Genomic DNA, 56,233 nt, shown 5'->3' with positions numbered 1-56,233 from the left:
CCCATCCCCAAGGTTCACGATACGTTAATCCAGGGTTTTGAAAATAAATCGCCCGGCGTTCCCCGCCCCGTTCTGGTGTGAAGATTTGAGCCGCTTCTGCCATTTTCTTTTTGATTAATTCATCGCTCCAAAGATAAGCTTGTGCTTGAGGCTTTGGCGTTTTGTGCATAATTGTAGGAATTGCTTCCCAAAGAGGTCCTAAGTTGTATTGTTGTATATCTCTTGTGTAATCGGTTACAACTGAGCTTTTCATAAACTCTTGAACTTCTGGATTTACTTCAGCCATTTCTCATTCTCCTTTATTATTTAAAATTTTATAGAGAAAAGGGGAGCAGCGAATGCTGCTTGACCCCTTGAAAATCCCCTTAAACAGTAGCTAAGACTTCTGTTGTCTTTACTTTATTTTCAAGTGCACCAATTTTGTCGATTTCGATACGAACAACGTCTCCATCTTTTAAGAATTGCGGAGGATTCATTGCAACTCCAACTCCACCAGGAGTTCCAGTTAATACAACATCACCTGGCTCTAACGTCATTAAATTCGATAAGAAAGCTACTAATTTTTGAACAGAGAATACTAGATTAGCAGTATTGGTTTTTTGACGTACTTCACCATTTACTTTTAGGACAACATCTAAGCCGGATGGATTTTGCAATTCATCGGATGTTACTAAATATGGTCCCATTGGTGCACTGCCATCTACTGTTTTTCCTTGGAGCCATTGAAGCGTGCGTCGTTGAATATCACGATAGGTTACATCATTTGTAATGGTATAACCAGCTACATAGTCTAATGCATCTTCTTCGGAAACATTGCGGGCTTGTTTGCCAACAACAAAAGTAAACTCTGCTTCATAGTCAAGCTGGTCAGAAATTGGATAGAACGGAATATCGTCCTCTGGACCTAAGATTGTATTTGCGAATTTCGCAAAAATAACTGGGTTTGATGGAATTTCACGACCCATTTCTAAAATATGTTCGCGGTAGTTATGACCAACACAGATAATTTTTCCTGGTTTTTGAACGGGTGCCTCTACCTTTACTTCCTCGATGTTATAAATGACTTTTTTATCAAAGCTTTCAGGATTAGCCAAAATGAAATCGATTGCATTTTGCGCAAGTTGAAGGGATTCTTTACCACCCTGGTATAACTCGTCTGTATTTTCTGGCACATATGCTTTTGCGATTGCTTCGAATCGGTATTTTCCTTCTGCTTTTAATTGTGCTTGGTAGGCATAGTTTAAGTCGATTACTTGGTTGTCAACGATTGCACCTGCACGTGTATGTCCAGCGACAGTATAATTAATAAGTTTCATTGTTGCTCCTCCTTGTTTTTCACTAATTATGAAATTAGTTCACTATTTATAAAAATAGTAAAAGAATACGAGATAATTGTCAATATTATTTGTTTTCAGAAATTTATTTTTTTAAACCGAAATACTCTGAAATTTCTTTTGCGATACTGAGAACATATTGTCCAGTCGGATGATCTGCTGATTTTGGTACAGTCTCAGTAATACCAACGATGGTAATTGCACCAATTAGTTCATTGTTAAAATTTAATAGAGGGACACAAAAAGATGAGACATGCTTTATTAGAGGTTCGGTTTTTGAAGCAAAGAACATTCCTCTTGTTTTTTCTTTTTCAGCTTGAAATTGCTGCAATTCACTTTCATTGAACCTTGAAAGTTCAGCTTCTTCCCATTCTTTCAAACGAACGTCTTTTTCAAAGGCTGAAAAAACAACGCCAGTAGAAGAGGAGAGTGGTAAGTGTGTCCCTATTTGAGCACCAATATTTATTCCATAATCATCTGCACTTTGAATATATGAAATCAGTGGACCATTTTTTGAAGGAACGGCCAGCAGTACGGTTAGGTTCGTTTTATCAGTGATCTTTTTAATATAGGGAATAACCACTTCTATTAAAGAAGATTGACCTAAAGCCGCATTTCCTAACTGAACTAATTTATGTCCAAGCGTATACGCGTTTGTATAAGGATTACGATAGACTAATCCAAATTGGGACAGTGTAGACAAATATTTATATAAATTGCTTTTTGTCATTGCAGTTAGGTTTTGGATATCAGTAAACTTTAGAGGTTCTTTTTCCCTTGCTAAGATCTCTAATATGTTTAACCCAATTTGCAAGGACTGAATACCGACCGTTTTCGTTTCAGTTGTCATCATATTCACCTCCTTTTTCGATTAATTTTGGATAATACCAGAAAAACGATTAATAGAAATTTCTAAATTTTAAAAGTTTTTTGTTGACGAAACAGTGAAAAATGATTTAAAGTTTTCTTATCAGGTAACTAAGTTCTCTATTTGTGGAAGATAATAACTCAGTTGGAGGGGAATAGTCAATGACAAATGTAAGCGATATTATTGTAGTAGGCGGAGGAATCGGTGGTTTAGCAGCAGCACTATCAGTTCAAGAAAGTGGTAAGTCTGTAGCGGTTTTTGAGCAGGCACCTGAGTTTGGAGAAGTAGGTGCAGGAATTCAGTTAGCACCAAATGCGTTAGAAGTTTTAGACCGTTTAGGTGTAAAAGAAGAAATTTTAAAACATGCAGTAGTACCAAAACGTCTTGTCCTAAAAGATGTTTATACTGCAAAAGAATTAGCCGTTCTGGATTTAGGAGAAGGTTTCCAAAAAGAATTCGGCCAGCCATACATCGTATTACATCGCTCCGACTTACACAGAGTTCTTTATGAAGCATGTCAAAAAAACAGTAATATTAAATTCTTTACCAACCAATGTATTCAAACGGCAGAACAAAATGGTGATACTGTAACTATTGTTAACCAAAATGGTGAAACGTTTACTGCAGAAGCAGTTATTGGTGCCGATGGGGTAAAATCAAACATGCGTAAGCAGCTAGTTGATGATAAACCAGTAAACTCTGCGTATGTTGCTTACCGTGGAACGATTCCAATCGAAGAAGTGGCTTCTACCGCAAACTTAGACTTAGACGATGTAATTATGTGGATTGGACCCAACCTGCACATGGTACAATACCCAGTTCGCCGCGGAGAGCTTTACAACCAAGTAGTGGTATTTAAATCATATGATGCGACTGTAGAAGACTGGGGAACCCCTGAAGAAATGGCACGTCGTTTTGAACATTGTCATCCAAAAGTTGAGAACGCTTTAACTTACATTAACCGTCAATTCCGCTGGCAAATGTATGACCGTGAACCAATCGACAATTGGACAAATGGCAACATTACGCTATTAGGAGATTCTGGTCATGCAATGCTTCAATATTTAGCTCAAGGCGGAGTTCAAGCCCTTGAAGATGCGTTTGTATTAGGTGAGGAATTAAAGAAACATAACTCTTACGAAGAAGCATTTAAGGCATATCAAGAAGTTCGTATCCCACGTTCTTCAATGGTACAAGGATCAGCACGCAGATGGGGCGAAATTATTCACGCAGAGGATCAAACTGCACTTGCGCTTCGTAATTTTATTTTTGAACAACATAAACCAACTGATTACCATGTTGTTGATTTCCTATATGGCTATTTCAATAAAAATTACCAACGTGTTAATTGCTAGTTTATAACTTATTGCAAAATAAAAATGCGTTAGAGTTAACTCTAGCGCTTTTTTAAAATTAATATAGTAAGTGAATATGAAGGAGGACATTCAATGACAACAACAGTTCTGAATGAAAAAGTAGAAATCTTTAAAAAGAGTATTGAGGATATTGTAGCGGTATTGAATAATACGGAAGAGGCAGCCCTTTATGTTAAACCTTCTGAATCAGAATGGTCGGCCATGCAAATTGTTTCCCATATAATAGAAGCTGTAGAATTTTGGGCTGCAGATTTGGAAGCGCTGCTAGTTGTTCCAGGTGCTAAATGGGGACGTAATCACGAACATGTACGCCGTTTAGCTGCAGTAGATGAAAAGGTTGTATCACGTATTAATAAAGAGGAGGCCATAACGGAACTTCAAAACTTAGTTCCGAAGGTAGAGGCAGTGCTTGTAAAAGTGACAGAAGAGGATCTGATAAAAACAGCCCCAAGCTATAATCCAAAATTTGATGGTAAACCGTTATCCTTTTTAGTCGACCACTTAATCGTAAAACACGTAACTGGACATTACGGGCAAATTGTACGTCATTTGGAAAAGATTCAATAAATACCAGTACTAAGTAGCTGAGGCCTCTTATAGCAAAAACACTAAGAATGACAAAAGATTGTGTTACAATTAGTGCATGCTAGCAGGGGGGAGATTTAAAACATGGAGATTATGATAACATCGGCAGCTGCTGAGAAACTTAATGAGCGAATTAATGGTACCGAAGGCTATTTAAAGTTGAAGTATGATATAGATGGCTGCGGATGTGTAGTAAGCGGGGTGTTCGCTTTGTGGTATGTACCTGAACTTGATTCTGACGATATGACAATTGAGACGAACGAACGCACTATATATATGGAAAAGTCGAAAACTGTCTTCTTTGATGAAAAGATGAAAATTGATTTTTCCACTGCAAGTAATAGCTTTCAATTAAAAAGTCCTCAGCAAATCTTAAATGGATATATGAGTTTAATTTTGAAAGGAAAAACAGACTGACCCACTCTGGGCAGTCTGTTTTTTTAGGAAAGCAGATATATTTCCATTAACGCAGATATAATGCATTTATCGCAGATGTAGTGAATTTTACCCATAGAACTCGCCATTGACAACGTATGTTTTTAAAAATTCATCTAAGACTCGGCGATAATCCTCTGGATTTTCATTAAAAGACTGGGCATGGCGACCGTTTACAGCGAGATAAAGCATTTTTGGACCTTGTTTTTTCTCGTATAATTCTTTTGTCATAGCCGGAAGAATAAAATCATCGTTCTCACTGTGAATAAATAAAATAGGATTCCTGATATTTTCAATAACAGAAATTGGCGAAACGTGTCTAATTGAATATTTTTCACGCAAGCGCAAAATAAAATCAGCGATGGGAATTGAGAGTGACGGTATCATTTTGTATTCTTTTTTAAGCTGATAAGAAAGCTGCTCTTTTAAGTCAGAAAACGGACAGTCCGCAATATAAAAATCAGCACCATCCTCAAGCATACCGGCATACAGGAGCATTGTAGCCGCGCCCATCGATTCACCATGGATCCCAAGCGTAAGTGTAGATCCCTTCTCTTTTTTTAACCAATCAATTACAGCTTTTAAATCGAACTTTTCATAGTGGCCAAAGCTGGTAGTCTTTCCCCCAGACTCCCCATGGCGGCGATGGTCATAGATAACGGCATTAAATCCGTTTTCTAGGAATAGATTCATATATTTAATGGAATTAATTTTTGTTTCGGTCACACCATGAGAAATAATGACATAGCGATTGGAAACGTGTGGCTCTACAAGCAGAGCTTTAATGGGATAGCCAAAGGGAGATTCAATTGTAACTTCCCGCTTAGGAAGAGAATCGAACTGTTCGGGATTAAATCTTCCCGCTTCCTTTTCACGCTGTACAATAAATTGCTCATCCTTCTTTTTAAAATACATGAGTCGATTTGTAAAATAAAAACCTAAAGAAAATGTAAACAGGAATGAAATTAGAAGAGCTCGTAACGCTTTTCTCACAAGTACACCTCCAGAAGGTTCGCCAATAGTAATTATTTGGTAATGTTAGCATTATTTTAACATAGGAAAAGCCGCTAACTCCATTTAGCGGCTTAATTAAAATAAAAATAATAGCTATTTGAACTTTGAGAACTGTCTAGCTCCAGCGCCTAGGGGCTCGGGTCATAAGCCAATCCGTCGAGAAGGTTAAAGAGCAACCTTCTCGACGGCTCGTCTTATGCCTGTAGCCCCTGTGCAAGGCGCTTCCGCATTTCTTATTGCTCTGCATTCTGTCTCTTGGTTGGATGTAGTGCTTTTTCTAGTTCCTCGGCAGCAATCATCCGCTTGCCTCCACCTGCTGTTTCTGCGTAATCCTTACCTTTTTGGCTGTATCCTTTATCGCGTTTTTGGCTCATACTCTTCAGACTCCCTTCGAGAAGTAGTTTCATTTAATAAGGTGCATATATAGAAGACTGATTATTCATCTGAAAATGTTTAATGAAGAACGGCTCAATTCAAAAAAACAAGAATTATAGAAATTTTGACAAAATAAGAGGGTTTTCAGGAATTTTGTAGAATTAAGTAAAGGTAATACATATTGAAGAGGAGCGATAGAAAATGAGCCAAACAGAAGTAGTAATTGTGAGTGCCGTACGTACAGCATTAGGTAGTTTTAACGGAAGCTTGAAAAATGTATCAGCACCAGAATTAGGGGCAACAGCTATCAAAGGAGCACTTGAACAAGCAGGCGTAAAACCAGAACAAGTGGATGAAGTTATTTTAGGAAACGTACTGCAGGCGGGTCTTGGTCAAAACCCTGCAAGACAAGCTGCTATCGCTGCAGGAATTCCTGAAAGTGTTTCCTCAATGACGATCAATAAAGTCTGCGGTTCAGGATTAAAGGCTGTTCACTTGGCAACTCAGGCAATTCTAGCAGGAGATGCAGAGATTGTTGTTGCTGGTGGAATGGAGAACATGAACCAAGCTCCTTACATATTAAAAAATGCCCGTGATGGTTTTAAAATGGGTGATCAAAAATTAATAGATACTATGACTAGTGACGGATTGACATGTGTTTTTAATCAATATCATATGGGAATTACAGCTGAAAACTTGGCAGATAAATATTCCATTACGAGAGAAGAGCAGGACCAATTTTCAGCATGGAGTCAGGAGAAGGCTGTTAAGGCAATTGAGGAAGGTAAGTTTAAAGATGAGATTGTCCCTGTTGTAATTCCACAGCGCAAAGGTGACCCAATTGTTTTTGATACCGATGAATATCCGAAAAAAGGAACAACAGCTGAAAAACTTGCAGGATTACGTCCAGCATTCAAAAAAGATGGCAGCGTAACAGCTGGTAATGCCTCCGGAATCAATGATGGAGCAGCTGCATTAGTTGTAATGAGCAGGAAAAAAGCGGATGAATTAGGATTAAAGCCATTAGTAACGATTAAAGGGAATGCAAGTGCAGGTGTTGATCCAAGCATTATGGGAATAGGTCCGGTACCTGCTGTAAAGAAAGTGCTCGAAAAAGCATCTATTTCTATCGAAGAACTTGATTTAATTGAAGCAAATGAGGCATTTGCAGCGCAAGCATTAGCAGTTGACCGTGAACTTCAATTTAATAAAGATATCCTAAATGTTAATGGCGGAGCGATTGCACTCGGTCACCCAATCGGCGCTAGTGGTGCAAGAATTCTTGTTACACTGATTCATGAGATGAAACGCAGAAACGCCCAAAAAGGATTAGCAACTCTTTGTATTGGCGGCGGTCAAGGGGTAGCAACGATCGTTGAGCTAGCATAAACTCTTACAAAGAGGGGAGAACGATCACGATGAAGAAAATTAGTACATCCTTTCAAGAGGCTGTCGCTGATATTCAAGATGGAGCGACATTGATGGTCGGCGGTTTCGGTTTGTGCGGCATTCCTGAAAATCTAATTTCGGCCCTGGTTGATAAAGGGGTAAAGGATTTAACCGTTATTTCGAATAACTGTGGAATCGATGATTGGGGTCTTGGACCGCTTTTGAAAAATAAACAGATTAAAAAAATGATAGGTTCCTATGTGGGTGAAAATAAAGAGTTTGAGAGACAAGTTTTAGCAGGTGAACTTGAAGTAGAATTGACACCACAAGGTACTTTAGCGGAAAAAATAAGAGCAGGTGGTGCAGGGATTCCAGCCTTTTATACTCCAGCAGGGGTGGGAACACCAATTGCGGATGGCAAGGAAACCAAGGTGTTTAATGGCAGAGAGTATCTGCTAGAAGAAGCATTGACTGCTGATTTTAGTATTGTCAGGGCCTGGAAAGGTGACAAGATGGGGAATCTCGTCTACCACAAAACTGCACGGAACTTTAACCCGATGATCGCTGCGGCTGGTAAAGTAACGATTGCTGAAGTGGAGACACTCTGTGAAATCGGGGAACTCGATCCGAATTTTATCCATACTCCGAGCGTTTACGTTCAGATGATTATAGAAGGTAAGCAGGAAAAACGGATTGAGAGAATGACAGTTAGAAAATAACTTGGGGAAGGAGAGCTTGCCAATGGTCTCTGTTAGAGAGAGAATTGCGATAAGGGCAGAGAAAGAAATTGAAGACGGTTTCTATGTAAACCTAGGAATCGGTATGCCGACGCTGGTTGCTAATTTTATTTCTGGAAATAAACAGGTTGTCCTTCAATCGGAAAATGGTCTGCTTGGGATTGGTCCCTATCCTACCGAGGAAGAAGTTGACCCCGATTTAATCAATGCAGGGAAAGAAACGGTAACTGCGATTAGCGGTGCGGCATATTTTGATAGTGCTGAATCTTTTGCGATGATTCGCGGTGGACATATAAATATAGCCATCCTTGGAGGTATGGAGGTTTCTGAAACCGGAGATCTCGCAAACTGGATGATTCCAGGGAAAATGATAAAAGGGATGGGCGGAGCAATGGACCTCGTCCATGGAGCCCAAAAAATCATTGTCATTATGGAGCATGTGAACAAGCACGGTGAATCCAAAATTTTGAAACGATGTACACTTCCGTTAACAGGAAAAGGTGTCGTTGATCGAATTATTACTGAACGAGCGGTAATGGATGTAACCGAGGCAGGGTTAAAACTTGTTGAAGTTGCTAAAGGATATTCTGTCGAGGATGTAATCAATTCAACTGAGGCATCGCTAGCAGTGGACGAAAACGTGGTGCTAGAAGCTTATTAAAAATATAAAGCAGGCTGTTCATTGAACAGCCTGCTTTTTGCTATAATACATATAAAAAGATGTTTATGGGGGAGTTTAGGATGAAAAAGAAATCGAAACAAAAAAATCAATCTAAACCAAAAAAAGAAGAAGCAGCGGTAACGCTGAAAGATATGATTAACCCGGAATTAATTAAACAGCTTAAAGAACAGCAGGATCAGCTTAAAGAGACAGAGGAGCGTAAAAGAAAAGAAGAAGAACAGCGTAAACGTGAAGAACGCCGCTTAAAAGAAAAGAATAAATCATTTGAGGAGCTGCTCAACGAAAGCGGGATGAACTGGAAGGAGTTTAAATAATAGTAAAAAGGAGAGCGTCTGCTCTCCTTTCTTAACGATGATCTTTATAAACATTTGCCTTGGATAGTTTTTTGATTAAAGCAAGTTCATCTTGTGTCAGCGGCTGGCTTTTTATACTGCGGGCATTGCTTCTAACTTGTTCCGCACTGCTGGCTCCAGTCACAACAGAGGCAACCGCAGGATGTGCCAAATTATATTGAAGTGCAATTTCTGTAAATGAGCGGTCCGATGCCAGCTTGTCTTTCAGTATCGGCAGCACTTCAAGCAGCTCTTTTTCACTATAGTCTTGATATCCTTTTGGTGACACCTTCTCTAGCATTTTATCACTTAAGAGCCCTTTTGCGAGCGGACCGCGGGTCACCACGCTAATCCCATGTTCCTGCAAAAGAGGCAATACTTCTTCTTCTGGGCGCCGGTCTAAAATACTGTATTGCATCATAACAGAAATCATATGAGATTTCCTCACATACTCACGAATGACATTAGGCCGAATCGATGAAATTCCATAATAGCGGATATAGCCTTCAGACTTTAATTCATCAAATGCCTCAATAGTTTCATCCATTCGATCCTCAATGGTTCCGCCATGTAGCTGATACATATCAATATAATCTGTGCCAAGTCGTGTCAAACTTTGTTTGACTGCTTCCTTTATGTACGATTTTGATGGATCCCACGACCACCCTGACTTATCAGGTCTCCAGCGATTACCAGCCTTTGTCGCAAGAATTACCTTTTCACGTACTTCTTTTAAAGCAGCACCGACAATTTTTTCATTTTCACCAAAATCATATAAATCTGCCGTATCAAAATAATTTATTCCCTCATCTAACGCGGTCTCTATAATCTTTCTAGCAGCTTTTTCCTCTGTTCCAATCGACATACAGCCTAAGCCTAGCTCTGTTACCCATAAGTCAGAGTTTCCAAGTTTTCTTTTTTTCAAAATGATCACCCCGTCCTAATTTTAGTAAAGAACGGGGTAGACTACAAATGTAAAGGTTATTTAGCTGAGACATTTTCAACCCATTCGGCAACTGTCGAATAATTCTTATTGTATTCTTTTAGCTTTTGGATAATCTCCCATCCTTTCCCTACAAGAATAATCCCTTTGTCATGCACGTATACCTTCATCCATACCCCTCCAAATCAAGTATGGTAAAATGTATGAAGTGCATATCCCGAATTAGAACAGGAGTTGATCTAGATGAGTAACCTTACTGAAAAAACGATACATAGTGAGGAGATTTTTTCAGGTAAAGTAATTAGTCTTCATCTTCAGGATGTTGAACTTCCAAATGGAAAACAGTCCAAAAGGGAAATCGTCAAACATCCAGGTGCAGTCGCTATTTTAGCGCTTACGGATCATAATAAAATTGTGATGGTAGAGCAATTTCGTAAAGCACTGGAACGAACGATTGTTGAAATCCCAGCAGGCAAGCTAGAAAAAGGTGAAGAGCCTGCACTTTGTGCGCGCAGAGAATTAGAGGAAGAGACAGGATATGAATGCGAAAGTCTGGAGCTTCTCGTTTCGTTTTATACATCACCTGGTTTCGCTGATGAAATCGTTCATCTGTTTATTGCTAAGGGATTAACGAAGAAAGAAAATGCAGCACCACTGGATGAAGATGAATTTGTAAACCTCGAAGAGATAACTTTGGATGAAGCAGTTCAATACGTGAAGGACCAAAAAATCTATGACGCCAAAACTGCCTATGCTGTTCAATATCTGCAGCTACAAGAGGTGCTGGCAAGAAAATGAAAAGATATTATGTAGATTTACATATTCATATCGGAAGAACATGGACCGGAAAGCCTGTAAAAATAACAGGTGCCAAATCATTAACATTTACAAACATCATTGAGCATGCGCGGCACGAAAAAGGACTGAATATGGTTGGAATTATTGATAGTCATTCACCAGAAGTAATTCTAGAAATGGAAAGCCTGGTTTCTGGCGGTGACATTGTTGAACATCCAGATGGCGGTTTGGCATTTGGTGATTTAACGATTATTCCTGGTTCCGAGTTAGAAATCTATGATGAACAATGTAATGGACCGATTCATGTACTTTGTTATTTTCCTACTATCGTGATCATGAGAGAGTTTTCCAATTGGCTATCGGGTCATTTGAAAAATGTTCAATTAAGTTCGCAGCGAATATATGCGTCAGGTCTGGAATTACAAAGAAAGGTAAAAGAACTAGGCGGTTTATTTATTCCTGCCCATGTGTTTACACCTTTTAAAAGTCTATACGGTAAAGGTGTCAATAAATCATTAACAGAAGTTTTCGATCCCAACCTTATAGATGGGATTGAGCTGGGATTAAGTTCTGATACAAGCATGGCAGACCAAATTAAAGAATTACACAACTATACCTTTGTAACCAATTCAGATGCTCACTCATTAGCGAAAATTGCCCGTGAATATCAGGTTATATCGATGAACGAACCTTCTTTTAAAGAATTAGGGAAGGCATTAAAAAAGGAAGACGGCAGGCAAATCATAGCGAACTATGGTTTAGATCCGCTCCTTGGAAAATATCACAAAACCGTCTGTGCAAAATGCTTGCATCCTGCTGGCGAGGAAGATCAAATCTGTAGTCAATGCGGTAGTAATAAGATTATTAAAGGTGTAGCGGACCGAATCCTTGAATTGAAGACAGTTGAACAGAGCCCAGAAGGCCGTCCCATCTATGTCCATCAAGTTCCACTTGAATTTATCCCTGGATTAGGTTCAAAATTACTTGAAAAGCTAGTTAATCATTTTGGTTCCGAAATGGCCATTTTACACGAAGTTCCTTTTGAAGCATTAACCGAAGTGGTTCCAGCTAAAATAGCCGGCCTCATCATGAAAGCTAGAGAAGGAAAAGTAAATTTAGCTGCAGGCGGCGGCGGAAAATACGGAAAAATAGCAGATTAATTTCATATTTATATTTAAAAACCTGGCAGAGTAACTAAAATCTGCCGGGTTTTTAGTCGTAATAGATTGGAAAAATTAATATATCTGCGTTAAATGGAGTTTATCTGCGATAAACCAAATATGTCTGCGTAAATGCAATTATATCTGCGATAAATCAAAATATATCTGCGATGCCCCACTCTCCCTCTTCTAAAAATTAAATCTACTAATTTATCGTCATAGAATTACTAGAAGCGCATAAAATGTAATAACTTAACCCGAGAGAAATAGGAGGAACCGCAGATGAAGAAACGATTGTACCAGACCGATGCCGCCAGTTATTTCCGTGAGCATTCCTCAATTTTTTTATTTATTGTCATTTTATTTTTAATGGGAGTCATTTTTGGAGCGATTGTCGTAAATAGCATGAGTATCACTCAAAAAGAAGACTTGTTTTATTATCTATCACAATTCTTTGGTCAAATTCAAAATGGTAAGGTAGCAGAAAATAATGATTTATTTGCACAAAGCTTTCTTCATAACAGCAAGTTTATTGGGTTGATCTGGATTTTGGGAATATCGATTATTGGGCTTCCAGTAATCCTCATTGTCTTATTTATTAAAGGCTTGGTGGTTGGTTTTACGGTTGGTTTCTTAGTAAGTCAATTGGGCATAAAAGGATTTTTACTTGCATTTGTGTCCATTTTGCCACAAAATTTGATTATCATTCCCGTTTTCATTATGATGGCTGCATTTTCAGTCATATTCTCATTGAGAATGATAAAAAAACAATTCTTCAAGAAATATGGTCAGCCAATCCTGCCATTTTTTAAGAACTATATAGTAAGCTTTGTTGTCGCTGTAGTTCTTATTTCTGCTGCTTCGGGGGTCGAGGCATATGTATCTCCTTGGTTAATGAAAACGATGATGGGTTCACTTAATTTATAATTAATATTATATAATATTAGTTATAATATCTTGTTTATAATAATTTTATTTTGACTCCTCTTTCTCATCTGTTATAATGAGAATAGCAGCGGCGAGGGAGGGACTTCGGATGGAGACTAGAATTGAGAGAATAAAAAAGCAGTTGCATTCATCTAGCTATAAGCTAACACCTCAACGTGAATCAACCGTTCGGGTATTGTTAGAGCATGAAGAGGATCATTTAAGTGCAGAAGATGTATACCTCCTTGTTAAAGAAAAATCGCCTGAAATCGGATTGGCAACTGTCTATCGTACACTTGAATTACTAACTGAATTGAAAATTGTTGATAAAATTAACTTTGGTGATGGAGTTTCTCGATATGACCTTCGCCAAGAAGGGGCCGCTCATTTTCATCATCATCTCGTTTGTATTGAATGTGGAGCAGTTGATGAAATTCAAGAGGATCTTCTTGAAGATGTTGAGGCTACAGTTGAACGCAGGTGGAATTTCATCATAAAAGATCACCGGCTTACCTTCCATGGCATCTGTTATCGTTGCCAAGATAAAGGAAAAGCAGAAGAAAAAAACGAATAATAATTGAAAGTCCTTTTTGAGTAAAAAGGACTTTTATTATTTCTATGATTCTTTTCATCATTAAAAATTTATTCCCCCAAAATAACTTGATTAGGTATAAAAGTTGGACAAATTGGCATATCTTTTACTAGGCTAAACAGTTTGGGGGAAGGTAAATGTTCTCTTTTATTAAAGTAGTACTACAAACCTTAAAGGTTTTTATTATATTTACTGGGTGCACGGTTCTCTTTTATTATGGTATTATGTGGGTAAATGAAGAGTATCAAAATTATCATCGCTATGATTCACCAGAAGGCTCAGCATTAAAGGTATCCACTTTGAATCATGAGCAAAATCCATCTTGGCTGGATCGGCTGATTTTGTTTTACTTAAACGGGGAGTAATCGTTATGGATGATTATTTAAAAAAGTTTATGCAGTTCATGCTTGTTGAAAGAAGGATGGCGAAGAATACGTTGCTTTCCTATGAACGAGATTTGAAAAGCTATCTTCAGTATATTAAACATGTCGAAGCAGTTGATTCATTAAATCATGTGCAGCGGGCACATATTGTCCATTTCTTGTCCTTTTTAAAGGAACAAGGGAAGTCAGCGAAAACAATCGCAAGGCACGTAGCTTCTATTCGTGCATTCCATCAATTTTTATTACGTGAGCAGGCGGTCTATCAGGACCCGTCTGTGCTAATCGAACCTCCTAAGTCAGAGAGGGCAATGCCAAAGGTTTTGAGCTTAGAAGAAGTAGAAAAACTTTTAGACTTACCAAATGGACAAGGACATTTTGGTTTAAGGGACAAGGCAATGCTCGAGCTCCTTTATGCAACGGGTATTCGTGTTTCTGAGTTAATTGAAATTGACGTAGAACATGTAAATGTAACAATGGGATTTATTCATGTTACAAGTAATACCAATAAAGAGCGAATCATTCCAATAGGAAAAACAGCAGCAGATGCCCTAAAACGTTACATAGAACATGGCAGGCAAAATTTCGTTTCAAAAAATCTGCCTATAGATTCAGCTTTATTTTTAAACCATCATGGAAAGCGACTAACACGACAAGGTTTTTGGAAAATTTTAAAAAAACTGGCTAAAGAAGCTGGAATCGACAGTGAACTTACTCCACACACACTACGTCATTCATTTGCGACACACCTTTTGGAAAATGGAGCTGATTTAAGAGCAGTTCAAGAAATGCTCGGACATGCTGATATCTCAACGACGCAAATTTATACTCATCTCACGAAGACAAGATTAAAGGATGTCTATAGCAAATTTCATCCAAGAGCTTAATAGGATGATAGTTTAAAGAAATTAAAAAATGTCGAAAAGCTGCCAAAATAAATGGCAGCTTTTTCTTGTATTTATACAAGAGTTTAGTAAAATATAGAAGTCAGACTTCTGACATTAAATTTATTAAGATAATCATAATCCCATTTTTATAAGGGCAATCTATTATTAATGATTAGAGAAACATTCACCATAGAAAAAGGAGGAAGACTCGTATGACTTTACCTACATATAAACGAATTTTTGTTATCGTAATGGACTCCGTAGGAATTGGAGAATCACCGGATGCAGATAAATTTGGTGATAAAGGTGCGGACACATTGGGTCATATTGCAGAAGCAATGAATGGTCTAAATATGCCAAATATGGGGAAATTAGGTTTGAGCAATATCCGTGAAATTAAGGGGATTGAAAAAGCCGAAAAACCATTGGCTTACTATACAAAAATGATGGAGGCATCAAATGGTAAGGACACGATGACAGGTCATTGGGAAATTATGGGTTTGAATATTCAGACGCCATTTCGTGTATTCCCGGATGGTTTTCCAGATGAACTCCTTTCTGAATTAGAGAAACGCACCGGCAGAAAGATTATTGGAAATAAACCAGCTAGTGGAACAGAAATACTTGATGAGCTAGGGGAAGAGCATATGAAAACGGGGGCATTGATTGTCTATACGTCAGCAGATTCAGTGCTTCAAATAGCAGCTCATGAAGACATTATTCCACTCGAAGAACAATATAAAATTTGTAAAATTGCTCGAGAGTTAACACTTGATGAAAAATATATGGTAGGCCGTGTCATTGCTCGTCCATTCTTGGGAGAACCAGGTAATTTTAAAAGAACGGCTAATCGTCATGACTATGCATTAAAACCTTTTGATAGAACAGTAATGAATGAAATGAAAGATGCTGGGTTAGATGTTATTGCTATAGGAAAAATTTCTGATATTTATGATGGGGAAGGAGTCACTCAGTCACTTAGGACTATTTCCAATATGGATGGTATGGATAAGCTAGTCCAAACCCTTGATATGGAATTCACAGGAATGAGCTTCTTAAATTTGGTTGATTTTGATGCTCTGTATGGACACCGCCGCGACCCTAAAGGGTATGGAAAAGCACTTGAAGAATATGATGCCCGCCTTCCAGAAGTATTTGCAAAGATGAAAGAAGACGATTTGTTAGTCATTACCGCTGATCATGGAAATGATCCAGTTGCACCTGGAACAGACCATACACGAGAATATGTGCCATTGCTTATTTACTCATTGAATATGACTGCAGGAAAAGAATTACCGATTAGAGAAACATTTGCTGACATTGGTGCAACTATTGCAGAGAATTTTAATGTAAAAATGCCAAACTTCGGAAAAAGTTTTTTAAATGAATTGATATAAAAGAGGGATGAAAATGACAATCGAAAAAACCCAAAATGCAACTGAATTTTTAAAAATGAAATATACCAATACACCCAAAATCGGCCTTATTTTAGGCTCAGGCCTAGGTGTTCTAGCAGATGAAATTGAAAATCCAGTCAAAATTCCATACAATGAAATACCTGAATTCCCAATTTCAACGGTTGAAGGCCATGCCGGTCAATTGGTTTTTGGAATTTTGGAGGGTGTAGAAGTGGTAGCGATGCAAGGTCGTTTCCATTTTTATGAAGGATATGGAATGGATAAAGTAACCTTCCCTGTTCGTGTTATGAAGGAATTAGGAGTCGAAATGTTAATCGTCACCAATGCTGCAGGAGGGGTGAATGAGAGCTTTGAAGCAGGAGATCTCATGATAATTAATGATCATATTAATTTTACAGGAACAAATCCGCTGATTGGCCCGAATGATTCGAAATTTGGTCCACGGTTCCCAGATATGTCTGAGGCTTATACCAAAGAATTAAGGATTGCTGCTAAAGAAATAGCGGGCCGTTTAAATATCAATGTAAAAGAAGGCGTCTATTTTGGGTTTTCAGGACCAGTTTATGAAACGCCTGCGGAAATTAGGATGGTTAGATCTCTCGGCGGAGACGCTGTGGGAATGTCAACAGTCCCTGAAGTAATTGTAGCTCGGCATAGTGGTTTGAAGGTTTTAGGAATTTCTTGTATTACGAATATGGCTGCAGGTATTCTTGATCAACCTTTATCACATGAGGAAGTAATCGAAACGACAGAAAGAGTGAAAGCAAATTTCCTTTCGTATATCAAAGAAATTGTTAAAACAATCGGATAATAACCTGAAATATAAATCTAAATAAGTGGTGATATAGATGAGAATGGTGGACTTGATTGAAAAGAAACGAGATGGACATGAACTAACTGCAGAAGAAATAAAATTTATTATTAACGGATATACAGACGGATCGATTCCAGATTACCAAGTCAGTGCCTTAATGATGGCTATCTTTTTTAAAGGAATGACTGAAAAAGAAAGAGCAGATTTAACCATGGCAATGGTCGAATCAGGCGATCAAATTGATCTTTCACAAATTGCAGGAATTAAGGTGGATAAACATTCTACTGGAGGGGTTGGGGATACAACAACACTTGTACTTGGACCGCTCGTTGCAGCATTGGAGGTTCCTGTAGCAAAGATGTCAGGTCGTGGTTTAGGACACACTGGCGGAACCATCGATAAATTAGAAGCCGTGAATGGTTTCCACGTTGAAATAGAGAACGAGGAATTTATTGAACTGGTAAACAAAAACAAAATTGCAGTAATTGGTCAAAGCGGAAACTTAACCCCTGCTGATAAAAAACTATATGCGTTAAGAGACGTTACAGCCACAGTAAATAGTATTCCATTAATTGCAAGCTCCATCATGAGCAAAAAAATTGCTGCTGGAGCTGACGCTATTGTCTTAGATGTGAAAACAGGTGCTGGTGCATTTATGAAAACACTGGATGATTCAAAAGAATTAGCAAAAGCAATGGTAGGTATCGGAAACAAGGTTGGAAGAAGAACGATGGCGGTTATTTCTGATATGAGTCAACCGCTGGGATATGCAATTGGGAATGCTCTTGAGGTGAAGGAAGCGATTGATACCTTAAAAGGGGAAGGTCCTGAGGACTTAACAGAGCTTTGTTTAACGCTTGGCAGTCATATGGTTTACTTAGCTGAAAAGGCAAGCTCATTAGCTGAAGCGCGCACATTGTTAGAAAACGTGATTAAAGATGGATCTGCACTGGAAAAATTAAAGGTTTTCTTACGCTCACAAGGTGGAGACGATTCAATCGTTGATGATCCTTCTAAAATGCCGCAGGCACAGTTTACATTCGAATTAGAAGCAAAGGAAGATGGGTACGTTTCTGAAATTGTTGCGGATGAAGTAGGAACAGCTGCAATGATTTTAGGGGCAGGAAGAGCTACAAAGGATTCTGTTATTGATTTAGCTGTAGGGCTAGTTCTTAGAAAGAAAATCGGCGATCAAGTGAAGAAAGGCGAATCGTTAGTGACGATATATAGTAATTTTGAAGATGTTAAACAAGTTAAAGAAAAATTATATGAAAACATTCTTCTTTCTACTAACAAAGTGGAAGCACCACTCCTCATTCATGGGGAAATAACAGAATAGTATAAGGAAAGCAGAAAGTCCAGGAATATTTTCCTGGACTTTTTTATTTTATTAACAGGAAAATACTGTATAAAGTTGTTGGAATTGGAAAAAATGGAATCTATATAAAGAATGGAGGGTTATGCCAATGAAACGATATATCTCTTTACTAGTAATAGCCTTGTTATTAACAAGTGTATGGATATCACCCGTAACTGCAGAAGAAAAACAGAGTAGTGACATCACAGACAATGTAAGATCAGCGATTTTAATTGAGCGTGATACAGGTCAAATTCTTTATGAGAAAAATAGTAATGAAGAGCTTCCACCTGCAAGTATGACTAAAATTATGACCATGCTGCTTATTATGGAAGCAATAGATCAAGGAAAACTCAAATGGGATGAAAGTGTTCGAACAAGTGAGTATGCTGCGTCAATGGGAGGCTCACAAATTTTCCTTGAACCTGGGGAAGAAATGACTGTAAAACAAATGCTCCAAGGCATTGCGATTGGTTCAGGAAATGACGCTTCTGTAGCGATGGCAGAAAAAATTGCCGGATCAGAAGAAGCATTTGTTGACATGATGAATGACAAAGTAAAAGAACTTGGATTAAAGAATACTGTTTTTAAAAATACAACAGGCTTACCTGGAAGCGGTCACTATAGTTCCGCCCATGATATGGCTATAATGGCCAAGGAACTACTAAAATATGAAGACATCACAAAGTTTACTGGTATGTATGAGGCATATCTTCGTGAGAATACAGACAAAAAATTCTGGCTTGTTAATACCAATAAATTAGTTCGCTTCTATCCGGGGGTAGATGGTCTTAAAACAGGTTTCACAGCTGAGGCAAAATATTGTTTGACAGCAACTGCTCAAAAGGATGGCATGCGTGTCATTGCAGTCGTTTTTGGAGCACCAACCTCCAAAGAAAGAAATGCCCAAGTAACAAAGATGCTTAACTTTGCGTTTGCCCAATATCAAACACATCCTATGTTCAAACGAAATCAAGTGATTGGCAATGCTCATGTGAATAAAGGAAAAGACAAGAAAGTAGAGGCTGTTACAAGCGAACCTCTATCCTTACTCACTAAAAAAGGTGAAAAAACCGAGGATGTAAAACGTCAAGTTACTCTTGATAAAAATCTTGATGCTCCTATTAAAAAAGGAGATAAAGTAGGAACCATAAAACTCGTGAAAGATGGAAAGGTAGTTCTTGAAAGTGAGATAGTTGCGAAAAATGATGTGAAAGAGGCAGGCTGGTGGACGCTTTATAAGCGATCATTTGGTATGTTCACCAAGGCTGGGAAATAAACATTCTTTAAATGTCCAGTTCCAGCGCCTAGGGCTCGGGGGCATAAGCCCTGAATACTAAGAAAGCACCTTGGAATAATCTTCGCAGGAACAAGCTGCGGTTGTTCCGAAGGCGCTTCCAATTTTCGTGTCGAATTCCAACTTTTTTTAGCAAATATCAACTAGTTTTGTCTTGATAGAAGGAGAATGCTCTAACGGTAACGAATTGACTCACTATACCAGATGAAGGAGGCTAGGGATAGTGAGTCTTAACATTGAAATGGAAATAAAACATGATGTTTTATGTTTGCGTTTAAGTGGTGAACTAGATCATCATACAGCGGACGAATTACGTGAACAAGCTGCTAATGCAATAGAAAAAAATGATATTCGGCATATAGTACTAAATTTGGAACAGCTTTCTTTTATGGATAGCTCTGGATTAGGTGTCATCTTAGGGCGTTACAAGCAAATAAAGCAAGTGCATGGTGAAATGGTGGTTTGTGCGATTTCCCCTGCAATACAACGATTATTCGATATGTCGGGGATGTTTAAAATCATTAAGCTGGAACCGACAGAAGAGTTTGCATTGCAAAGATTGGGGGTGGCATGAGATGAAGAATCAGATGAATCTTCAATTTAGTGCCTTAAGTCAAAATGAATCATTTGCACGTGTCACTGTTGCAGCTTTTATTGCGCAGCTCGACCCTACAATGGACGAATTGACTGAAATTAAAACAGTTGTTTCTGAAGCAGTTACCAACTCCATTATTCATGGTTATGAAAATGACCCAAATGGAATTGTTTATATCCAGGTTACGATTGAAGATAATATCGTCAATATTTCGATCAAAGATGCAGGATTAGGGATTGTAGATGTGGAAGAAGCTCGACAGCCATTATTTACAACGAAGCCGGATTTAGAGAGATCTGGCATGGGATTCACTATCATGGAAAATTTCATGGACGAGGTTGAGGTTCTCACACAGCCAGGTAAAGGAACCGAAGTAAGACTAAAAAAGCATTTACACACAAGCAAAATGCTATGCAATTAAGGAGACTTGCCAATGGATGTGGAGGTCAAAAAAGATAAGGCGCAAACGTATTTAAAGGACAATGAGGTTAAAGAACTTATTAAAAAAAGTCAGGACGGAGACCAAGCAGCGAGAGATCTAATTGCTGAAAAAAATATGCGTCTCGTCTGGTCCGTTGTTCAGCGGTTTTTAAATAGGGGATATGATCCAGATGATCTTTTCCAAATCGGCTGTATCGGATTATTGAAATCAGTAGATAAGTTTGATCTTTCCTATGATGTGAAATTTTCTACCTATGCAGTTCCGATGATTATCGGTGAAATCCAAAGGTTTATTCGTGATGATGGAACGGTAAAGGTAAGCCGTTCATTAAAGGAAATGGGAAACAAAATTAGAAAGGCGAAGGATGAATTATCAAAAATACTTGGAAGAATTCCAACTGTTAATGAAATTTCAGAGCATTTACAGCTATCGCCTGAAGATGTCATTCTTGCTCAGGAAGCAAGTAGAACACCTTCTTCTATTCATGAAACGGTCTATGAAAATGATGGAGACCCTATTACGTTATTAGACCAAATTGATGACGGAAATGAAGGAAAATGGTTTGATAAAATTGCCTTAAAAGAAGCGATTCGAGAATTGGATGAACGTGAGAGGCTCATCGTTTATTTACGATACTATAAGGATCAAACTCAATCCGAAGTAGCAGTGAGGCTAGGAATTTCTCAAGTTCAGGTTTCAAGACTCGAAAAAAAGATACTGCAGCAAATGAAAGACCGTATGGATCTCTGATCCAAACGGTCTTTTTTGCCGTGTTCAGCTAAAAATAGATAGTGCCGATAAACTCGGTCTCCCCAAATTATCGTAACAATTAGCCCAGGATAGTGCCGATAAACTCGTTCTCCCCAAATTATCGTAACAATTAGCCCAGGATAGTGCCGATAAACCGAGTCTCTCCAAATTATCGTAACAATTAGCCGAGGATAGTGCCGATAAACTCGGTCTCCTCAAATTATCGTAACAATTAGCCCAGGATAGTGTCGATAAACTCGTTCTCCCCAAATTATCGTAACAATTAGCCTAGGATAGTGCCGATAAACTCGTTCTCCTCAAATTATCGTAACAATTAGCCCAGGATAGTGCCGATAAACTCGTTCTCCCCAAATTATCGTAACAATTAGCCCAGGATAGTGCCGATAAACCGAGTCTCTCCAAATTATCGTAACAATTAGCCGAGGATAGTGCCGATAAACTCGTTCTCCCCAAATTATCGTAACAATTAGCCGAGGATAGTGCCGATAAACCGAGTCTCTCCAAATTATCGTAACAATTAGCCCGGCGATTTTTGCATTTCTGTTCTTTTTATAGTAAAGATAGATTTTTTGCTAATACTAGTTATACAAAGAAATCAATGTGTGGGGAGTGAATGTTTTGGAAAAAACAGTCTACATCCGCATGCGGAACCGTGTTCTGGCTAAACCGGAAGAGAGTATTTATTTAAAGGATATTGCACAAATCATAGCTCCAGAATCCATCGTACCACAATTGGAAAACTTGAAGGTTCACCAAATATCCGAACAAGATAAAAATATTATCATCATTGATGTTATGAGAATCATTAGATTGGTTTCCAGTTTAATTGAGGATGTAGAAGTTCAAACCATCGGGCCGGCACAAACCATTATCGAAGTGATCCTTAAGAAAAGACAAATGTCCTTTCCATTTTTCATCTTAATATGGTTTTTGTTATTTTTCGGTTCAGCCATGGCGATTATGAACTTTCATGACGATGTCAGTATGCGGAGTGTTCAGGAAAAGTTGTACAGAATCATTACAGGCGTCGAAGATTCAAAACCTTGGATTTTTCAAATTCCCTATTCTATCGGTTTAGGTTTAGGGATGATCTTATTCTTCAATCATGTATTTCAAAAAAGGATTAACGAGGAACCTAGTCCCCTGGAAGTTGAGATGTTTAACTATCAAATGGATTTAGATAACTATGTGATTATTCATGAAAATAAGGAAAGTATGAAATGTACAAATGACGATTAAAGTAATTGCTGTAATGTTTATTGGGCTTGCAGGTGGATTAGCCGTTGGTTCCGGTTTTGTAGCATTTTTAACCGTTCTAGGCATTATTCCTAGACTTACCCAGCTGACAAAAACAATGAAAATGATTCGGCACTATGAATGGGGTGTAGTTTTAGGTGCGTTAACGGGTGTAGCGGCGAGTTTAAGAGATCCGATATTAGCACTATCTCCATATTTTATGATGCCTCTTGGATTAGTCGGAGGTGTCTTTGTTGGAATGTTAGCAGCTGGGCTTACAGAAGCATTAAACGTGTTCCCTGTGCTTGCAAAAAGGCTGGGAATTGATGGGAAGATCATCATCCTAATAATGGCGATTGTTCTAGGGAAAATTGTAGGATCAATTTTCCAATGGGTTTATTTTGTTCACCTTTAAAACCGGCAGTGTCTTACTCCAAAAGGGCAAGCTTCGAAAGCATTGCCCCGCATGAAGAAACAGCATTAGCTTTTTCTAGAAGGCGTCTTCCGCATCCCGATTTAGAAAGGACAACCAGAATGAGTATTCGCAGACGGGTTATATTAATTACGGATGGAGATGAGTATGCAAAAAGGGCAATCGAACATGTCGCCCATGAAGTAGGTGGGCGATGTATTACGATGTCTCAGGGGAATCCCTCTGTATTAACTGGTGAGGAGCTTGTAATGTTAATAAAAAAGGCTGCTAATGACCCAGTATTGGTAATGTTTGATGACAGTGGCCTGGTTGGAGAAGGTTCGGGGGAACAGGCATTGAAATATGTTGCTACCCATAAGGATATAGAAGTTTTAGGCGTTATTGCTGTTGCAGCCAAAACCCATCAGGCCGAATGGACAAAAATCGATGTAAGCATCGATAGGGATGGGGAAATAACGCCATATGGTGTTGATAAACACGGAATTCCAGAGCACGAGATAGGCAGGTTAAATGGAGATACCGTTTATTGCCTTGATGAATTAGATGTTCCGATTATTGTTGGAATTGGAGATGTGGGAAAAATGGCTCGGCGTGATGATTATGAACGAGGGGCGCCCATTACGAAAAAGGCGGTTGAGCTAATACTCGAAAGGAGTAGATATCGTGACGAAAGAGAACGAGCAAACTTGGCCGATTCCTGAATCGCTGCAAGAAATTGAACATTATATGAAACAACGGGTTGGTTTAGGTGTAAGTTTTGACTTCGGTGTTCGTAAGTTAAAAATATTAAAAAAAGATGTACACTTTTACTGGGTGACAGGATTATGTGATACCAGGTATATCATAGAAATAGTAGAATCATTAGTTGCGATTAATGATCATGAAAAACTTTCCGCAGACCTTTTTAAAATCGTCGAAAATCGTCTCGTTAATCAATCAGTTCAGCAGATTAAAACATTGGATGAAATGGTCACTCAGGTTTTATCCGGATTGATTGTAGTAGTGGTTGAAGGGGCGACGATCGCACTGGGGGTTGACGTCAGAAGCTATCCCGGCCGTAACCCGCAAGAGCCAGATACTGAAAAGGTTGTAAGAGGTTCTCGGGATGGATTTGTAGAAAACATTGTTTTAAATACAGCGCTTACGAGAAGAAGAATTCGCGATGAACGACTTCGATTTGAGATATTAAAAGTAGGGGTACGCTCAAAAACAGATATCGCAATTGGCTATCTTGAGGATGTCGCTGACCCGGATTTAGTAAATATTATTCGCAAAGAGCTGAAGTCAATAAAAATTGACGGAATCCCAATGGCAGATAAGACGATTGAGGAGTTTATTTTAAAACAAGGATTTAACCCTTACCCATTAGTAAGATACACGGAGCGTGCAGATGTCGCAGCTGCCCATATTCTAGAAGGTCATGTCGTTATCTATGTTGATACCTCACCGAGTGTTATCATTTCACCAACAACTTATTTCCATCATGTGCAGCATGCTGAAGAATTTCGTGAAGCACCTGTAATGGGGACTTTCGTTCGCTGGTCACGTTTTTTGGGTATTTTAACATCTATCTTTTTACTTCCATTATGGCTGTTGTTCGTCTTAGAACCATCCATGCTGCCGGAAAGGCTGTCGTTTATCGGGCCAAACGAAAAAACGAATATACCAATTGTGCTTCAAATTCTATTAGCAGATTTTGGACTTGAATTTTTAAAGATTGCGGCCATACATACACCGACTCCCCTATCAACCGCGATGGGTTTAATTGCCGCCGTTTTGATTGGGCAAATTGCGATCGACGTTGGATTATTTGTTCCTGAAGTTATTCTCTATGTTGCTATAGCGGGTATCGGTTCATTTACCACACCAAGTTATGAGTTAAGTGTTGCAAATAAAATAGGAAGAATGGTCTTGGTGATACTTGTTTCAATCTTCCATACACCAGGATTCGTTATTGGTTCTACTCTGTTGTTTATACATCTAGTTGGAACTCGTACCTTTAATACTCCATATTTTTGGCCGTTCCTACCGTTTGAACCAAAGGGGTTTTTGCAAATCATTTTCCGTCGGGCAGTACCTGGTTCAATCCTTAGGCCAAGTATTGTTCATCCGAGAAATCGTTACCGTCAGCCACCTAACAATAAATGATTGCGCAATAGGGCATTGGTGTGCTAAAGTATTTTTAAATTAACAAAATAGGCAGTATCCTTTATGGATTCTGTCTATTTATTTATTACTTTTTTAATGCTTGACCATATACTAATTAAGAGTCAGTCTATACGGAGAGAGGGAAGAACATGTATTTTTACGGGACAACAGGGGTAAACGGCAAGGGTAATTTGGAAATCGGCGGAGTAGATGCAGTAGAGTTGGCCGAGCAATTTGGAACTCCTCTCTATGTTTATGACGTATCATTGATGAGAGAAAGAGCAAGGGGATTTAAAAAGACCTTCGATGAGCAAAAAGTTAAAGCGCAGGTTGCATATGCGAGCAAGGCATTTTCGACGATTGCCATGCTACAACTTGCTGAAGAGGAAGGGTTATCTTTAGATGTAGTCTCTGGCGGAGAGTTATTTACGGCTATTAAGGCGGGTTTTCCAGCTGAGAAGATACATTTTCATGGAAACAATAAAAGCAGAGAAGAATTAGAAATGGCCCTCGAGTATAAAATTGGCTGTGTTGTGGTCGATAATTTCTATGAATTAGAGCTTTTAAAAACAGTATGCATAGAAAAAAGTGAAACCATAAGCATTCTACTTCGTGTGACTCCTGGGATTGAAGCACATACGCATGATTATATTTTAACTGGTCAGGAAGATTCAAAGTTTGGATTTGATTTGCAAAATGGACAGGCAGAGGAAGCGTTACGTACCGCTCTTCGCTTTAATAACTTTAAAGTTTTAGGTTTACATTGTCATATTGGTTCGCAAATCTTTGAAACAACTGGTTTCTTGCTTGCTGCAGAAAAAATTGTTGGAAAATTGAATCAGTGGAAAAATGATTTTAATTTTGAAGCAAAAGTCCTGAATCTTGGCGGAGGGTTCGGAATTCGCTATACAAGTGAAGATGAACCACTATTACCTTCACAATATGTTAGTGAAATAATTAAAGAAGTAAAGAAATTAGTGGAGAAATACTCCATGGAAATGCCTGAGATATGGATAGAGCCTGGCCGTTCGCTTGTAGGTGACGCAGGTACAACACTTTACCAAATTGGTTCTTCAAAAGAAGTACCTGGAGTAAGAAAGTACCTAGCAGTTGACGGGGGAATGAGTGACAATATTAGACCTGCTCTTTACCAGGCGAAATATGAAGCAGTACTAGCTAATAGGCCGTTAGCAGAGGCAACGAATAAGGTGTCGATAGCTGGTAAATGTTGTGAATCTGGCGATATGCTGATTTGGGATTTACCACTCCCAGAAACAGAGGAAGACGATCTTCTCGCTGTTTTTTGTACTGGCGCCTATGGATATTCAATGGCCAATAATTATAACCGCATCCCGCGTCCTGCAGTGGTATTTGTTGAAAATGGCATGGCGACACTTGTGGTTAGAAGAGAAACATATGAAGATTTAATTCGGTTAGATCTACCTTTAAAGTAAATAAACTGCCGCGTAGTGCGGCGGTTTATTTGTATTATGGATTATTTTTTACGGATAGTGTAGAATGACTCATGTACCGTCTTCAAATCCTTTTGGAGGTTTTGTGATGAAGAAAAGTAATTGGACCGTTTTCGGTATTCTTTTTGGACTAGCACTAATTTGGGGGATTATATATTGGGTTTTTATTGTTCCGAAATAATAATTAATATTGGGATTGATTGAAAAACATTTATTATGTATGATTGACAATAATGAAACACTTTACCTGATTGACTACATATTATAGATAAAACTGTTTATTTATGTGTAAGATGGTAAAAATATACTATCCCTAACTGGGTTTATTCAATATAATGAGGGAGCTATTATGTTAATTCGTTATAAGAAAACATTCGAAAAAATAGCCATGGGCTTATTGTCCTTTATGCCTACTGAAAAGGACTTAAAGAAACTCCAATTAACCATTAAGGAATATGAAACAGAAGAGAATTTACAGCTTTTTCTATGGAAGGAAGAAGATATTATCGGTCTTATTGGTGTTCAAATGAATGACCATGATTCTTCGCTTTTGATCCAGCATATTTCTGTCAATCCGTCACATCGTCACCAAGGGGTTGGGAAAAGAATGGTTAAATCGTTGAAGGATATGTATCCTGATAAGGATATAAATGCAAATGACAACACAGCACCATTTGTGGAAAAATGTGATTTTTGCTAATTTTAAGATGAGGCAGCGGTGCTTAACCGCTGCCTTTATTTTTTAGTGCTTTCATACGCTCTACTATTACAGGTGACCGGTCACGTAATTTATGTTTATGCACAATATATTCATCCTCAAGATTACTATTTTGCTCCCAGATAATTCCTAATTCATTACATTTCTTTAAACAGGCTTTTAAAAGAATGTGGTCGGAAACTGGCAAATTAATACTTTGATACCTTTCCTCTTTTTGGATTTGTGTAAGAAGTTTTGAAAGAAGAGGAAATAAAATACCCAAGTCCAGCCCCAGATTGCCTTGGTGGCCAGCCTTCAGCGATAAAATGGTAATGGCTTTTTCCAAGGTTCGATTAGCACCAATAAAATTTCCCCGCCGGTGATGATATCTCGATACAGCCAAAAGAATAAGTCCTACCCAGATAGAATCCTTTTCCCTCTCGTTTGAGTCTTTCCAGAACTCTTCTAAAATTTCATGACATTCAAAATAATCACGATCGCCATTAAAATGAGCTAAAAATTCAATATACTCCTTTGGGTACAAAATATCCCACCTCATTCCATATGATATGTACAGTTTAGCATACCTACAAAGAAAAAAGCCCGCTATCAAAAAACAGCAGGCCCTGGCTTTAGCTCTATTTTATTAGAACCAAGAAGCACCAACAATAACTAACAGAATGAATAGAACCACGATTAATGCAAAACCGCCGCCAAAACCGTAACCGCCATCAGACATATTCAAAAACCTCCTATATTGTTTTGTTATTCTTTTCACTCTCATCATATGTAGGGTCCTTGTCCAGTGTTATGGGCCAACATCACTTTTTAAATAAATGAGGAATGAATGAATTTTCTATTGGATAAGGCTATATGAATCCTCTATACTAATACTAGTCATAATTAAAATGAAATTTACTTTAAGGGTTCTGGTGAAAGATGATACACTATAATGTAAAAATTGATGCGTTTGAAGGACCATTGGATCTACTGCTTCATCTAATAAATAGGCTTGAAATTGATATATATGATATTCCTGTTGCCCAAATAACGGAGCAATATCTAATCTATATAAAAACTATGACAGAACTTAAATTGGATATTGCCAGTGAGTTTTTAGTCATGGCAGCCACTCTATTAGCAATAAAAAGTAAAATGTTATTACCAAAGCATGAAGAAGAAGTGGATGAATTTGATTCAGAAATGGGATACGAAGAAGACCCAAGGGATGAGCTTGTTGAAAGGCTGATTGAGTATCGTAAATACAAAGATGCCGCGCTTGATTTAAAGTCATTAGAGGAAGAGCGTGGACTAATGTATACGAAACCTCCGAGTGACCTTTCTGATTTGGCAAAGGACAAGCAGCCAGAAAAAACGGAATTAAATGTTACCCTTTATGATATGTTGGCTGCTCTCCAAAAACTATTACGAAGAAAAAAGCTGCAAAGACCATTGTCTACGAAGATAACGAGACAAGAAATATCGATTGAAACAAGAATGACTGAAATCATGAGTGAGTTAAAAAATTTAACAGGACGTAAAAATTTTTATGATTTATTTAGCATACCTGCTAAAGAACATATCGTAATCACGTTTTTGGCAGTATTAGAGCTTATTAAAAGAAATGAAATAGATGTAGAGCAACAGGAGAACTTTGGTGATATCTTTGTTTATTCTGTAAAGGAAGGAGAGAGAGGGTTTGGAGTTAATTAAGTGGCATAGTATCTTAGAGAGTCTTTTATTTGCGGCTGGTGATGAAGGACTTACCTTAAAGCATGTGGCAGAGGTCCTAGAGATAGAAGAACGAAAGGCCAGCGAAATTATTGAAGAATTGATACAAGCTTATGAAAAAAACACCGATCGGGGACTCATGGTCGTTGAACTCGCTGGTACGTATCAGCTAGCCACAAAAAAAGAAAATGCGGCCTACTTAAAAAGGCTGGTTGATTCACCTAATACTTCAGCTTTGTCCCAGGCAGCTTTGGAAACATTAGCGATTATTGCATATAAACAGCCCATTACTCGGACTGAAATTGAAGAGATACGTGGAGTTAAAACAGAAAGACCACTTCATACCTTAATGTCTAAGGCATTGATAAAAGAAGTGGGGAGGGCTGAAGGGACAGGAAGAGCTTACCTATATGGAACCACTAAGGAGTTTCTTGATTATTTTGGTTTGAAAAACATTGAGGAACTCCCTGCACTCCCTGATAGAGTCGAAGAAGAATATGTTCAGGAAGAAGCAGATCTATTTTTTGAAAAGTTTCAAGATACGTTTAATACTTAAAATCAACAGACAAATTTAACACAGCCAAAATCAAAACAATTCTTACTAATTGTGATAAAATAGGAATATATTTCAAAGGAATTAGAAGACTTAGTTAATGATTAAAGGGGATTGATTTATTTGTTCATAAAAGAATGTGCTGGGTACGAATTAGAAAAGGAAAAATCAAATACCTCAGAGGACTTCTTTAATAGAAGTGTAGTAACCTTTATCGACGGTTCCGAGGAAAAGACACTACATGTTTTATATGTACGATATTTTGATGAATTTATCCAAGAATTCACTCCTTATCAACAAGACCCAATTTTGACAAAAGACAATATCCAAGTTACTTTTAAGGATATTGTAGCCTTGGTGTGTTTAATAAAGAATCCGGGTTTGCGCAATAGAAAGCGGTTATATATTAACTCTAAACCAGAATTTACATCTTATTTTCAAGATATAGATTTTGATAAATTAACTGATGTCGTGCTTTCTGTAAAGCAAAATAATAAATTTGAACTCCGTTCCCCGCTTGACTATATTATACAAACGAGATAGTAAGGGCTAAAAAGAACTTAGAGGAGTGTAAGGATGGAAAATTCACTAGTTAAAACGCAGCTAAAAGATGTTGCAGGATTTTTATCCTCTACAAATCGTACATTAGAAGCTTTTTTAAATGAAATAACTATTTCACAAATGAAACAACAGGTAACAGGTGATGAGAACTATTATAAATTAATCTTATCGAATTTAAGAAAACTGTTGGTTTTTTGTGAAGAAGGCTTCGAGGCATGTTCAGTCATCTTGCAGAGCGTGCCATTTCAAAAAGCAGCTGCTGAAAAAATCCTTTTTCGAATTTTTCATCACTGTATCGAGGAATTTTTCTCACCTAAAAATGATGCGTGGTTTGAGGATAGTCGATCTGCATATACCGGAAAGAATTCAATTAAATTCTATAAAAGCGTGCCTGCAAGTATTCACAATTTAGTAAGTGGACTCGAGGGCGACTTTCAGGGATTTAGAGAAGAACTTGAATATTATGGAACAGATTATCGAACTAAAATGACCCAAACAAAATAACCATAAAAAATAAACTGTCCTTTATAAGGTCAGTTTTTTGTTTGGATAACCTTCAGTTGTTCATACATCCATGATCTTTTTCATACCTTTTAGTTAGATTCAAAATAAAGGATGTGATGAACATGAATCGATTTAGTGAGTACGTTCATGAAATTTTTGAATGGAATGAGGAAATGAAACGATTTCTAAGTTCAGATAATCTAAAGGATAACTTAGAGTTATGGGACCAGCTTGAACATTTCACTGAGCTGATAGAAAATACAAGTCAATCACTTAGCGATCATGACATGCTCAGTCTTCAGTCAAAAGCTGAGGAAATTCATGAACAAATGGAAAATTATTTTTCCCGTAAACAAGGCACCGGGACTATCTGGGTTGAGAATAAGTCAGTCCCTCCGGGGGGGCATAAACTACCAGAGCTTCCATATGCCTACAATGCACTTGAACCTCATATCTCGGAAGAAATCATGAGGCTGCACCATGATAAGCACCATCGCTCCTATGTAGATGGATTAAACAAGGCCGAATTAAGCCTAAAGAAGGCAAGAGAAAGCAATGATTTTTCCCTCATTAAGCATTGGTCACGCGAATTAGCATTTCATGGGTCAGGACATTACTTGCACACGATCTTTTGGAAAAACATGATTCCTAAGGGCGGAGGCAGCCCTCAGGGTCTTCTTAAAAGGGAAATTGACCAGTATTTTGGCAGTTTCGATAAATTTAAAAAGCAATTTTCAGAAGCCGCAAAACAGGTAGAAGGGGTCGGGTGGGCAATCCTCGTATGGTCACCCAGGGCGAGGCATCTTGAGGTATTGCAGTCAGAAAGACATATGTTGTTAACGCAATGGGATACCATTCCACTTCTTGTCCTAGATGTTTGGGAGCATGCTTATTATCTCCAGTATAAAAATAACAGGGGAGGCTATGTAGACAGTTGGTGGAATCTTGTAAACTGGAATGATGTAGAAATGAGATTTGATAAAGCTTCTGAGATTAAATGGCCAGCATTTTAACCTTAAGACAGTCAGCATGAAGCTGATTGTCTTTTCATTTTTAAAGACAAATTGTCATATCATGCCTTGTCCTGCATAAAATTTTAGAAAGCTAGTCTCAGAAAAGCGGAAGCGCCTTCGGAACAAGCATAGCTTGTTCTTTTAGGATTACTCTAAGGAGCTTTCCTTAGTGCCCAGGGGCGACAGGCCTAAGACAAGCCGGCGAGAAGGTCGATCTTTACCTTCTTGACGGATTGGTTTATGAACCCGAGCCCCTAGGCGCTGAAGCTAGAATTGTTAAAGAAGGGGACGAGGTAAACTTATGAGAATAATTTGGAAGCCAGTCATATTTGCCCTCATGGTCTCACTATTCATTACAAACATTCCTCAACAGGTGGATGCTTCCGTTTCCATAAGTGCACGAGGTGCAGTTCTAATGGAGCAAGAATCTGGGCGTATCCTATTTGAGAAAGATGCCCACACAAAAAGGAGGATCGCAAGTATTACAAAAATAATGACTGCGATTCTTGCAATCGAATCGGGTAAAATGAATGAATTAGTGAAAGTAAGTGAACAAGCTACTCGAGCAGAAGGTTCGTCCGTTTACTTAAAGCCAGGGGAAAAAATCCAGCTCGAGCATTTAGTATATGGCTTAATGTTAAGGTCAGGGAATGACACAGCAGTGGCCATTGCCGAACATGTCGGAGGAGGCTTAGATGGGTTTGTTTATATGATGAACCAGAAAGCGAAAGAAATAGGTATGCTAAATACACATTTTTCCAATCCACATGGACTTGATGACCATGAAGACCACTATTCAACAGCCTATGACATGGCGCTATTGACTAGGTATGCTATGAATAATAAAACATACAAAAAAATAGCTGGAACGAAGCAGTATAAAGCGCCAAATCCCACCGAAAATTGGGATCGCGAGTGGAAAAACAAAAATCGGTTACTTACAAAATACAAATATACGACTGGCGGTAAAACTGGGTATACAAAACGTGCAAAAAGAACCCTTGTTACTACAGCGGCCAACGGGGACATGAAATTAATTGCCGTAACTCTAAATGCACCGGATGACTGGAACGATCATATTGCTATGTATGAAAATGCTTTTAAAACCTATGATATGGCGGAAGTGTTGTCAAAAGGGAAACTAGATATCAAAACAAATAAGCTTTATCAAAAACATCTATATTTAAAAAACAGTGTTGTATACCCTGCAACGGATGAAGAAATGGACTTGTTTTCCATAAAATATAAACTGAATAAGCCTGATGAAGATTGGAACGAATCAAACCATAATGGGGAGGCTGTTGGAAAGGCACAAGTTTTCCTTGATGGAAAAGTGGTAAGAGAAACGCCAATATACTATCAGGGAAGTCCTGAGAAGAAGAAGGGACTATTGGATTCGTTAAAAGATATTTTTCTATCACTTATTGGTGTGAAACTAAATGGTTAACTATATCTGGGTTTTTATGACGATAGTGGGCATTATCTTCGCCATAATCAACGGGACACTGGAAGAAGTGAATAAGGCAATATTTGATGGGGCGAAGGAAGCAGTGACGCTTTGTATTGGGTTGATTAGCATTCTTGTATTTTGGCTGGGAATGATGCGGATTGCTGAGGAATCTGGTTTGTTAAAAAAATTGGCAAAGCTATTTCGCCCCTTAGTGAGCAGGTTATTTCCTGAGGTACCATCAAATCATCCTGCAATGGGGTATATATTGTCAAATATGATTGCGAATATGTTTGGATTGGGAAATGCTGCTACACCTCTTGGTATTAAAGCAATGGAGGAGCTAAAACAATTAAATGGCGGGAAGAATTCAGCAAGCAGGTCCATGGTTACCTTTTTGGCCATTAATACTGCGAGTATAACAATTATTCCTACAACCGTAATTGCGATTCGAATGAATTATCATTCTGCCTCCCCAACTGAGATAGTTGTACCAACATTAATTGCAACCATAATCTCCATGCTTGGTGCTGTAATGATTGACCGGTATTTTTATAATCGACGACGTCGTAAAGGATGAATAGAATGGAACTTCTTTCGCTTATTTCCCTTGGATTTATTCCAGTTTTAATCGGTTTTATTCTCTTATATGGAACATTTAAACAAGTTCCAACGTATGAGAGCTTTGTTGAAGGCGGGAAAGAGGGGATCAAAATTGCTGTCTCCATTATTCCGTTTCTTGTAGGTATGCTTGTAGCGATTACTGTTTTTCGTGCATCAGGTGCTTTAGAAGCACTAATGAATTGGATTAGACCTGCAATGGAAGCAATTGGAGTTCCAGCTGAAATCGTTCCCCTGATTTTAATTAGACCCATCTCTGGAACGGCTGCACTTGGTATGACTAGTGACTTAATTGCTGTCTATGGACCGGATTCCTTTATTGGAAGACTTGCCTCGGTATTGCAAGGGAGTACTGATACTACTTTTTATGTCCTAACCGTATATTTCGGTGCCGTTGGGATCAAAAAAATGGGAGATGCACTAAAAGTTGGACTTCTTGCAGATTTAGTTGGGATTATCGCAGCTATTTTTGTAGTGGTATTTGTATTTGGATCAAAGTAGCTGTATAGAAAGCGGGTTCCACTGGTAAAAATAGGAGCCCGCTTTTTTTATTTTTTCTGGATAAAATAGCCCTTGCTTTGAAAAAGGGCGATAATGTGTCATAATTCAGTAGGAAAGTATAACAAATTTGTTTCCTAGGTTAATTGTGGTGTTGTCACCCATAACTCCAAATAAGGTAAACAGCTGAGGTGGATCATAGTGGAAAGATTACAAAAAGTTATTGCACGAGCAGGAATCGCATCAAGAAGAAAATCAGAAGAGCTAATTAAAGAAGGTAAGGTCAAAGTTAATGGAAAAATTGTTACAGAACTTGGGATAAAAGTCACAAACTCTGACAGAGTTGAAGTGAATGGGATTCAGATTGAAAAAGAGGAACCTGTTTATTTCCTTTTATATAAACCACGCGGTGTTATTTCCAGTGTTAGCGATGATAAAGGAAGAAAGGTCGTAACTGATTTCTTCCCATACATTCAAGAAAGAATTTTTCCAGTCGGAAGACTAGATTTCGATACCTCGGGATTATTACTGTTAACGAACGACGGGGAGTTTGCGAATTTACTCATGCATCCCCGCAATCAAATTGATAAAGTTTATGTTGCGAAAACAAAGGGAATTCCCTCAAAAGAAAGCTTAAGAAAGTTAGAAAGAGGAATACATCTTGAAGATGGAAAAACTGCCCCGGCGAAAGTAAAAATACTTTCAGCTGATAAGCAAAAGCAAACTTCAATTATTGAAATAACCATTCATGAAGGACGGAATCGTCAAGTTAGGAGAATGTTTGAAGCAATTGGGCATGAAGTGCTAAAGCTAAAACGTGAGCGATATAGCTTTTTAACATTGCATGGTTTATCAGCTGGGGAAGCTAGACAGTTAACACATCATGAGGTAAAGCTATTACGAGGATTATCATTAGAGTCTACTAAAAAAAATTCATAAAGATGTCACATTTGCAGTTGATTGTTTTTACTATAGTTGCAGTGATAAGTGATATAATTTAGAAGAATTGTGACGATTTATTGAACTTTCAGGGAGGGAAGAACAATGAAAAAACGGCGATTAGTAATGAGGACGACCATTCTAGTTATTCTTGCTGCAGCCGTTACCTACACACTATATGCCAACCTGACAAAGGATAACCGTATGAAAGTAGAAGTGGGGAAACAAGCTCCAGACTTTGCCTTGGTTGATATGAATGGTGAGAAGCATAAGCTTTCTGATTATAAAGGTCAGGGTGTATTTTTAAATTTCTGGGGAACTTGGTGTAAGCCGTGTGAAGCAGAAATGCCTTATATAAATAATCAATATAACCATTTCAAAGATAGTGGGGTCCAAGTGTTGGCGGTTAATGTCAGTGAGTCAGAATTAGCTGTTAATCATTTTGCAGAACGCAAGAAACTAGATTTTCCAATTGTAATTGATACAGACGGACAGGTTCAAACAGCGTATGGCATAAATCCACTGCCTGCAACATTTTTGATTGATAAGGATGGGAAAGTGGTTAAATACCATACAGGAACGATGACTGAAAGAACGGTAAAGGAGTACATGGAGAAAATTAAACCTTAAGGGGTTGTAGGGAGTTTTAGCAATGAAAGATGTTAAATGTGAATGCGGCCATGTTAATCCACATGGAACCGTATTGTGTGAGGCATGCGGAAAAGTCCTAGATGAACAGTCAGAAGGTAAATCACTGCTGGATATGCGGTATGAAGGCAGTGCACGCCGCTCACAAACATATAATAAGTCCATTGTTGATAAAATATGGAACTTTTTTTCTTCCGTAAAGGTGGGTGTGTGGCTGATCGTTATCACCTTAGTTGCTTCGGCAGCTGGGACGATTCTTCCTCAGGAAATGTACATACCGCCAACGATGCCTGCAGCAGAATACTACAAAGATCAGTATGGCTGGTTTGGAGCATTATATTATGAATTAGGCTTGAATAATTTATATAGTTCTTGGTGGTATTTGGTATTAATAGCGATGATAGGTATTTCTCTTGTCATATGTAGTTTAGACAGGGTTGTACCATTGTATAAAGCACTAAAAGCACAAAGAGTAACGAGACACGAAGGATTTTTAAAGCGTCAACGTTTGTTTGGAATAAGCAAGAATGTTGATAAAAATGACTTAGAAGTAGTGAAACAGCGCTTAGAGTCTAAACGATACAATGTGAGAGAAGAAAATGGAGATTTGCTTGCTGAAAAAGGTCGTTTTTCACGATGGGGTCCATATGTGAACCATGTTGGATTAATCATCTTTTTAATTGGCGGTATGCTGCGATTTGTTCCTGGAATGTATATAGATAAAGTTCTATGGCTTCGTGAAGGCGAAACAAAAGTTGTCCCTGAAACAGATGGGCAATATTATGTGGCTAATGAAAAGTTTATCTTAGAAAATTACAATAAGGAAGAAGACAAAACATTCGAAGCTGCAATAGATCGTGCAGGAATGGTTGTTAAAAATTATCAAACTAACGCAGTACTTTATAAAAGAGTGGGTCCAGCAATACCTGGGGAACAGCCGGAATTAGAAAAGGTGAAAGAGCACAAAATTCGAGTAAATCAACCATTAAAATTTGAACAGTTTGCATTATATCAAGTAGACTACAAACTCGATGAATTGAACACAATGTCCTTCTCATTAACAAATAAAGAAACTGGCAAAACATTTGGAGACGTAAAAATAAGTCTTTATGACCCAGAACCAAAATATGACTTGGGGAATGGATATAGGGTTGAAGTGTTGAGCTTTTTCCCAGACTTTGAATTTGCAGAAAGCGGGGAGCCGACAACAAAATCACGGATACCCAATAATCCTGCTTTTGTTTTCAAAATGATTTCACCAGAAGCCCCTGAAGGAGAAACCAGTTTTGTTGCCATTCAACAAACCATTGAGCCTTTGGGTGATAACCAATATAAAATGGCTTTCAAAGGTATTGAAACCAAAAATGTTACAGCGTTAACCGTGCGTAAAGACTTGACCATTTGGATTATTGTTCTGGGCGGTATTATCTTTATGATTGGTGTTATTCAAGGAGCTTACTGGAACCATCGTAGAATTTGGGTGCAAACCAAAAATGGAGAAACTTGGATTGCTGCTCATACGAATAAAAATTGGTATGGGTTAAAAAAAGAAATTGAAACAGCACTATCTGAAACGAAAATTAATATTCCTGATGATCAAATTCAAAGAGTAGAAATGGATAAGGAGGGTGTCTAGTTGGTAACACTAAGTAGTAATTTACTTTATATTGCATTTATTCTTTATTTAATTGCGACCCTCTTCTTTGGTGGAGCTATAAAGGCTAAGAAGGATACTGGAGAAAAGAAAAATACTAATCGGTGGGGTAAAATCGCTGTCTTTTTAACCATTGTGGGCTTCGTTTCTCAGGTGGGATATTTTATTACAAGATGGATTGCAGCAGGACATGCACCTGTTAGTAATTTATTTGAATTTACAACCTTTTTTGGATTATGTCTTGTTGGTGCATTCATTGTTATTTATTTTATTTATCGGACACCTCTTCTTGGCTTGTTTACCATGCCAGTTGCCATACTCATCATTGCTTATGCCAGCATGTTTCCAAGAGATATATCGCCGTTAATACCTGCATTACAAAGTGACTGGCTCCATATTCATGTTACAACAGCAGCTTTAGGAGAAGCCATTCTGGCAATAAGCTTTGCAGCAGGATTAATTTATCTAGTAAAGGTTATTGACCAATCTAAAGCGAGTAAGCGAACATTTTGGCTTGAAGTGGTAATGTTTGGTTTAGTAACAACATTGGGATTTGTTCTTGTATCTACTCTATTTTCAGCTATGGATTATAAAGCAGAATTTAATTGGATCAATAAGAACGATCTCGAGGCAAAAATGGAATATACGATGCCAGCGATTACAGGACCTCATGAATGGGAGTTACTAACGGAAGGGAAGTTTGAACCGCTTGTTGAAATGCCTGCACTAATAAATGCAAAGAAATTAAATTCAGTTATTTGGTCATTTATTGGTGGATTAATTCTTTATGGTTTAATAAGATTAATTTTAAGAAAGCGGATTTCTGCAGCACTCCAGCCCTTAGTTAAAAACATTAACCTGGATTTTGTCGATGAAATAAGCTATCGTTCTGTATTGATTGGATTTCCGGTTTTTACTTTAGGTGCATTGATTTTTGCAATGATTTGGGCACAAATCGCATGGACCCGATTTTGGGGCTGGGACCCAAAAGAGGTTTGGGCATTAATTACTTGGTTGTTTTACGCAGCCTTTTTACACCTTCGTTTATCAAAGGGATGGCATGGTGAAAAGTCTGCATGGCTTGCAGTAATTGGTTTTGTGATCATTATGTTTAACTTGGTAGCGGTAAACCTTGTCATTGCAGGACTTCATTCATACGCTGGGTAAAACGATATAAAATTTATAGCCTTTACTTTTAGAGTTAAGGCTTTTTTTTTAAATTATTTAGTTTAGTTGTCAAAAATTTGACACTATTTATATGGACAATTTCTAATATGTATAGATTAAAATAGTCGCATTTTGTAAAATAACTGCATGGGGGGATTAATAATGGATAAAGACGTGAAAATTTTAGTAGTTGATGACGAGGAAAGAATTCGTCGTTTGTTAAAAATGTATTTAGAGCGTGAAGAATATATAATTGATGAAGCAGAGGATGGAAATGAAGCGTTAACGAAGGCGATTGCAAATGATTATGATGTAATCCTTTTAGACTTAATGATGCCCGGAAAAGATGGCATAGAGGTTTGTCGTGAATTAAGAGAGAAGAAAGCTACACCAGTTATCATGTTAACAGCTAAGGGTGAAGAGGTTAACCGTGTACAGGGATTCGAAGTCGGTACGGATGACTATATTGTTAAACCATTTAGTCCAAGGGAAGTTGTCCTGCGTGTTAAAGCCTTGTTAAGAAGAGCTTCTCAAACTAGTTATCTTCAAACAGAGACCACATCTAAGGATGTAATTGTTTTCCCTCATTTAACAATTGATAATGATGCACATAGAGTTTTGGCAGATAGTAAGGAAGTAAGCTTAACTCCAAAAGAATATGAATTACTATATTTCCTTGCAAAATCGCCTGATAAGGTGTTTGACCGTGAGCAATTATTGAAAGAAGTTTGGCATTATGAATTTTTTGGCGATCTTCGTACGGTTGATACACATGTTAAACGTTTGCGTGAAAAGTTAAATAAAGTCTCTGAGCAAGCTGCAAGAATGATTGTAACAGTTTGGGGAGTAGGCTACAAATTTGAGGTAGTTAATGAATGACCTTTTTACGGAGTGTAGTTGGTAAGCTTTGGCTTACTATCATATTTTTGGTTGCCTTTATCCTTTTCATCTTAACTGTCATGCTCTTAGAATTCTTCGAGAATAACAATATTACGGAAACCAAAAATACTCTAACTCATCAGGCTGAGAAAATAGCAAAAGTGTTGGAAAATCATCCAGATGAGCAATTCCCCTTGGGCTTAGAAATCTCATGGGAAATTATCGACGATGTTACCAAGTTGGTTATTATTAAAAATAAAAATGAAATATATTTCTCGCCTAACTCTGAAAACTCAGTAAAACTTTCTGTATCCGAAATACGTAATGACGAAGAATTATCGAAGGTCTTTGTGGAAGATATAACAGTTGAAAAGGTTTCAAAACTTCCAACAAGTCAAACAGAAAAAAATAATGCGAAATATTCGATAATCGGGGTACCGCTGCACATGGATGATGAACAAAATGGTGCGGTTTTCATCTATCAATCCTTAGAGGTAGTTCAAGAAACGACACATTCAACGACTAATTTTATATTACTCGTTGCGGGTGTTGCAATCATCTTAACCACTATTTTTGCATTCTTTTTATCTACAAGGATTACTGAACCATTAAGGAAAATGAGGGAAGCAGCCTTCGAAGTGGCAAGAGGTAAGTTTGATACGAAAGTACCAATTTTAACGCATGACGAAATTGGGGAACTGGCCACAGCGTTTAACCAAATGGGTCGGCAGTTAAAGTTCAATATGAATGCTCTTAGTCAGGAGAAGGAGCAGCTTGCAAGTATCCTAAGCAGTATGGCAGATGGAGTTATTACTTTCAACCGTGATGGGACGATCTTAATCACCAATCCTCCTGCGGACCGATTTTTACAATATTGGTACTATGAAAAAGGTGGGACTGGTACTGCCTCAGACGAAATTCCAACAGAAGCGATGAAGCTTTTTCAACAAGCGGTGGATACGGAGACAGAGCAAGCCGGGGAGATTTCTCTTCAAGGCCGTCATTGGGTTATTCTAGTCAGCCCGCTATACAGTAACCGTTTTATTCGGGGAGCTGTAGCTGTCCTAAGAGATATGACGGAAGAACGAGTATTAGAAAAAATGAGACAAGACTTTATTGCAAATGTTTCTCATGAGCTTAGAACACCGATTTCAATGTTACAGGGCTATAGTGAAGCCATTGTAGATGATATTGCAGAATCCCAGGAAGAGAAAAAAGAAATGGCGAAGGTCATTTATGACGAATCATTGCGAATGGGCCGCCTTGTCAATGAGCTTCTCGATCTCGCAAGAATGGAAGCTGGCCATATTCAATTAACGCTAGATGAGGTTAACTTAGAATCGTTTATGAATCGAATTGTTCATAAATTTCAAGGGCTTGTAAGGGAAAATGAAATACATCTAAGTGCTGATTTAGAGAAAGACATTCCTCCGATTTTATTTGACCCAGATCGGATTGAACAAGTACTTACCAATTTAATCGATAATGCCATAAGACATACTCCGCATGGCGGTTCAGTTATATTACTTGTTAAAAGAGATGATTTCGGCATTAAAGTAGAAGTATCCGATTCTGGTTCAGGTATACCAGAAGAAGATTTACCATTTGTATTTGAGCGTTTTTATAAAGCTGATAAGGCCCGTACGAGAGGAAGATCTGGTACAGGATTGGGACTTGCTATTGTAAAGCATATCATTGATGCACATCGAGGGCATATATCTGTGCGCAGTAAAATTGGACAAGGAACGACATTTACCTTCTTGCTTCCACGAAAATAAGAAAAAAATGGCGATTTCTCTTGATTCACGGGAAACATTTACCTGCGGAAGCACTAGATTAAAAACGTTAAACTCATCCATGGGATGGGTTTTTTGTTGTTTTAATACCTTCACTTTTTTTCATATAAAGTCTATATTTAATATGTGTAACTTTTTGTACATAAGGTTCGACTAATTATATGAACGGGGAGGGGAATGGGATGGACTCCGTTTTCGATGAATTATATCAAAAATATCATCATGATGTATTTCAATTTCTATTTTACATGGTAAGGAACAAAGAACAGGCAGAGGACCTCGTCCAGGAAGTTTATATTAGGGTTTTTAAATCCTACCAACGCTTTGAAGGAAAGAGCAGTGAAAAAACATGGCTATTTTCTATTGCGCGTAATGTTGCAATCGATTCATTTCGGAAACAAAAGGGATGGAAAGGCAGACTGCTTGAAAAATTTGATTGGTCTACTAATCAAGTAAAGGATGAATATCCGATACCAGAAGAAATAACGATACAAAAAGAAGAAGTTAAATGGATTTATCAATGTTTGAATCATTGTACGGTTGATCAACGATCTGTTATCATCTTACGTTTTTTGAACGATTTATCAATATTAGAAACTGCAGAGGCACTGGGTTGGACTGAAAGTAAAGTGAAAACCACTCAGCACCGTGCATTGAAAGTACTAAAAAAGCATATGGAAATATTTAATGAAAAGGAGGGCTCAGATAGTGAACAAGTCAGAGTGGAGCGATAAGCAGCTCGAAGAATTATTAAGGCAAATGCCGAAAATACAAGACCATCGCAATCCTCGTGACATTTATCAAAATCTTTTTATAAAAAAGAGGAAAAGACCTGCATGGTTAGTTCCTAGTTTTGCTACAGCTGCAGTGTTACTCCTTATTTTCTTATTAGGTCCTCAATTGTTCAATGGAACTGACTATTCTTTTGATACTGTAAAACAGGAGGAATCGTCTCTTGATCAGCAGAAAGGTCTTTCTGAAAATGATTCAGCAAATTTAATGACAAAAGAGGAAGCAACAGATAAATTAAATGCAGAATCTAAATTGTCTGTAACAGAAAATGACAAATCTGCTCTGTATGATTTTGAAGTAGGAAATGGGACAGTAATCACCTATTGGATTCCTGATGCTCAGGCTCAATTTTTAGTACCTGTTTCTATTCTTATAAATTCCGAAGCCGATAAGAAGGATTGGCTGACAAATTTCACTGAAACAATGGGGCAATTAGAAGAGGAGAAATGGGGTTTGACTGACTATTATCCCCTAAACGCAAGTTTTACATGGGATCCTAGTACTAATTCCGTCACTGTAGACGTACCTCAGGATCATAAGTATGGGCAAGGTTCTGCCGCGGAAAAGAACTTTTTAAGTTCATTGAACAATAACATTGCTTCGAATAGCCAGGCAAGTAAAATTAATTTCACTACAAACGGTCAGCCGGGAATAGAACTTGGAAATTATGGTTCTATTGAAGAAATAGACATTGAATCGGAAGGAAAACATGCTTATTTCTTTTATACACCCGATGGAATGGAAACCACCTTTTTAGTCCCTTCAACAGAATTGTATCAAGATATTAACGAAGCTTTTGACGCAATGAAGACAGGACAAAGTGATCTAAGGTTAAATACATCAATAGTGCCATCCTTTTCTTCTATGGAACTGACCGTAGAAAATGATCAATTAACTATTACCTTGGATAAAAACACCACAATGAAAAATGACCTAGAAACGATCCACTCATTCGATGCGATATTATTAACGGCTAAGGAATTTGGTATAGAGACTATAACCATTTTAAACGCTCCGATTCAACAATTAGGACCTTTTGATTTGTCACAGGAAATAAAAGTACCAGTAGCAGCCAATTATCGCCAGATCCAATAAATAACGTTAAAAAAGATTAATCTATCTAGGTTAATCTTTTTTAATGTATAAAAAACCATTTCTCTCCAAATTATAACAAGTATGCTTAACTGCTCAAACCAAACTATATGTTCTAAACAACAATTAGGAATCATATGGTATGTGGTAGTGAGGACTAGATTAAGGAGGAAAATAGTAAAATGCGAGACTACATAAGGCGGCTTTTAATCGCCGCAATTATGGCGCTTTTTGTCAGTTTATTATTTTTAGGAGGTAAACAGACAGAAGCGAGTATGCAAGATTCGAAAGAAATAAAAGCAGGATGGATATGGCCCACGGATGGTGTCATATCTGATACATATGGGACAAGGCATGGAACACATAAAGGAATCGATATTGCAGGAAGTTTAAATACGCCCATCGTGGCAGTAGAGGATGGGGTAGTGGGTAAATCCTATTACTCAAAAACATATGGAAATGTCATATTTATTGAGCACCCCAATAATTTTGTTACCGTTTATGCCCATTTAAATAATCGACTTGTAAATGAAGGTCAAGACATTAAACAGGGTGATAGAATCGGAACAATGGGAAGAACGGGCCAATCTACAGGTGTACATCTTCATTTTGAGAGCCATCAAATCGAATGGACGTTTGATAAGAAAAATGCGATAGACCCGGAGAGACTACTTGGGTATGCTGAAGTGGGTGTGGCAGTAAAAGAGGGAATGGCGGGAAATATAGAAAGCTTAGTTGCCAGTACCACTGTAAAAAACAACAAAGCCCATTATATTGTACAAGCAGGTGATACCTTAACTTCCATTGCAAAGAAAAGTAACCTTACCGTTTCAAAATTAAAAGAAGTTAACCAACTAAATTCTGATCTCATCCTGCCAGATCAAATTTTAGTTATTGATAAATAAAATGAACCTGCTTGCCATTATGGTCAGCAGGTTTATCCTGTGGCGGTTGAAGTTTAAATAAAAGAGGATTTGTCCTTAATAAGGGGTGCTTTGAGGACAAATCATGTAAAAGGGGTAAGAGGATTTGTCCTAAATCAGGGGGCTTGAGGACAAATCATGTAAAAGTGGTAAGAGGATTTGTCCTAAATCAGGGGGCTTGAGGACAAATCTCATAAAAGGGCAAAAAGATTTGTCCTTGTCAAGATTGTTATAAGTAATTTTTCTTTTCAAAATCCAATTTTATTAGTATAATGAAATGGAAATTAAATATCGATCTATCTTCGGGGCAGGGTGAAATTCCCGATCGGCGGTATTAGAGTAAAACTCTTGAGCCCGCGAGCCTTTATGGCAGGATTTGGTGAGATTCCAAAGCCGACAGTATAGTCTGGATGGGAGAAGATGGAGGTTCTGCGACGTTCAAAAATTGCTAGTCCTTTGAACGTTTATTAAGAGTGCCTTTGTAAACTCCCTCAAGAATTATTTTCTTGGGGTTTTTGTATTTTACTAGGACACCTTATCATTGCTGAACCTCTCTTCCTAACTTGATGGATCAAAAAGGAGAGAGGAAAATGACGAAAAGAATGAGTGTCAAAGCAATTGTAGCAATTGGAATGCTGAGCAGTATCGCCTATTTATTAATGCTGATAAATTTTCCGCTGCCGCTATTTCCAAATTTCTTATTGATTGATTTCAGCGATATTCCAGCATTAATCGCTGCATTAATTTTTGGTCCTGCAGCAGGTATATTAGTCAGTTTCTTCAAAAATGCACTCAATTATTTTGCTACTGGCAGTGCAACAGGAATCCCGGTAGGTCATATTGCAAATTTTCTGGCCGCTATCCTGTTTGTATTACCTACTTACTATGTATACAATAAAATGAAAACGAGAAAAGGGATGACTCTTGCACTCATAGTGGGGACCGTTAGTATGGCGGTAATGATGAGTATCTTAAATTACGTATTTATTTTACCGGCTTATACATCACTGTTAAAGTTTCCTGATATGCGTAATTTAGTCGTACCTGCTATCTTGCCTTTCAATATTTTAAAAGGGGTAATCATGTCCTCCATATTTATGTTGCTATTCATTAGAATGCAAACATGGATTAATAAATTAACGACCGTAAAAAGTGTATAAAATCGGTTAGAAATCAGATTCCTGCCTAGTTTCTTTTTAATTGCCAACATAAAACCCCCGCCATTTTGGCGGGGGTTTTATGTAACAATATTTTAAGACAAAATATTATTCGAATTTGGTTGCGTTTCCGTCGAATGGTTCGTCAGCAACTTTAATTGAATCTGTTGGACAGCCTTCAAATGCATCCATCATATCGTCAATTAAAACATCAGGGATTTCTACAATACCCTCGTTATCGTCAAGAGTTACAAATGCAATACCCTCATCGTCATAATCATAAATATCTGGTGCTGCTGCTCCGCATGCGCCGCATGCAATGCAAGTCTCTTTGTCAACAATTGTATACTTAGCCATGAAAAAATAACCTCCCAATAATATAACTTACTCACTTTTCCATAAAGAATTGGAAACGCATTACTCATTCCTATTGTAAGACTGTACGAGAAACTTTTCAATAGAAAAAATGCCTATAGATAGTGTATTACCGAATCTTCCACATTTTTTAGCATCATGTCATCCAGTTTCATGATAGAATAGGGAGTGAAAATTAGGTGAATTTGTCGATTATAAGCAAAAAAAGTGGTGGCATAGCATGGGGTATATTGAAATAATTATTTTGTATTGTTTAAAACAGTTAAATGGGGAAAGAACCATTTATTCCATCTTTCATCTTCTAAATGGAAAAAAATCATCGCAAACGCTCCAAGATGCCCATTTCTTTTCACTCAAGAAGTATTTTCGAATTCTTGAACCGTTAACACGCGATAATTTTGATCAAATTTTTAATACCATTCTAGAGAAGAAACTTGTGGAATCCTGCGGTGAACAAAGATTTCTACTTACCACAGCAGGAGAAGATTATTTACTCAATTACCCACAACCCCATTATATAAATGGCTGGAAATATCAACCCTACACTTTATTAGTATGGGAAAGACTATCCTTGCTAATTCAAGTAACATCTAACTTTACATTCCAAGAAACAAAATATATTCCTATCCAAAAAAATACCGAGGTTCATAACTGGTTAAAAAATTTTTTGAAATCTTGCTCCATACCAAAAAAAAACCTGGGGAAAATCCTCTACACAGAATTAATGTATTGTCTTGAGCAGGCTAAGGATATCAATCCTGCCGTACTGGTTTTTCGATTTACTGGATATCAGCAAATAGGTTTCACCTCTACGCAAGCTGCAAGGATGTTGAACAAAGATTCCGTACAGTATCATCTAGAATTTATTAATATCCTTCATTATTTGATTCAAATCGTTGAAAACGATCCTACTCGTTTTAAAGTATTATCGTCACTGATTATGAATCTAGAACAAAGTAATTCGTTAACTCTTTCTTCTCGCAAAACCTGGCTGCTCTTAAATCAAGGTTTTTCACTGGAGGAAATAGCAAGCATTCGGAATTTAAAAATAAGTACCATTGAAGATCATCTTGTAGAATTCGCATTAAATATAAAAGACTTTTCGATTAACAAGTTTGTAGAAGAAGAAATTCAAATGAAGATTTTAGAAATATCTAGAGAAAATGCTACTAAGCAGCTTAAAGTAATAAGAAACAGTTTAAAAACAGCTTCTTATTTTCAAATAAGGCTTGTTCTTGCAAAGTATGGTGATAGAAAATGGAGTTAGAAAAACTTTTATATAAATATTTTGGTTATCAGACGTTTAAAACTGGGCAAAAAGAAGTGATTGTGTCTCTGCTCGAAGGAAACCACACCATTGCAATGCTCCCGACAGGAACAGGTAAATCTTTATGCTACCAGCTGCCTGGATATATATTTGATGGTCAAGTTTTAATTATTTCTCCTCTATTATCTTTAATGCAGGATCAGGTGGAGCAGCTCATGAAATTTGGTGAGAAACGAGTAATTGCTTTAAACTCATTTCTAGATTCTGAAAAGAGAGGCTATGTATTAGGAAATTTAAATAAATACAAGTATATTTTTGTTTCTCCAGAAATGTTAAGCTTACCCTTTATTCTCAAAAGGTTACAAGCCCTTACTATATCTTTATTTGTGGTAGATGAGGCGCATTGTATTTCTCAATGGGGCTATGACTTCCGCCCTGATTATTCAAAGCTAGGAGAATTCCGTAAGAAACTTGGTAATCCGCTAACGCTTGCTTTAACAGCAACTGCAACCAAAAAGGTAAGAGAGGACATTATCCGATCCCTTGACTTACAGGAGTACACTAAAATTGAGTCTACCATTGATCGTCCTAATATTGCTTTTTATGTTGAAGAGGTACCGAACTACCATGATAAACAATCCCGTTTGATACAGTTAGTTCTTCAGCTTCAAAAGCCTGGAATTATTTACTTTTCAAGTAAAAAGGTTGCAGAACAAATGGCAACCTTGTTAGTTGAAAAGGGCATTAATAGGGTTTTGGCCTACCATGGAGGGTTAGAGCAGGAGCAAAGAATTTTGATTCAACAACAATTCATCCATGGACAACTTGATGTGATTTGTGCAACAAGTGCTTTTGGTATGGGGGTTAATAAAGAGGATATTCGATTTATTATCCACTATCATATGCCGATGCAAATTGAATCTTACCTGCAAGAGATTGGCAGAGCTGGGCGTGATGGTGAGGCAAGTATAGCAGTATTGCTTTACTCCCCAGGGGATGAACAGCTTCCTGTTCAACTGGCCGAAGGAGAACTGCCATCTGAATTACAAATTGACTGGCTGTTTTCACAATTTCCACAGCAAGAAATTCCTAATGATCATTTTCTGGATGGGAACCAGCATTTAAGAGAATATGGCGGTTTTTCAGAGGTCCAATGGCGTATTATATTGGACTTAATCAATAATTCTCAAGCCGTTTCAAATCTTGAAGAGATAAAGCATAGTTTGAAGAAATTTGTAAATGAAAGATTAACAGTAAAGAAAGATAGTATTTACTATATGAAAAAATGGATTAAGTCAAAATCATGTAGAAGAGTTGTCATTTTAGATTATTTTGAAGAAGATTCAGTTAACATGAAAACTAGTCATTGCTGCGATGTTTGCGGTGTTATGCTGGATCCATACAAAGCAATAGAAAGTGGTCAATCCAAACCAGCTAATGAAGGATGGCAGGATTATTTGGCCAATATTTTACTAAATAGTGAGTTGAGTGAATGAAAAATAAATATCAAGAATTAATTAAAGGATTATCCGACAAAGATCTTCTCTTTCATTTATACATGACCCAATTAATACTACTTGTTCTTACATTTATTTTAGGTATTATTTTATTTGATCATTTTTCATTTTTACAAGCAATTGATTTTTCAAATAGTAGATTTTTATTAATAGGTTTTCTTGCGGGATTAGCGGTAGTCTTTACAGACATATTTTTGATGAAATGGCTTCCGTCTTCTTATTACGATGATGGCGGTTTGAACGATAGAATATTCAAAAGGAGAAGTGTTCTTCACATTGCCTGGATTGCAGCAGTAGTTGCACTAAGTGAAGAATTACTGTTTCGGGGAGTTATTCAAACAAAGGTCGGACTTATTTTAGCAAGCCTCATTTTTGCCATTGTCCATTATCGCTACCTTTTTAATTGGTTTTTATTCTCTAATATTGTCATCATTAGTTTTTTAATTGGTTTCATATATGATTGGACAGGCAATTTAGCTGTGACAATTATGATGCATTTCACCATTGATTTTTTATTAGGCCTTTATATTAAATTTAGACGCACCATAGATGTCGGAGAAAAGGAGGGAATACTTCATGAATAAAGAAGAACCTTTCAGAAGCCAAGCTGAACGGCTAAAGCAGCGAATTGAAAAAATAAATGAAGAAACATCTGAAGTACGTGAACAATTACCACCTAGAGAAAGGATTCACAGGGAAAAGAGAAAAAAAACGAAATGGAAATTAAAGTATCCCGTTATTCGTATATTAGTTTTATTTTTTATTCTTCTTCCAATAGTTATATTTAGCGCTTATTCTTATCTTGAAGAAGGAAAAAAAGCGACCAAGAAAGTCTCTGGAGATTCTTCTGGTTACGAAGTCATTAATTTTGAAAAGTCGGAAACGGAAGGCACTTCAGAAAATAATGAGGAAGAAGAATCTGCCGCGGAAAATAATGATGAAGCTATCGAAGTGCAACAGACAGTTAATCCGGATACACAGGTTGAAGATTCAAATTCTGAACCAGTAAGTTTTAGCGGCCAAGGTACTGATAAGAATGTTGCTGCGCCAACGGAAACAGTCGTTTATCATACTGTTAAAAAGGGAGAAAATCTCTATCGTATTTCATTAAAATATTATCATTCTAAAGCTGGAGAGGAAGTTATTCGAAAAGCAAATAACTTAAAGGGGAATGAAATTTACTTAGGGCAAGTCTTAGAAATTCCTCTAACTAAGTAGCCGATCCATTTAGGACGGCTTTTTTTAATGCAATTTTTTTCATAATTTTACGGACAAGTTCATATTTATAGTAAAGAGGTGGTTGATAAAATGGATAAACAAATCCGCTTACTTGAAAATACAGATGAAGCAACGAAACAAATGCTTGAAAATGTGCGGAAAAGAAAGGTTAAGTTTGATACAGCAAAAAAATGGCATTATTTAACGATTTATTCAATGTTGCTTTTTGCTTTTCTTTTTTTTAGCTATTTTTATTTTATGATCGCAAAGCAATATTCTTATTCTTTCTTCGCAATGTTTTCAGCTTCTGTCAGCGACGCCTTTAACCTTGGGTTGTTGGCGATTACTGCTATACTGTATGGAGCTATGAATGTATTAAAACAGCAAAAAGATAAAAAGGAAAAAGAATACCAAGAGTTAAGATGTGAAATTGTAAACCGGAGTAAGGATTTATGGAAGAAGGATGAGCATTGGAAAAATCGCCATGTGGACTTTGAGGTAATGAAAAAAACGTACGATATCAATCTTTATCATGAAAAAAAATAAGAAGCAGCCCAGGTCTGCTTCTTAAGTATTAGAAGAATATTTTTTTACCTTGCTCTTCTTTTAATATTTCTACTGCTTCACGGAATCGCTGGGAATGGATAATCTCTCGCTCTCGAAGGAAACGTAGACCATCATTTAGATCAGGGTCATCACTAAGGTTGATAATCCATTGGTAAGTAGCCCTGGCTTTTTCTTCAGCAGCAATATCTTCATAAAGGTCCGCAATGGGGTCACCCTTTGCGGCAATATAAGAAGCTGTCCAAGGAACACCAGCGGCATTATGATAATATAAAGCATTATCGTGATTGGCATAATGGTCTCCGAGTCCTGCAGCCTTCATCATTTCTGGAGTGGCATCTTTTGTAAGTTTATATATCATTGTGGCAATCATTTCCAGGTGTGCAAATTCCTCCGTTCCAATATCAGTTAATAGACCAATTACTTTATCAGGTATGGAATAGCGCTGATTTAAATAGCGTAAAGCAGCTGATAGTTCACCGTCTGCTCCTCCATATTGCTCAATTAAATATTTTGCTAATGTTGGATTACAAGTACTAACACGAACAGGATATTGAAGCTTTTTTTCGTAAATCCACATGTGAACGTTTCCCTCCCTGGATAAGTTTTTATGGCAATTTACCTTCCTTCAGTGGGCTGCCACAATTAGACCTGCCACGGCCAAGGCGGTTCGTTCCAATTCCATGGGTGTCCGGAATAGCTGTGACCAAATTGCATAAGGGGACCGAATTGACTCTCAAAAGCCTTTTTTATTGTCTTTCTCTCTTTTACATAATGATTAAATTGCTTAATCGCTTCAAGGTCATCAGGATGTGTGTCTAAGTACAAGGTCAATTCAACCAATACAAAGTCAACGGCTTGGAGCTGTTCCATTATTTGATAATATTCTGGAGGGATTTGTTTCATCTTGGAATACCCCCCTTTGCTTTCTCAAATGGATTGTAATATGGGTCGTAAAATGGTTTCCAGAGTGTACCTGCTCGAAGTGCTTCAAGTGGTGAAAATTGTGGCAGGTTTGGCGGTTGGAAGCCGATATATAGATTTGGTGGTGTTGAAAAGGTTTTTTCTAGAATTGGCTTGCAGGGGTCAAATGGACTAGCGATGGGATGCCAAGTTTTATATAGAGTAAACATATTCGCCCTCCCTAATTAATCATCATTAATAAATATGAAAAATATGCAGTTTCATGACATAATATTGAAATAAAGGATAATCCATGCTATTTGTTGAAGTATAATAAATATGTATAAAATTACATAGAGGTGATCGGTTTGTTTGTAAAAAATATGATGATTCCAAGTCATAACTGTGTAACGGTTCAAGAGGATACAACATTGTCAATGGCATTAGAACTATTGGAGAAAAATGAAATTGATGGTGTTCCAGTTTTACACGGGGAAAAGTATTTAGGTGTTGCTACACGATATAAAATTTATGAAAGCTACTTTCTGTCAGGTAAACCGAAGATTGAATATTTAAATTCCACACTAGTTAAGGATATTGCTACACATCAAGATAAATATTTATTGGGTGAGGAAGTTTTTGAAAAAACCCTTCTTGATTTAAAAGATTTTCCATTATTAGCAGTTGTGGATTCAACGCGCAAATTTTTAGGAGTGGTAACACGCTCAGATGTGCTCTCCACTTTTCAGAGTGCTTTCGGTGTAAATCGCCCCGGAGTTAGAATAGCGTTCACATCTGTTGAAACAGAAGGGCGTATCGCTCGACTATCTGAAATTGCCCATCATTTCCATGAGCATATTATTTCACTCGTAACATTCGATGAGACCGATAAATTAGTGCGGAGAATTGTCATGAAGGTTGAAAAGAAGGACAATATTAATAAATTCACAAAGAGGCTTGAAGAGCAAGGTTTCCGTATTTTAAGTATCCAGGAAGATTAATAAATCTTAACGGAAAGAAATCAAATCCTTCTCATACATTGTATGGGAGGGATTTTTGTGTTGAGGATCATGTGGAGGCTATTATTGATTTTTTTGTGTGGATATTTATTGATTGAATGGTTTCCAATTACTTATCCATTTCATTTTTCTGATGTCTTGGTCGGCCCGATAATTTATCCGTTGGAATTCTTTGCTTCCTTAATAGCTTTATTTGTTGGATTAGTGGCCAGTATACAATTATTTCAAGAGATTCTCCAACGTATTATTAAACAAGTTAAGAAAATAAGGAGTAAACATTAGTCTGTTTGGTTTTAATTTCCGTTATGGTATGATTTCTGTAGAACATTAACAGTGGTAAAGGGGAAAATATGAGTATATTAATCATTTTACTTTTGATTGTGGGAGCAGTTCTTATCTTGTATATGCTGAAAGAGGCTTTTCGAAATACAGTGGTACATCATGAAATGACATTCGAGAATTTTCCAGACTCGTTTGGTGTTGTTTCCATTTTTTTTATCTCTGATGTCCATAAGCGTCTTATTTCCGAGGAGATTATTAATGAGATAAAAGGGAAAGTGGATATAGTTATAATTGGTGGAGACCTAACTGAACAGAAGGTTCCTTTTAAAAGAGTGAAACAAAATCTTGATCGATTAAAACGATTAGGTCCTGTTTATTTTGTTTGGGGAAATAATGATTATGAAACCGATTTTCGGAAATTAGACGCTATTCTTTTGGAGTATGGAGTGAAGGTATTAGATAACACTGCAGCCATTTTTGAATCTGCTAAAGGAGATAAATTATCACTGCTCGGGGTGGATGTCTTAAACCAAGAACGGGATAGACTGGACTTGGCATTAGTTGATGCAGAAGAAAATAGCTTTAAAGTATTGGTCAGTCACTTTCCAGACATCACAGATAAAGTATTGCCAGAACATAATATAAGTCTAGTTCTAAGTGGACATACCCACGGCGGACAAATACATATTTTGGGTTATAGTCCATACGAAAAAGGGAAAGTGAAAAAGTTGGATAATACTGTTATTTTAATTAGTAATGGCTATGGTACAACAGGGGTTCCATTACGATTAGGGGCACCTGCACAGTGCCATTTAATTAAAATCAAGAATGGTTAGGTTTAATATCGGAGGATTCAACATGAGTGACCAAGAAGGAAAATATAATATTAAAGCAGCTGCATTAATGCTTGGGATTCAACCAGGAACATTAAGAGCATGGGAAAGAAGATATCAAATGATTGCGCCGGTTAGGAATGAAGCTGGCCATCGATTATATACAGATGAGCATATAAAAATATTAAAATGGTTAATCAAAAAGGTAAATCAAGGGTTTACCATCAGTCAAGCTATTTCTTTAATGGGGCATAACCCCTCACAAATGGATACTGATGCAATAAACCTTAAGACACTCAATCCGTTAGCGAGCCAGATTGATTCACTGTATGACGCCTTAATCCACTTTGAACATCACAAGATCAATGAAGTAATGAATACTATGTTTAGTATTTTTACCATGGAAAAGGTAATTATTGATATTTTTAGTCAGGTTTTTTTAAAAATAGAGGACTCTTTTAAGAATGGATACATAATTAGTGCCCAAAGGAATTTTTCTTCAAGGCACTTAAGTGCAAGGATTAATACAGTTATTCACAGTCTTCCAAATGATATTCATCTTAACAAAGCTCTATGTATTACCAGTTCTAAAGACGGGGAAGCTATAAATTTGCTCTTGTTCAGCTATTTCTTAAGAAAACAGGGTATAGATGTAATAAATATAGGTACTTATCATTCTGAAGAGGATATAAAAAAAGTAATGGAGATGATTCATCCAGATATTTTGATCATCTCGTGTGAGGATTCGAAAGATTTATACGAAGCACTTACATTAACTAATTTGCTTTCTTTAAACTACCAGGATCTTGCCATTGGGCTTTGTGGCCACGCGATATCTACAATGAATTCCGCGGAGAAGGAACAATTTTCCACTTACATTCTTGGGCAAACAAAAAAGGATTGGGAAATGTGGCTATTGGAACGGTTGGAATACTAGACAAAGCACCAACCAACGCCAATGACATACACTAGGGATAAGAGTTATGTCACGGCAGGGGGCAAAATACATGCGCTTAGAACGCTTAACAGTCAATAAGATTAAAATTTTTTTAACCTCTGATGATTTAAATGATCGGGGCCTTTCCAAAGATGATATTTGGAAGGATTCGATAAAATGGCACCAGCTTTTCCATGACATGCTGGAAGAAGCAAGCGAGGAATTTGATGTTGATATTCAGGGGTCAGTAGCAGTTGAAATTTTCTCCTTGCAAGCTCAAGGAATGATTATGATTATTACGGTTGAAGATAATAGTGAAGAAGAGGAAGAAGTATTATTTGATGGCTTCTTAGAGATGCAAGTCAGGGTGGAGGGATGTGAAAATCTCCTTTACCAATTCGAAAGTTTCGAAGATATCATCGGGCTTTCAAAAACGCTGTTTCCATTAAACGTCAGCGGCGGCAGTTTATATTCTTATCATGACTGCTATTACTTACTTATGAATAATCTCGACCCTTCCATGGTAGAAAAAGTTGCAGCCTTCTTCTCAGAATATGGGAATCCTTCAATTCTTAGTACACACGTTCTTTCTGAATATGGAAACCAGATTATTGAAAATAAAGCGGTGGAGACGATTCTAAAATATTTCAAATAATGAAGGAATTAAGGAAGGAGTCCACCGCTCCTTTTTGCTATCTAATACCGGATTAGGCAGGTTCCATTGCCGGTATAATAGGAATGATGGCGATTACAAAGAATAACTTGAAAATAGTGAAAAGTGTATTTTTCATCTTGCATAAATCTATTAAAGGTGTATACTTGTGTCTGAATGCGACAACATTTGTTAAAGTGATTTTCTAGGAGGTTTACAAATGGTAGCCGAAAAAGGTAATGAAAAAACTAATCAAGAGGAAGAAAATAATGTTTTAACTTCAACACAGACAGTTATACATAAAGCTCTTGAAAAGTTAGGTTATCCTGAAGAAGTTTATGAACTCTTAAAAGAGCCGTTACGAATGATGACAGTTAAAATTCCAATAAGAATGGACGACGGTTCAATAAAAATATTTACGGGCTACCGTGCACAGCACAATGACGCGGTAGGACCAACAAAGGGCGGAATTCGATTTCATCCCAATGTTTCAGAGACGGAAGTAAAAGCTCTTTCCATTTGGATGAGCTTGAAGTGTGGGATTGTGGATCTTCCATACGGCGGTGGTAAAGGCGGTATTATTTGTGACCCGCGCGATATGTCTTTTAGAGAGCTTGAAAGATTAAGCCGCGGCTATGTACGGGCTATTAGTCAAATTGTAGGACCAACAAAAGATATTCCTGCCCCGGATGTGTTTACGAATTCTCAAATAATGGCTTGGATGATGGACGAGTATAGCCGTATCGATGAATTTAACTCTCCAGGATTTATTACTGGCAAGCCGCTAGTCTTAGGGGGTTCTCATGGCCGTGAATCAGCTACAGCGAAGGGTGTAACAATTTGTATCCGTGAGGCTGCTAAAAAGAAGGGAATTCAAATTGAAGGTGCTAGGGTTGTCGTTCAAGGCTTTGGTAATGCTGGAAGTTTCTTATCCAAATTTATGCATGATGCAGGCGCTAAAGTAGTTGGTATTTCCGATGCATATGGTGCATTGTATGACCCGAATGGACTTGATATTGACTATCTTCTAGACCGTCGCGATAGCTTTGGTACAGTAACGAAATTATTTAATAATACAATTACAAATAAAGAATTACTAGAACTTGAGTGTGATATCCTTGTACCAGCTGCAATTGAAAATCAAATAACAGCAGAAAATGCACAGAATATTCGCGCAAGTATCGTTGTTGAAGCTGC

Annotated in this window: 68 protein-coding genes and 1 riboswitch (2 of these 69 running past the window's edge); of the genes, 55 read left to right on the top strand and 13 right to left on the bottom strand. The window is 37.5% G+C overall.

All coding sequences use genetic code 11. From position 1 onward, the window contains the following. From AC2TFD_RS21635 to AC2TFD_RS21625, 3 genes are all read right to left on the bottom strand, one after another. Positions 1-286: the beginning of a cupin domain-containing protein gene (locus AC2TFD_RS21635; RefSeq protein WP_484673931.1), read on the bottom strand. Its footprint begins 839 nt before the window's first position; only the first 286 of its 1,125 coding nucleotides appear in the window; the start codon lies at positions 284-286; its stop codon lies off the left edge, out of view. 79 nt (positions 287-365) lie between these two features. Further along, positions 366-1,316: a fumarylacetoacetate hydrolase family protein gene (locus AC2TFD_RS21630; protein WP_335510631.1), complete on the bottom strand. Its 951-nt coding sequence runs from the start codon at positions 1,314-1,316 to the stop codon at positions 366-368. Between the two features lie 103 nt (positions 1,317-1,419). Beyond that, a complete protein-coding gene (locus tag AC2TFD_RS21625; protein ID WP_484673930.1) occupies positions 1,420-2,184 on the bottom strand; it encodes an IclR family transcriptional regulator in 765 nt (254 codons plus the stop codon). Positions 2,185-2,363: 179 nt separating this feature from the next. Here AC2TFD_RS21625 and AC2TFD_RS21620 point away from each other — a divergent pair, with 179 nt between their 5' ends. The 3 genes from AC2TFD_RS21620 (at position 2,364) to AC2TFD_RS21610 (ending at position 4,580) form a co-directional block, all read left to right on the top strand. Next, positions 2,364-3,557 carry an FAD-dependent monooxygenase gene (locus AC2TFD_RS21620; protein WP_335510636.1) on the top strand — a complete coding sequence of 398 codons (1,194 nt, stop codon included), beginning with the start codon at positions 2,364-2,366 and terminating at the stop codon, positions 3,555-3,557. Positions 3,558-3,650: 93 nt separating this feature from the next. Beyond that, positions 3,651-4,145 (top strand): DinB family protein, encoded by a 495-nt coding sequence (locus AC2TFD_RS21615; RefSeq protein WP_484673929.1) that lies wholly within the window; start codon positions 3,651-3,653, stop codon positions 4,143-4,145. A gap of 102 nt (positions 4,146-4,247) precedes the next feature. Next, complete coding sequence (locus AC2TFD_RS21610; RefSeq protein WP_484673928.1) at positions 4,248-4,580, top strand: iron-sulfur cluster biosynthesis family protein; 333 nt, start codon at positions 4,248-4,250, stop codon at positions 4,578-4,580. Positions 4,581-4,667: 87 nt separating this feature from the next. On the opposite strand, the gene AC2TFD_RS21605 is transcribed toward AC2TFD_RS21610, so the two are convergent. Together AC2TFD_RS21605 and AC2TFD_RS21600 are read right to left on the bottom strand one after the other, a co-directional pair. Then, positions 4,668-5,591, bottom strand: a complete 924-nt coding sequence (locus AC2TFD_RS21605; RefSeq protein ID WP_484673927.1) for an alpha/beta hydrolase — start codon at positions 5,589-5,591, stop codon at positions 4,668-4,670. 254 nt (positions 5,592-5,845) lie between these two features. Next, positions 5,846-5,986 carry a hypothetical protein gene (locus AC2TFD_RS21600; protein ID WP_335511506.1) on the bottom strand — a complete coding sequence of 47 codons (141 nt, stop codon included), beginning with the start codon at positions 5,984-5,986 and terminating at the stop codon, positions 5,846-5,848. A gap of 202 nt (positions 5,987-6,188) precedes the next feature. On the opposite strand from AC2TFD_RS21600, the gene AC2TFD_RS21595 reads away from it, so the two are divergent. The 4 genes from AC2TFD_RS21595 (at position 6,189) to AC2TFD_RS21580 (ending at position 9,109) form a co-directional block, all read left to right on the top strand. Continuing rightward, a complete protein-coding gene (locus tag AC2TFD_RS21595; RefSeq protein WP_335511508.1) occupies positions 6,189-7,376 on the top strand; it encodes an acetyl-CoA C-acetyltransferase in 1,188 nt (395 codons plus the stop codon). A 29-nt stretch (positions 7,377-7,405) separates the two neighbouring features. Then, complete coding sequence (locus AC2TFD_RS21590) at positions 7,406-8,095, top strand: CoA transferase subunit A (protein WP_335511510.1); 690 nt, start codon at positions 7,406-7,408, stop codon at positions 8,093-8,095. Positions 8,096-8,117: 22 nt separating this feature from the next. Then, positions 8,118-8,774 (top strand): 3-oxoacid CoA-transferase subunit B, encoded by a 657-nt coding sequence (locus AC2TFD_RS21585; RefSeq protein WP_484673926.1) that lies wholly within the window; start codon positions 8,118-8,120, stop codon positions 8,772-8,774. Positions 8,775-8,854: 80 nt separating this feature from the next. Beyond that, complete coding sequence (locus tag AC2TFD_RS21580; protein ID WP_335511515.1) at positions 8,855-9,109, top strand: YqkE family protein; 255 nt, start codon at positions 8,855-8,857, stop codon at positions 9,107-9,109. Positions 9,110-9,140: 31 nt separating this feature from the next. Here AC2TFD_RS21580 and AC2TFD_RS21575 read toward each other — a convergent pair whose 3' ends face one another. Both AC2TFD_RS21575 and mciZ read right to left on the bottom strand, forming a co-directional pair. After that, positions 9,141-10,052 (bottom strand): aldo/keto reductase, encoded by a 912-nt coding sequence (locus tag AC2TFD_RS21575; protein WP_484673925.1) that lies wholly within the window; start codon positions 10,050-10,052, stop codon positions 9,141-9,143. 56 nt (positions 10,053-10,108) lie between these two features. Next, a complete protein-coding gene (gene mciZ, locus AC2TFD_RS21570) occupies positions 10,109-10,240 on the bottom strand; it encodes a Z-ring formation inhibitor MciZ (RefSeq protein WP_335511519.1) in 132 nt (43 codons plus the stop codon). A 73-nt stretch (positions 10,241-10,313) separates the two neighbouring features. On the opposite strand from mciZ, the gene AC2TFD_RS21565 reads away from it, so the two are divergent. The 19 genes from AC2TFD_RS21565 (at position 10,314) to AC2TFD_RS21475 (ending at position 27,497) form a co-directional block, all read left to right on the top strand. Continuing rightward, a complete protein-coding gene (locus AC2TFD_RS21565; RefSeq protein ID WP_335511521.1) occupies positions 10,314-10,868 on the top strand; it encodes an NUDIX hydrolase in 555 nt (184 codons plus the stop codon). After that, on the top strand, positions 10,865-12,028 hold the full coding sequence (locus AC2TFD_RS21560) for an endonuclease Q family protein (RefSeq protein WP_484673924.1): 1,164 nt from the start codon (positions 10,865-10,867) through the stop codon (positions 12,026-12,028). Before AC2TFD_RS21565 ends, AC2TFD_RS21560 begins: the two co-directional genes overlap by 4 nt. Positions 12,029-12,310: 282 nt before the next feature. Then, positions 12,311-12,955, top strand: coding sequence for a stage II sporulation protein M (gene spoIIM, locus AC2TFD_RS21555; protein ID WP_335511526.1), 645 nt, complete (start codon positions 12,311-12,313; stop codon positions 12,953-12,955). Between the two features lie 109 nt (positions 12,956-13,064). Beyond that, positions 13,065-13,529 carry a ferric iron uptake transcriptional regulator gene (gene fur / locus AC2TFD_RS21550; RefSeq protein ID WP_335511528.1) on the top strand — a complete coding sequence of 155 codons (465 nt, stop codon included), beginning with the start codon at positions 13,065-13,067 and terminating at the stop codon, positions 13,527-13,529. A 155-nt stretch (positions 13,530-13,684) separates the two neighbouring features. Beyond that, on the top strand, positions 13,685-13,912 hold the full coding sequence (locus AC2TFD_RS21545; protein ID WP_335511530.1) for a YqzK family protein: 228 nt from the start codon (positions 13,685-13,687) through the stop codon (positions 13,910-13,912). Between the two features lie 5 nt (positions 13,913-13,917). After that, a complete protein-coding gene (gene xerD, locus AC2TFD_RS21540) occupies positions 13,918-14,814 on the top strand; it encodes a site-specific tyrosine recombinase XerD (protein WP_484673923.1) in 897 nt (298 codons plus the stop codon). Positions 14,815-15,026: 212 nt separating this feature from the next. Beyond that, positions 15,027-16,211, top strand: coding sequence for a phosphopentomutase (gene deoB, locus AC2TFD_RS21535; protein ID WP_335511535.1), 1,185 nt, complete (start codon positions 15,027-15,029; stop codon positions 16,209-16,211). 13 nt (positions 16,212-16,224) lie between these two features. Beyond that, positions 16,225-17,043, top strand: coding sequence for a purine-nucleoside phosphorylase (locus AC2TFD_RS21530; protein WP_335568393.1), 819 nt, complete (start codon positions 16,225-16,227; stop codon positions 17,041-17,043). A gap of 37 nt (positions 17,044-17,080) precedes the next feature. Further along, positions 17,081-18,385 carry a pyrimidine-nucleoside phosphorylase gene (locus AC2TFD_RS21525; RefSeq protein ID WP_335511538.1) on the top strand — a complete coding sequence of 435 codons (1,305 nt, stop codon included), beginning with the start codon at positions 17,081-17,083 and terminating at the stop codon, positions 18,383-18,385. Between the two features lie 127 nt (positions 18,386-18,512). Then, positions 18,513-19,682: a D-alanyl-D-alanine carboxypeptidase family protein gene (locus AC2TFD_RS21520; RefSeq protein WP_335511540.1), complete on the top strand. Its 1,170-nt coding sequence runs from the start codon at positions 18,513-18,515 to the stop codon at positions 19,680-19,682. A 241-nt stretch (positions 19,683-19,923) separates the two neighbouring features. Continuing rightward, positions 19,924-20,274: an anti-sigma F factor antagonist gene (gene spoIIAA / locus AC2TFD_RS21515; protein WP_335511542.1), complete on the top strand. Its 351-nt coding sequence runs from the start codon at positions 19,924-19,926 to the stop codon at positions 20,272-20,274. Position 20,275: 1 nt separating this feature from the next. Further along, positions 20,276-20,716 (top strand): anti-sigma F factor, encoded by a 441-nt coding sequence (spoIIAB, locus tag AC2TFD_RS21510; RefSeq protein WP_335511544.1) that lies wholly within the window; start codon positions 20,276-20,278, stop codon positions 20,714-20,716. A gap of 12 nt (positions 20,717-20,728) precedes the next feature. Next, complete coding sequence (gene sigF, locus AC2TFD_RS21505) at positions 20,729-21,487, top strand: RNA polymerase sporulation sigma factor SigF (RefSeq protein WP_335568391.1); 759 nt, start codon at positions 20,729-20,731, stop codon at positions 21,485-21,487. A gap of 639 nt (positions 21,488-22,126) precedes the next feature. Beyond that, entirely contained in the window at positions 22,127-22,747 is a 621-nt protein-coding gene (locus AC2TFD_RS21500) for a stage V sporulation protein AA (protein ID WP_335512351.1), read from the top strand. Then, positions 22,737-23,159: a stage V sporulation protein AB gene (locus tag AC2TFD_RS21495; RefSeq protein ID WP_335512350.1), complete on the top strand. Its 423-nt coding sequence runs from the start codon at positions 22,737-22,739 to the stop codon at positions 23,157-23,159. The genes AC2TFD_RS21500 and AC2TFD_RS21495 overlap by 11 nt, the downstream gene beginning before the upstream one ends. A 119-nt stretch (positions 23,160-23,278) precedes the next feature. Continuing rightward, entirely contained in the window at positions 23,279-23,878 is a 600-nt protein-coding gene (gene spoVAEA, locus AC2TFD_RS21490) for a stage V sporulation protein SpoVABEA (RefSeq protein ID WP_335512352.1), read from the top strand. Beyond that, positions 23,841-25,325: a spore germination protein gene (locus AC2TFD_RS21485; RefSeq protein WP_335512349.1), complete on the top strand. Its 1,485-nt coding sequence runs from the start codon at positions 23,841-23,843 to the stop codon at positions 25,323-25,325. Before spoVAEA ends, AC2TFD_RS21485 begins: the two co-directional genes overlap by 38 nt. Positions 25,326-25,474: 149 nt before the next feature. Next, on the top strand, positions 25,475-26,779 hold the full coding sequence (gene lysA / locus AC2TFD_RS21480) for a diaminopimelate decarboxylase (protein WP_335512348.1): 1,305 nt from the start codon (positions 25,475-25,477) through the stop codon (positions 26,777-26,779). A gap of 367 nt (positions 26,780-27,146) precedes the next feature. Then, positions 27,147-27,497, top strand: a complete 351-nt coding sequence (locus AC2TFD_RS21475) for a GNAT family N-acetyltransferase (RefSeq protein ID WP_335517452.1) — start codon at positions 27,147-27,149, stop codon at positions 27,495-27,497. A gap of 22 nt (positions 27,498-27,519) precedes the next feature. Here the strand turns inward: AC2TFD_RS21475 and AC2TFD_RS21470 are convergent, their stop codons facing one another. Next, positions 27,520-28,038 carry a DUF309 domain-containing protein gene (locus AC2TFD_RS21470; RefSeq protein ID WP_335517446.1) on the bottom strand — a complete coding sequence of 173 codons (519 nt, stop codon included), beginning with the start codon at positions 28,036-28,038 and terminating at the stop codon, positions 27,520-27,522. Between the two features lie 102 nt (positions 28,039-28,140). After that, positions 28,141-28,233, bottom strand: a complete 93-nt coding sequence (locus AC2TFD_RS21465) for a YjcZ family sporulation protein (RefSeq protein ID WP_335409098.1) — start codon at positions 28,231-28,233, stop codon at positions 28,141-28,143. Between the two features lie 200 nt (positions 28,234-28,433). Here AC2TFD_RS21465 and AC2TFD_RS21460 point away from each other — a divergent pair, with 200 nt between their 5' ends. The 18 genes from AC2TFD_RS21460 to AC2TFD_RS21375 all read left to right on the top strand — a co-directional run bounded on the left by AC2TFD_RS21460 (position 28,434) and on the right by AC2TFD_RS21375 (position 45,472). Beyond that, positions 28,434-29,207 (top strand): segregation/condensation protein A, encoded by a 774-nt coding sequence (locus AC2TFD_RS21460; RefSeq protein WP_420489106.1) that lies wholly within the window; start codon positions 28,434-28,436, stop codon positions 29,205-29,207. Further along, positions 29,194-29,781 (top strand): SMC-Scp complex subunit ScpB, encoded by a 588-nt coding sequence (gene scpB, locus AC2TFD_RS21455; protein ID WP_335517441.1) that lies wholly within the window; start codon positions 29,194-29,196, stop codon positions 29,779-29,781. Before AC2TFD_RS21460 ends, scpB begins: the two co-directional genes overlap by 14 nt. 120 nt (positions 29,782-29,901) lie before the next feature. Next, positions 29,902-30,321 carry a hypothetical protein gene (locus AC2TFD_RS21450; RefSeq protein WP_335517437.1) on the top strand — a complete coding sequence of 140 codons (420 nt, stop codon included), beginning with the start codon at positions 29,902-29,904 and terminating at the stop codon, positions 30,319-30,321. Positions 30,322-30,354: 33 nt separating this feature from the next. Then, positions 30,355-30,843, top strand: coding sequence for a YpuI family protein (locus tag AC2TFD_RS21445; protein WP_335517434.1), 489 nt, complete (start codon positions 30,355-30,357; stop codon positions 30,841-30,843). Positions 30,844-30,965: 122 nt separating this feature from the next. After that, entirely contained in the window at positions 30,966-31,856 is an 891-nt protein-coding gene (locus tag AC2TFD_RS21440) for a superoxide dismutase (protein WP_335517430.1), read from the top strand. A 301-nt stretch (positions 31,857-32,157) separates the two neighbouring features. After that, positions 32,158-33,303, top strand: a complete 1,146-nt coding sequence (locus tag AC2TFD_RS21435; RefSeq protein ID WP_335517427.1) for a D-alanyl-D-alanine carboxypeptidase family protein — start codon at positions 32,158-32,160, stop codon at positions 33,301-33,303. After that, a complete protein-coding gene (locus AC2TFD_RS21430; protein WP_335517422.1) occupies positions 33,296-33,883 on the top strand; it encodes a nucleoside recognition domain-containing protein in 588 nt (195 codons plus the stop codon). The genes AC2TFD_RS21435 and AC2TFD_RS21430 overlap by 8 nt, the downstream gene beginning before the upstream one ends. Positions 33,884-33,888: 5 nt before the next feature. Then, positions 33,889-34,425 (top strand): spore maturation protein, encoded by a 537-nt coding sequence (locus AC2TFD_RS21425; protein ID WP_335517419.1) that lies wholly within the window; start codon positions 33,889-33,891, stop codon positions 34,423-34,425. Positions 34,426-34,623: 198 nt separating this feature from the next. Beyond that, positions 34,624-35,361 (top strand): 23S rRNA pseudouridine(2605) synthase RluB, encoded by a 738-nt coding sequence (gene rluB / locus AC2TFD_RS21420; RefSeq protein WP_335517416.1) that lies wholly within the window; start codon positions 34,624-34,626, stop codon positions 35,359-35,361. 105 nt (positions 35,362-35,466) lie between these two features. Beyond that, complete coding sequence (gene resA / locus AC2TFD_RS21415) at positions 35,467-35,991, top strand: thiol-disulfide oxidoreductase ResA (protein WP_335517413.1); 525 nt, start codon at positions 35,467-35,469, stop codon at positions 35,989-35,991. Between the two features lie 22 nt (positions 35,992-36,013). Further along, complete coding sequence (locus AC2TFD_RS21410; protein WP_335567290.1) at positions 36,014-37,645, top strand: cytochrome c biogenesis ResB family protein; 1,632 nt, start codon at positions 36,014-36,016, stop codon at positions 37,643-37,645. Continuing rightward, entirely contained in the window at positions 37,646-38,830 is a 1,185-nt protein-coding gene (gene ccsB / locus AC2TFD_RS21405) for a c-type cytochrome biogenesis protein CcsB (protein WP_484673922.1), read from the top strand. A gap of 162 nt (positions 38,831-38,992) precedes the next feature. Continuing rightward, entirely contained in the window at positions 38,993-39,709 is a 717-nt protein-coding gene (locus AC2TFD_RS21400) for a response regulator (RefSeq protein ID WP_335518648.1), read from the top strand. Next, positions 39,706-41,487 carry an ATP-binding protein gene (locus tag AC2TFD_RS21395; RefSeq protein ID WP_335518645.1) on the top strand — a complete coding sequence of 594 codons (1,782 nt, stop codon included), beginning with the start codon at positions 39,706-39,708 and terminating at the stop codon, positions 41,485-41,487. The genes AC2TFD_RS21400 and AC2TFD_RS21395 overlap by 4 nt, the downstream gene beginning before the upstream one ends. A gap of 179 nt (positions 41,488-41,666) precedes the next feature. Further along, the gene (gene sigX, locus AC2TFD_RS21390) at positions 41,667-42,239 is read left to right on the top strand and encodes an RNA polymerase sigma factor SigX (protein ID WP_335518643.1); all 573 of its coding nucleotides are present in this window, start codon (positions 41,667-41,669) and stop codon (positions 42,237-42,239) included. After that, the gene (locus AC2TFD_RS21385) at positions 42,214-43,392 is read left to right on the top strand and encodes a hypothetical protein (protein WP_335518640.1); all 1,179 of its coding nucleotides are present in this window, start codon (positions 42,214-42,216) and stop codon (positions 43,390-43,392) included. The genes sigX and AC2TFD_RS21385 overlap by 26 nt, the downstream gene beginning before the upstream one ends. 179 nt (positions 43,393-43,571) lie before the next feature. After that, complete coding sequence (locus AC2TFD_RS21380; RefSeq protein WP_335518638.1) at positions 43,572-44,294, top strand: peptidoglycan DD-metalloendopeptidase family protein; 723 nt, start codon at positions 43,572-43,574, stop codon at positions 44,292-44,294. Positions 44,295-44,606: 312 nt separating this feature from the next. After that, a riboswitch (FMN riboswitch) is annotated at positions 44,607-44,738 on the top strand. 164 nt (positions 44,739-44,902) lie between these two features. Further along, complete coding sequence (locus tag AC2TFD_RS21375) at positions 44,903-45,472, top strand: ECF transporter S component (RefSeq protein WP_335518635.1); 570 nt, start codon at positions 44,903-44,905, stop codon at positions 45,470-45,472. Between the two features lie 105 nt (positions 45,473-45,577). On the opposite strand, the gene AC2TFD_RS21370 is transcribed toward AC2TFD_RS21375, so the two are convergent. Next, entirely contained in the window at positions 45,578-45,826 is a 249-nt protein-coding gene (locus AC2TFD_RS21370) for a ferredoxin (RefSeq protein ID WP_063251244.1), read from the bottom strand. 238 nt (positions 45,827-46,064) lie between these two features. On the opposite strand from AC2TFD_RS21370, the gene AC2TFD_RS21365 reads away from it, so the two are divergent. The 5 genes from AC2TFD_RS21365 (at position 46,065) to AC2TFD_RS21345 (ending at position 50,392) form a co-directional block, all read left to right on the top strand. Beyond that, complete coding sequence (locus AC2TFD_RS21365; protein ID WP_484673921.1) at positions 46,065-47,111, top strand: YpbB family protein; 1,047 nt, start codon at positions 46,065-46,067, stop codon at positions 47,109-47,111. Then, positions 47,102-48,607: a RecQ family ATP-dependent DNA helicase gene (locus AC2TFD_RS21360; RefSeq protein WP_484673920.1), complete on the top strand. Its 1,506-nt coding sequence runs from the start codon at positions 47,102-47,104 to the stop codon at positions 48,605-48,607. Before AC2TFD_RS21365 ends, AC2TFD_RS21360 begins: the two co-directional genes overlap by 10 nt. Continuing rightward, positions 48,604-49,212, top strand: a complete 609-nt coding sequence (locus AC2TFD_RS21355; protein WP_335519758.1) for a CPBP family intramembrane glutamic endopeptidase — start codon at positions 48,604-48,606, stop codon at positions 49,210-49,212. The genes AC2TFD_RS21360 and AC2TFD_RS21355 overlap by 4 nt, the downstream gene beginning before the upstream one ends. Further along, the gene (locus tag AC2TFD_RS21350) at positions 49,205-49,846 is read left to right on the top strand and encodes a LysM peptidoglycan-binding domain-containing protein (protein ID WP_335567287.1); all 642 of its coding nucleotides are present in this window, start codon (positions 49,205-49,207) and stop codon (positions 49,844-49,846) included. Before AC2TFD_RS21355 ends, AC2TFD_RS21350 begins: the two co-directional genes overlap by 8 nt. 90 nt (positions 49,847-49,936) lie before the next feature. Next, complete coding sequence (locus AC2TFD_RS21345; protein ID WP_484673919.1) at positions 49,937-50,392, top strand: DUF2663 family protein; 456 nt, start codon at positions 49,937-49,939, stop codon at positions 50,390-50,392. A gap of 28 nt (positions 50,393-50,420) precedes the next feature. Here AC2TFD_RS21345 and AC2TFD_RS21340 read toward each other — a convergent pair whose 3' ends face one another. The 3 genes from AC2TFD_RS21340 to AC2TFD_RS21330 all read right to left on the bottom strand — a co-directional run bounded on the left by AC2TFD_RS21340 (position 50,421) and on the right by AC2TFD_RS21330 (position 51,543). Further along, positions 50,421-50,990 carry a manganese catalase family protein gene (locus AC2TFD_RS21340; protein ID WP_335519765.1) on the bottom strand — a complete coding sequence of 190 codons (570 nt, stop codon included), beginning with the start codon at positions 50,988-50,990 and terminating at the stop codon, positions 50,421-50,423. Positions 50,991-51,055: 65 nt separating this feature from the next. Then, entirely contained in the window at positions 51,056-51,316 is a 261-nt protein-coding gene (locus AC2TFD_RS21335) for a spore coat protein CotJB (protein WP_335519768.1), read from the bottom strand. After that, positions 51,313-51,543 carry a spore coat associated protein CotJA gene (locus AC2TFD_RS21330; protein ID WP_484673918.1) on the bottom strand — a complete coding sequence of 77 codons (231 nt, stop codon included), beginning with the start codon at positions 51,541-51,543 and terminating at the stop codon, positions 51,313-51,315. Before AC2TFD_RS21330 ends, AC2TFD_RS21335 begins: the two co-directional genes overlap by 4 nt. Positions 51,544-51,681: 138 nt before the next feature. Here AC2TFD_RS21330 and AC2TFD_RS21325 point away from each other — a divergent pair, with 138 nt between their 5' ends. From AC2TFD_RS21325 to AC2TFD_RS21300, 6 genes are all read left to right on the top strand, one after another. Then, complete coding sequence (locus AC2TFD_RS21325; RefSeq protein ID WP_335519774.1) at positions 51,682-52,314, top strand: CBS domain-containing protein; 633 nt, start codon at positions 51,682-51,684, stop codon at positions 52,312-52,314. 57 nt (positions 52,315-52,371) lie between these two features. Next, on the top strand, positions 52,372-52,614 hold the full coding sequence (locus tag AC2TFD_RS21320; protein WP_484673917.1) for a hypothetical protein: 243 nt from the start codon (positions 52,372-52,374) through the stop codon (positions 52,612-52,614). Positions 52,615-52,682: 68 nt separating this feature from the next. Continuing rightward, positions 52,683-53,450 carry a metallophosphoesterase gene (locus tag AC2TFD_RS21315; protein ID WP_484673916.1) on the top strand — a complete coding sequence of 256 codons (768 nt, stop codon included), beginning with the start codon at positions 52,683-52,685 and terminating at the stop codon, positions 53,448-53,450. Between the two features lie 22 nt (positions 53,451-53,472). Then, positions 53,473-54,384 (top strand): MerR family transcriptional regulator, encoded by a 912-nt coding sequence (locus AC2TFD_RS21310; protein WP_335519780.1) that lies wholly within the window; start codon positions 53,473-53,475, stop codon positions 54,382-54,384. 70 nt (positions 54,385-54,454) lie between these two features. Continuing rightward, positions 54,455-55,039 carry a genetic competence negative regulator gene (locus tag AC2TFD_RS21305; protein WP_335519783.1) on the top strand — a complete coding sequence of 195 codons (585 nt, stop codon included), beginning with the start codon at positions 54,455-54,457 and terminating at the stop codon, positions 55,037-55,039. 217 nt (positions 55,040-55,256) lie between these two features. Next, positions 55,257-56,233, top strand: partial view of a Glu/Leu/Phe/Val family dehydrogenase gene (locus tag AC2TFD_RS21300; protein ID WP_484673915.1) — the 5' portion only. The gene runs 301 nt beyond the window's last position; the window shows 977 of its 1,278 coding nt (coding positions 1-977); the start codon lies at positions 55,257-55,259; its stop codon lies beyond the right edge, outside the window.

This window comes from Neobacillus sp. plas4 (assembly GCF_057221695.1).
The sequence above is the reverse complement of the archived record's forward strand: the minus strand, read 5'-3'. Positions and strand labels throughout refer to the sequence as shown.

Excerpts from the sequence above, each read along its gene's own strand:
- AC2TFD_RS21630 (WP_335510631.1), bottom strand. The coding sequence starts at position 1,316 with ATGAAACTTATTAATTATACTGTCGCTGGACATACACGTGCAGGTGCA.
- AC2TFD_RS21625 (WP_484673930.1), bottom strand. The coding sequence starts at position 2,184 with ATGACAACTGAAACGAAAACGGTCGGTATTCAGTCCTTGCAAATTGGG.
- AC2TFD_RS21620 (WP_335510636.1), top strand. The coding sequence starts at position 2,364 with ATGACAAATGTAAGCGATATTATTGTAGTAGGCGGAGGAATCGGTGGT.
- AC2TFD_RS21615 (WP_484673929.1), top strand. The coding sequence starts at position 3,651 with ATGACAACAACAGTTCTGAATGAAAAAGTAGAAATCTTTAAAAAGAGT.
- AC2TFD_RS21610 (WP_484673928.1), top strand. The coding sequence starts at position 4,248 with ATGGAGATTATGATAACATCGGCAGCTGCTGAGAAACTTAATGAGCGA.
- AC2TFD_RS21600 (WP_335511506.1), bottom strand. The coding sequence starts at position 5,986 with ATGAGCCAAAAACGCGATAAAGGATACAGCCAAAAAGGTAAGGATTAC.
- AC2TFD_RS21595 (WP_335511508.1), top strand. The coding sequence starts at position 6,189 with ATGAGCCAAACAGAAGTAGTAATTGTGAGTGCCGTACGTACAGCATTA.
- AC2TFD_RS21590 (WP_335511510.1), top strand. The coding sequence starts at position 7,406 with ATGAAGAAAATTAGTACATCCTTTCAAGAGGCTGTCGCTGATATTCAA.
- AC2TFD_RS21585 (WP_484673926.1), top strand. The coding sequence starts at position 8,118 with ATGGTCTCTGTTAGAGAGAGAATTGCGATAAGGGCAGAGAAAGAAATT.
- AC2TFD_RS21580 (WP_335511515.1), top strand. The coding sequence starts at position 8,855 with ATGAAAAAGAAATCGAAACAAAAAAATCAATCTAAACCAAAAAAAGAA.
- mciZ (WP_335511519.1), bottom strand. The coding sequence starts at position 10,240 with ATGAAGGTATACGTGCATGACAAAGGGATTATTCTTGTAGGGAAAGGA.
- AC2TFD_RS21565 (WP_335511521.1), top strand. The coding sequence starts at position 10,314 with ATGAGTAACCTTACTGAAAAAACGATACATAGTGAGGAGATTTTTTCA.
- AC2TFD_RS21560 (WP_484673924.1), top strand. The coding sequence starts at position 10,865 with ATGAAAAGATATTATGTAGATTTACATATTCATATCGGAAGAACATGG.
- spoIIM (WP_335511526.1), top strand. The coding sequence starts at position 12,311 with ATGAAGAAACGATTGTACCAGACCGATGCCGCCAGTTATTTCCGTGAG.
- fur (WP_335511528.1), top strand. The coding sequence starts at position 13,065 with ATGGAGACTAGAATTGAGAGAATAAAAAAGCAGTTGCATTCATCTAGC.
- AC2TFD_RS21545 (WP_335511530.1), top strand. The coding sequence starts at position 13,685 with ATGTTCTCTTTTATTAAAGTAGTACTACAAACCTTAAAGGTTTTTATT.
- xerD (WP_484673923.1), top strand. The coding sequence starts at position 13,918 with ATGGATGATTATTTAAAAAAGTTTATGCAGTTCATGCTTGTTGAAAGA.
- deoB (WP_335511535.1), top strand. The coding sequence starts at position 15,027 with ATGACTTTACCTACATATAAACGAATTTTTGTTATCGTAATGGACTCC.
- AC2TFD_RS21530 (WP_335568393.1), top strand. The coding sequence starts at position 16,225 with ATGACAATCGAAAAAACCCAAAATGCAACTGAATTTTTAAAAATGAAA.
- AC2TFD_RS21525 (WP_335511538.1), top strand. The coding sequence starts at position 17,081 with ATGAGAATGGTGGACTTGATTGAAAAGAAACGAGATGGACATGAACTA.
- AC2TFD_RS21520 (WP_335511540.1), top strand. The coding sequence starts at position 18,513 with ATGAAACGATATATCTCTTTACTAGTAATAGCCTTGTTATTAACAAGT.
- spoIIAB (WP_335511544.1), top strand. The coding sequence starts at position 20,276 with ATGAAGAATCAGATGAATCTTCAATTTAGTGCCTTAAGTCAAAATGAA.
- sigF (WP_335568391.1), top strand. The coding sequence starts at position 20,729 with ATGGATGTGGAGGTCAAAAAAGATAAGGCGCAAACGTATTTAAAGGAC.
- AC2TFD_RS21495 (WP_335512350.1), top strand. The coding sequence starts at position 22,737 with ATGACGATTAAAGTAATTGCTGTAATGTTTATTGGGCTTGCAGGTGGA.
- spoVAEA (WP_335512352.1), top strand. The coding sequence starts at position 23,279 with ATGAGTATTCGCAGACGGGTTATATTAATTACGGATGGAGATGAGTAT.
- lysA (WP_335512348.1), top strand. The coding sequence starts at position 25,475 with ATGTATTTTTACGGGACAACAGGGGTAAACGGCAAGGGTAATTTGGAA.
- AC2TFD_RS21475 (WP_335517452.1), top strand. The coding sequence starts at position 27,147 with ATGTTAATTCGTTATAAGAAAACATTCGAAAAAATAGCCATGGGCTTA.
- AC2TFD_RS21465 (WP_335409098.1), bottom strand. The coding sequence starts at position 28,233 with ATGTCTGATGGCGGTTACGGTTTTGGCGGCGGTTTTGCATTAATCGTG.
- AC2TFD_RS21460 (WP_420489106.1), top strand. The coding sequence starts at position 28,434 with ATGATACACTATAATGTAAAAATTGATGCGTTTGAAGGACCATTGGAT.
- AC2TFD_RS21445 (WP_335517434.1), top strand. The coding sequence starts at position 30,355 with ATGGAAAATTCACTAGTTAAAACGCAGCTAAAAGATGTTGCAGGATTT.
- AC2TFD_RS21440 (WP_335517430.1), top strand. The coding sequence starts at position 30,966 with ATGAATCGATTTAGTGAGTACGTTCATGAAATTTTTGAATGGAATGAG.
- AC2TFD_RS21435 (WP_335517427.1), top strand. The coding sequence starts at position 32,158 with ATGAGAATAATTTGGAAGCCAGTCATATTTGCCCTCATGGTCTCACTA.
- AC2TFD_RS21430 (WP_335517422.1), top strand. The coding sequence starts at position 33,296 with ATGGTTAACTATATCTGGGTTTTTATGACGATAGTGGGCATTATCTTC.
- AC2TFD_RS21425 (WP_335517419.1), top strand. The coding sequence starts at position 33,889 with ATGGAACTTCTTTCGCTTATTTCCCTTGGATTTATTCCAGTTTTAATC.
- resA (WP_335517413.1), top strand. The coding sequence starts at position 35,467 with ATGAAAAAACGGCGATTAGTAATGAGGACGACCATTCTAGTTATTCTT.
- AC2TFD_RS21410 (WP_335567290.1), top strand. The coding sequence starts at position 36,014 with ATGAAAGATGTTAAATGTGAATGCGGCCATGTTAATCCACATGGAACC.
- AC2TFD_RS21400 (WP_335518648.1), top strand. The coding sequence starts at position 38,993 with ATGGATAAAGACGTGAAAATTTTAGTAGTTGATGACGAGGAAAGAATT.
- AC2TFD_RS21395 (WP_335518645.1), top strand. The coding sequence starts at position 39,706 with ATGACCTTTTTACGGAGTGTAGTTGGTAAGCTTTGGCTTACTATCATA.
- sigX (WP_335518643.1), top strand. The coding sequence starts at position 41,667 with ATGAACGGGGAGGGGAATGGGATGGACTCCGTTTTCGATGAATTATAT.
- AC2TFD_RS21380 (WP_335518638.1), top strand. The coding sequence starts at position 43,572 with ATGCGAGACTACATAAGGCGGCTTTTAATCGCCGCAATTATGGCGCTT.
- AC2TFD_RS21375 (WP_335518635.1), top strand. The coding sequence starts at position 44,903 with ATGACGAAAAGAATGAGTGTCAAAGCAATTGTAGCAATTGGAATGCTG.
- AC2TFD_RS21370 (WP_063251244.1), bottom strand. The coding sequence starts at position 45,826 with ATGGCTAAGTATACAATTGTTGACAAAGAGACTTGCATTGCATGCGGC.
- AC2TFD_RS21365 (WP_484673921.1), top strand. The coding sequence starts at position 46,065 with ATGGGGTATATTGAAATAATTATTTTGTATTGTTTAAAACAGTTAAAT.
- AC2TFD_RS21360 (WP_484673920.1), top strand. The coding sequence starts at position 47,102 with ATGGAGTTAGAAAAACTTTTATATAAATATTTTGGTTATCAGACGTTT.
- AC2TFD_RS21355 (WP_335519758.1), top strand. The coding sequence starts at position 48,604 with ATGAAAAATAAATATCAAGAATTAATTAAAGGATTATCCGACAAAGAT.
- AC2TFD_RS21350 (WP_335567287.1), top strand. The coding sequence starts at position 49,205 with ATGAATAAAGAAGAACCTTTCAGAAGCCAAGCTGAACGGCTAAAGCAG.
- AC2TFD_RS21345 (WP_484673919.1), top strand. The coding sequence starts at position 49,937 with ATGGATAAACAAATCCGCTTACTTGAAAATACAGATGAAGCAACGAAA.
- AC2TFD_RS21340 (WP_335519765.1), bottom strand. The coding sequence starts at position 50,990 with ATGTGGATTTACGAAAAAAAGCTTCAATATCCTGTTCGTGTTAGTACT.
- AC2TFD_RS21335 (WP_335519768.1), bottom strand. The coding sequence starts at position 51,316 with ATGAAACAAATCCCTCCAGAATATTATCAAATAATGGAACAGCTCCAA.
- AC2TFD_RS21330 (WP_484673918.1), bottom strand. The coding sequence starts at position 51,543 with ATGTTTACTCTATATAAAACTTGGCATCCCATCGCTAGTCCATTTGAC.
- AC2TFD_RS21315 (WP_484673916.1), top strand. The coding sequence starts at position 52,683 with ATGAGTATATTAATCATTTTACTTTTGATTGTGGGAGCAGTTCTTATC.
- AC2TFD_RS21310 (WP_335519780.1), top strand. The coding sequence starts at position 53,473 with ATGAGTGACCAAGAAGGAAAATATAATATTAAAGCAGCTGCATTAATG.
- AC2TFD_RS21305 (WP_335519783.1), top strand. The coding sequence starts at position 54,455 with ATGCGCTTAGAACGCTTAACAGTCAATAAGATTAAAATTTTTTTAACC.